This is a genomic window from Flavobacterium circumlabens, from assembly GCF_004345565.1.
GTDB classification, from domain to species: domain Bacteria; phylum Bacteroidota; class Bacteroidia; order Flavobacteriales; family Flavobacteriaceae; genus Flavobacterium; species Flavobacterium circumlabens.
The window spans coordinates 115,343-173,013 of the sequence record NZ_SLWA01000006.1 but is presented as its reverse complement, the minus strand read 5'-3'; the positions used below and the strand labels follow the sequence as shown (position 1 = coordinate 173,013).

29 protein-coding genes and 1 pseudogene (1 of these 30 cut by a window edge) are annotated in these 57,671 nt (G+C 36.6%); 13 read left to right on the top strand and 17 right to left on the bottom strand.

Features of this window, described 5'->3' with window-relative positions:
- Window positions 1-366 precede the first annotated feature (366 nt).
- Together EV142_RS15430 and EV142_RS15425 are read right to left on the bottom strand one after the other, a co-directional pair.
- Window positions 367-615, bottom strand: coding sequence for a redox-active disulfide protein 2 (locus EV142_RS15430; RefSeq protein WP_132036753.1), 249 nt, complete (start codon window positions 613-615; stop codon window positions 367-369).
- A 59-nt stretch (window positions 616-674) separates the two neighbouring features.
- A complete protein-coding gene (locus EV142_RS15425; protein ID WP_132036752.1) occupies window positions 675-1,094 on the bottom strand; it encodes a hypothetical protein in 420 nt (139 codons plus the stop codon).
- Between the two features lie 256 nt (window positions 1,095-1,350).
- On the opposite strand from EV142_RS15425, the gene EV142_RS15420 reads away from it, so the two are divergent.
- The 5 genes from EV142_RS15420 to EV142_RS15400 all read left to right on the top strand — a co-directional run bounded on the left by EV142_RS15420 (window position 1,351) and on the right by EV142_RS15400 (window position 7,802).
- Window positions 1,351-2,796, top strand: a complete 1,446-nt coding sequence (locus EV142_RS15420) for an FAD-dependent oxidoreductase (RefSeq protein ID WP_132036751.1) — start codon at window positions 1,351-1,353, stop codon at window positions 2,794-2,796.
- A gap of 529 nt (window positions 2,797-3,325) precedes the next feature.
- The gene (locus tag EV142_RS15415) at window positions 3,326-4,228 is read left to right on the top strand and encodes an AraC family transcriptional regulator (protein WP_132036750.1); all 903 of its coding nucleotides are present in this window, start codon (window positions 3,326-3,328) and stop codon (window positions 4,226-4,228) included.
- 117 nt (window positions 4,229-4,345) lie between these two features.
- Window positions 4,346-5,395, top strand: coding sequence for a serine hydrolase domain-containing protein (locus tag EV142_RS15410; RefSeq protein WP_132036749.1), 1,050 nt, complete (start codon window positions 4,346-4,348; stop codon window positions 5,393-5,395).
- A 58-nt stretch (window positions 5,396-5,453) separates the two neighbouring features.
- Entirely contained in the window at window positions 5,454-6,590 is a 1,137-nt protein-coding gene (locus EV142_RS15405) for a helix-turn-helix domain-containing protein (RefSeq protein WP_132036748.1), read from the top strand.
- Between the two features lie 153 nt (window positions 6,591-6,743).
- Window positions 6,744-7,802, top strand: coding sequence for a serine hydrolase domain-containing protein (locus tag EV142_RS15400; RefSeq protein ID WP_132036747.1), 1,059 nt, complete (start codon window positions 6,744-6,746; stop codon window positions 7,800-7,802).
- A gap of 111 nt (window positions 7,803-7,913) precedes the next feature.
- On the opposite strand, the gene EV142_RS15395 is transcribed toward EV142_RS15400, so the two are convergent.
- From EV142_RS15395 to EV142_RS15340, 12 genes are all read right to left on the bottom strand, one after another.
- On the bottom strand, window positions 7,914-9,854 hold the full coding sequence (locus EV142_RS15395) for an alpha/beta fold hydrolase (protein ID WP_132036746.1): 1,941 nt from the start codon (window positions 9,852-9,854) through the stop codon (window positions 7,914-7,916).
- 23 nt (window positions 9,855-9,877) lie between these two features.
- A complete protein-coding gene (locus tag EV142_RS15390; RefSeq protein ID WP_132036745.1) occupies window positions 9,878-10,513 on the bottom strand; it encodes a 4'-phosphopantetheinyl transferase family protein in 636 nt (211 codons plus the stop codon).
- A gap of 14 nt (window positions 10,514-10,527) precedes the next feature.
- On the bottom strand, window positions 10,528-14,976 hold the full coding sequence (locus EV142_RS15385) for a non-ribosomal peptide synthetase (RefSeq protein ID WP_132036744.1): 4,449 nt from the start codon (window positions 14,974-14,976) through the stop codon (window positions 10,528-10,530).
- Between the two features lie 81 nt (window positions 14,977-15,057).
- Window positions 15,058-16,707, bottom strand: a complete 1,650-nt coding sequence (locus tag EV142_RS15380; protein ID WP_132036743.1) for a cyclic peptide export ABC transporter — start codon at window positions 16,705-16,707, stop codon at window positions 15,058-15,060.
- Window positions 16,700-17,419 carry a thioesterase II family protein gene (locus EV142_RS15375; protein ID WP_132036742.1) on the bottom strand — a complete coding sequence of 240 codons (720 nt, stop codon included), beginning with the start codon at window positions 17,417-17,419 and terminating at the stop codon, window positions 16,700-16,702. Before EV142_RS15375 ends, EV142_RS15380 begins: the two co-directional genes overlap by 8 nt.
- Window positions 17,420-17,430: 11 nt before the next feature.
- Window positions 17,431-19,233, bottom strand: coding sequence for an outer membrane beta-barrel family protein (locus EV142_RS15370; protein WP_132036741.1), 1,803 nt, complete (start codon window positions 19,231-19,233; stop codon window positions 17,431-17,433).
- Window positions 19,234-19,282: 49 nt separating this feature from the next.
- Window positions 19,283-29,455, bottom strand: coding sequence for a non-ribosomal peptide synthetase (locus EV142_RS15365; RefSeq protein WP_132036740.1), 10,173 nt, complete (start codon window positions 29,453-29,455; stop codon window positions 19,283-19,285).
- Between the two features lie 110 nt (window positions 29,456-29,565).
- Window positions 29,566-31,191, bottom strand: a complete 1,626-nt coding sequence (locus EV142_RS15360; RefSeq protein WP_132036739.1) for an MBL fold metallo-hydrolase — start codon at window positions 31,189-31,191, stop codon at window positions 29,566-29,568.
- A gap of 59 nt (window positions 31,192-31,250) precedes the next feature.
- Window positions 31,251-33,632, bottom strand: coding sequence for an outer membrane beta-barrel family protein (locus tag EV142_RS15355; protein WP_132036738.1), 2,382 nt, complete (start codon window positions 33,630-33,632; stop codon window positions 31,251-31,253).
- 58 nt (window positions 33,633-33,690) lie between these two features.
- Window positions 33,691-39,249: a non-ribosomal peptide synthetase gene (locus EV142_RS15350; RefSeq protein ID WP_132036737.1), complete on the bottom strand. Its 5,559-nt coding sequence runs from the start codon at window positions 39,247-39,249 to the stop codon at window positions 33,691-33,693.
- Window positions 39,250-39,261: 12 nt separating this feature from the next.
- Window positions 39,262-48,111 carry a non-ribosomal peptide synthetase gene (locus EV142_RS15345; protein ID WP_132036736.1) on the bottom strand — a complete coding sequence of 2,950 codons (8,850 nt, stop codon included), beginning with the start codon at window positions 48,109-48,111 and terminating at the stop codon, window positions 39,262-39,264.
- Window positions 48,112-48,647: 536 nt separating this feature from the next.
- Window positions 48,648-49,844 (bottom strand): PQQ-binding-like beta-propeller repeat protein, encoded by a 1,197-nt coding sequence (locus EV142_RS15340; RefSeq protein WP_132036735.1) that lies wholly within the window; start codon window positions 49,842-49,844, stop codon window positions 48,648-48,650.
- A gap of 639 nt (window positions 49,845-50,483) precedes the next feature.
- Here EV142_RS15340 and EV142_RS24260 point away from each other — a divergent pair.
- Window positions 50,484-50,981 (top strand): hypothetical protein, encoded by a 498-nt coding sequence (locus tag EV142_RS24260; RefSeq protein WP_202978509.1) that lies wholly within the window; start codon window positions 50,484-50,486, stop codon window positions 50,979-50,981.
- 36 nt (window positions 50,982-51,017) lie between these two features.
- Window positions 51,018-51,416, top strand: coding sequence for a DUF2268 domain-containing protein (locus EV142_RS24255; protein WP_262710769.1), 399 nt, complete (start codon window positions 51,018-51,020; stop codon window positions 51,414-51,416).
- Between the two features lie 134 nt (window positions 51,417-51,550).
- Here the strand turns inward: EV142_RS24255 and EV142_RS15330 are convergent, their stop codons facing one another.
- Window positions 51,551-51,958: a helix-turn-helix domain-containing protein gene (locus EV142_RS15330; protein ID WP_132036734.1), complete on the bottom strand. Its 408-nt coding sequence runs from the start codon at window positions 51,956-51,958 to the stop codon at window positions 51,551-51,553.
- Between the two features lie 488 nt (window positions 51,959-52,446).
- Entirely contained in the window at window positions 52,447-52,989 is a 543-nt protein-coding gene (locus EV142_RS15325) for a DUF6252 family protein (protein ID WP_132036733.1), read from the bottom strand.
- A gap of 379 nt (window positions 52,990-53,368) precedes the next feature.
- Here EV142_RS15325 and EV142_RS15320 point away from each other — a divergent pair, with 379 nt between their 5' ends.
- From EV142_RS15320 to EV142_RS15305, 6 genes and pseudogenes are all read left to right on the top strand, one after another.
- Complete coding sequence (locus EV142_RS15320) at window positions 53,369-54,613, top strand: DUF4419 domain-containing protein (protein ID WP_132036732.1); 1,245 nt, start codon at window positions 53,369-53,371, stop codon at window positions 54,611-54,613.
- Window positions 54,610-55,383, top strand: coding sequence for a hypothetical protein (locus EV142_RS15315; protein ID WP_132036731.1), 774 nt, complete (start codon window positions 54,610-54,612; stop codon window positions 55,381-55,383). The genes EV142_RS15320 and EV142_RS15315 overlap by 4 nt, the downstream gene beginning before the upstream one ends.
- A 186-nt stretch (window positions 55,384-55,569) precedes the next feature.
- On the top strand, window positions 55,570-55,833 hold the full coding sequence (locus tag EV142_RS24415; protein WP_238698737.1) for a hypothetical protein: 264 nt from the start codon (window positions 55,570-55,572) through the stop codon (window positions 55,831-55,833).
- A gap of 18 nt (window positions 55,834-55,851) precedes the next feature.
- Window positions 55,852-56,178 (top strand): annotated as a pseudogene (locus EV142_RS24410) (PRTRC system protein B); the annotation flags it as partial.
- Window positions 56,175-56,324, top strand: a complete 150-nt coding sequence (locus tag EV142_RS24615; protein WP_306462575.1) for a hypothetical protein — start codon at window positions 56,175-56,177, stop codon at window positions 56,322-56,324. The pseudogene EV142_RS24410 and the gene EV142_RS24615, both read left to right, overlap by 4 nt.
- Before the next feature lie 100 nt (window positions 56,325-56,424).
- Entirely contained in the window at window positions 56,425-56,976 is a 552-nt protein-coding gene (locus EV142_RS15305; protein ID WP_317616748.1) for a ubiquitin-activating E1 family protein, read from the top strand.
- A gap of 288 nt (window positions 56,977-57,264) precedes the next feature.
- Here EV142_RS15305 and EV142_RS15300 read toward each other — a convergent pair whose 3' ends face one another.
- Window positions 57,265-57,671 carry the 3' portion of a thioredoxin family protein gene (locus EV142_RS15300; RefSeq protein ID WP_238698738.1) on the bottom strand. The gene runs 49 nt beyond the window's last position, so the window shows 407 of its 456 coding nt (coding positions 50-456); its start codon lies off the right edge, out of view — the gene reads right to left on this strand; its stop codon occupies window positions 57,265-57,267.

The following is a 57,671-nucleotide window of genomic DNA, read 5'->3' as shown; positions in this document are numbered from 1 at the left end:
TTACATTCCTTAACAATCGTTTGGCCTGTTCAATTTTACTCCCTTTATATTCCATTTTTGTTTTATCAAATAGTTCGGAGCTGGTTTGAGCAAAAGTTTCGAATCCTGTTGCCAAACAAATAAGTAGAATAAGTGTTTTCATCATTTTACTGTTTAATGTTAATTGCGAGTTTTGCAAAAAATTACATTTATTATGAAATTAAAGCTAGTAAATGTAGAAAATTAAGAAAATAACAAATGCAGTATAAGTACCTGTTTTTCAGAAGTATATATTTTTTTTAGTCATAAAAAAAAACCTCCAAAATAAAATAATTTGAGAGGTTTCCTAATGTTGTATCTTTTGTCCTTTTATGAATTACAAGTATTTTATTTTAAGTTCCGTAAACTTATTTCTTTTTTTACTTCTTTCAGCGTTTTAAAATTCACTACAACTATTGGAATTAAGGCAAGCGGAATTACGCTGAAAGAATTGACTCCTTTATTTATCGCTTTGAAAATATTCAAAACCAACAAGACCAATATCGCAATCAGGAGCATATAAGTAACGATTCGTAATGTTTTCTGGTATTTGAGTAATTGTTCGTTACTCATTTTGTTCAATCCTTCGTTTTTCATTTCTTACAGATGATAGTTTCGGATAAAGGTAAAAGATTTTCCTTCTCCTGTAGAATTCTTTATTTTATATATAACTCTTCAACTTTTTGATAATCTCCTTTTATAAAGTATTGAAGAAATTTAAGTGCATCTTTAAAATCTAATGACCAATAATCATCAACAACCATTTTTTCAGACTCTCCAAACAAACCGAATAGAATTTTAACTTTTTTTGGTCTGTTATACCATATTGAGAATGAAATTTTTTTTTGATCATCGTACATTGCCGTCATGGAGAAACTGTGTCCGCTCTCAATACATTTAAAATCCAAAGATGGACTGTAATAGACTTCATTTTGATTAATAGAATCTGAAAGATCTAATTGAGATATCCAGGGATGGTTTTCTGCAATTGTTAATACATCGTTTTCTGAAATTACATTATTTCTGTATTCAACATCTTTTTGATCAGGATAGCAAATGGAATATTTAAAAGTCATATTTGTTTTATATTGCCGAAAAGTAAGGAAAAAACAGAAATCGTAAAATATTACGGTAGTTATCTGATTGCAGATTTCTTCCTAAATTCTAAAGTAGTTTTGTACTGGTTATCTTTTGTCCTAAATTTGCGCAATTACTACAAGCAACAAAAAACTAAAAAACATAGATTTCTCGCGTTAAATTTTACAAATGTAACCAGTTACCCAGTTGTATTTTTTACAAGGAGAAATCAGTATCAAGTTAAATAAAGAGGAAGTGGAAAAAGCAGAAAATGAAAAAACCGGCTGGACTATTTGTCCGGAATGTCAGGGACGCGGCAAAAAAAGCCGAAGACTCAGCAAGAAAGTGCGGCTCCTCTACCAGACAGAACTCGATCAATTTGAAAAATCAAATGGCGAAGGAACGCCTCCAATAAAACCTAAAGGCAATCTGTACTCCTGCCCGGACTGTTCCGGATCGGGCTTGCTTCCTGCTTTGAGTCCTCCTGTAGCCGATACAGAAAATTATCCGCACGTCGCTATCATTGGCGGCGGAATTGGTGGAGTCGCTTTGGCGGTAGCTTGTCTGCACCGCGGAATCCCTTTTACTCTTTTTGAACGCGATAACAACTTCGAAGCCCGATCTCAGGGGTATGGACTCACCCTGCAACAAGCCAGCAAAGCGATAGAAGGATTGGGTATTTTCTCCTTAGATCAGGGCGTAATTTCAACGAGACATCTGGTTCATACGACAGACGGAAAAGTAATTGGCGAATGGGGAGTAAGAAAGTGGATCCCGTCGGAGGTCAAAAACTTCACGAAACGTTCCAATATACATATCGCACGACAGGCTTTGCGACTGGCACTGCTGGAACAACTTGGCGGAAATAAAAAAATACAATGGGGACATCAGTTAGTCGATTTTAAAGAATCTGAAGGCGAAGGCGTCGATCTTAGCTTCCAGGTAAACCGAGAAATCAAGCACTTCAAAGCAGATCTTGTAGTGGGAGCCGATGGTATTCGCAGTTCGGTACGAAAGCTGCTGATTGGTGACGATGTTACCCCTTTACGTTATCTTGATTGTATTGTGATATTAGGTATTTGCCCTTTGGAAGCCCTAGAAGGTCTTGACAGTTCTTTACTGGACTCGGCTACGGTATTTCAAACGGCCAATGGCAACGAACGGATTTATATGATGCCTTATACGGCAGACTCGTTGATGTGGCAGTTAAGTTTTCCAATATCCGAAGAAGAGGCTAAAGCGTTAAGTGCTCAGGGGCCTCAGGCATTGAAGGAAGAAGCCTGTCGCAGAACGCAGTGGCACGATCCTATTCCACAGATTATGGCCGCAACACTCGCAGCTCAGGTTTCGGGTTATCCGGTATACGATCGCGAATTACTGCATTCCGAATTGTTGGAGAAAGGAAATCAGATAACACTAATCGGAGATGCAGCTCACCCAATGAGTCCATTTAAGGGACAAGGAGCGAATCAGGCGCTGTTGGATGCACTTTCGCTGGCCCGTGGCATCGCAAGAGGCTGCAGACCTTTATCACAATGGAGAAAAGCCGGTATAAGGGAAAGTGTTTTAACGGAATTTGAATCGGAAATGCTAGAACGCAGTGCCGTCAAAGTCAAAGATTCAGCCGATGCCGCGCAATTCCTGCATTCCGAAGTGGTACTTCATGAAGGAGATGAACCACGTGGAAGGTGCCTGAAGTAATAAAATCCAAATTAAAAAATCCAAATTCCAAACTTCCAGGATTTTGGGTAAAATTGATTTAACCGCAAGGCACGCAAAGTTTTTTTTATTTATAGGATTCTATACAAACGTAAGGTTCGCAAAGCTGTAACACATAAAGCTTTGCGAACCTTGCGTTTGTATGCACACTAACAGGATAAAAAAACTTTGTGTGCCTTGCGGTTAATAAATCTCGCTGTACAGTTTTATATTGTAACAAAACAAAAAAATAATTATTTTGTTACAATTCTTGAAACAAAAAAAAATATAAAAAAAATTGTTACAGTTTTTGTAACAAAATAAACATAAAATTAATTTGTTACCGTTTCTTCGTCTGCATTATAATTCATACAGAGTATAGAATATTGGGTTTACTATTTCTAATGAAAAATAATTTTATATTAGCAGGAGCAAAAAAATCATTTAGGTTGCCAAAATAAAGTGATTGGAGATGCAATAAATAATTAAAGCAGTTATCTGCTAATCATGCACTATTTCTAAAGATAGATAAATGAAAGAAGATTACATCAAACGAATTAACAACATATTCCTGTTTATTGATGCGCATTTAGACCAGGAACTGAATTTGGAAAACATCGCTGCTATTGGGTTTTATTCGCCATTTCATTTGCACAGAATTTTCAAAGCTATCACGAACGAAACCCTAAACGAATACATTACACGTAAAAGAATAGAAAAAGCGGCTGCAGTACTTTTACATCAAAGAGAAGTCTCCATTTCTGAACTTTCATTACAGCACGGATTTAATAGTAATTCATCGTTTACCCGAACTTTCAAAAAATTTTACGGGCTAAGTCCAACAGAATTCAGAATAGCTAATCCTTATAAATTTAGCAAGATTGGTCAAACAGAAAGCAAGAACGGACAAGAAGCCGGACCATTGGCAGCCTATATTTGCAACATTAATAATCATATCAACTGGATTAAAATGAAAGCAAAAATTGAAATTAAAGAAATGCCAAAGCTGGATGTTGCCTTTATTACGCAAATCGGGCATAAGGGAATGGAAAACACGTATGCCAAACTAATAAAATGGGCAACTCCGAAAGGGCTTTTAGAAAATAGGAATTTAAAAGTAGTGACCCTTTATCATGATAGTTTTAAAATCACCGAACCTGATAAAGTCAGAATGAGTGCCTGCATTTCATTGGAAGAAAAAGTTGAAGTGAGCGGCGAAATTGGCCTTACTACAATTGAAAAAGGAAAATTTATTGTGGGCCATTTTGAGATTGGAATACATGAATTTGAAAAATCCTGGAGCGGTCTTTTTATTTGGATGAGCGAAAACGGATATAAAAAAGCAGACCGGAATCCTTATGAAATTTATTATAACAACTTTAATGAACATCCCGAAAAAATCAGCATTGTAGATTTTTGTATTCCTATTGAATAAAGTAAGATTTCTTAAAAAATGGAATGTGAAAAATTAAAGTCACAATAACTTTAGTCTTAATAATGGAGTACCTGAATATATTTTTTGATACAACTTATATTTGTTTAAATTTATAAAATGAATGACATTAAAAAAAACAGCGTTTTACTTCTTACGATCTTACTGACAATCTGCAGCAATGGCTACGGTCAATCCCTTCAAAAAGTAACTAATCTTGACAGTTTGTTTCTAAAAGCACAGCAGTCAAAAGCATTCAATGGAAACGTTTTAATTTCGCAAAACGGAAAAGTTATATACGAAAAAGCCTTTGGACAGGCAGATGCAAGTGGTATCATTCCGTTAAATAAAAAATATCGCTTTCATATCGGTTCAATTGCGAAAGAATTTAACGCTGTCGGCATTATGATGCTGAAAGAGCAGGGCAAATTGAAACTTGACGATAGCATTTCTAAATTTCTGCCGGAACTCCCTTCTTGGGCGAACAAGATTAAAATCATTCACTTGCTTCAATATACAAGCGGCCTTCCTCAAATAAAATGGAATGAAGTCAATCAGGATTCCGACAACATGGCGGAATTAAAAAAAACGGTTTCTCTTGATTTTGAGCCGGGAACCAAGTATGATTATAATAACAATAATGTATTTCTACAGAGAAGAATTATAGAAAAGATAACCGGAATGTCTTTCGATTCTTTTGTTATAAAAAAAATACTTCAGCCTGCGGGAATAAAAAATGGGCTTGTTGATCCGGACGAAAAAGTGAAACTTTTTGCTAAATCATTTAATAACAAAGGGAAACAGGATATTATAAAATATAACATTTCAGGCTGGACGGCCTTAAATTTAGAAGATTTTTATAAATGGTCTGAGGCAATTAATTCCTTTAAACTGATTAACGCTGCATCCACTCAGGAGCTTTGCAATCCGTTTTCCACCGGAAATCAGACGGGTCTTGGCGCAGGAAGCGTTCAGCAGGGAAAAGTGCTCAGCCACATACATGATGGCGCGGCTTTTAATTATCAGGCCTTATTGCTGAGTAATCCTGATTTTACAATTATTTTAATGAGCAACAACAAACAAAATAATTTAGAAGCCATTAGTGATGCTGTAAAGGCGATTCTTGAAGGCAGGTCCTACCAGCAAATTGAAGCTCCGGTAAAGAGTTAAACAGAAAAAAACAGTTGTAATACCTATAAACCAAAATAACCCCAAAACAAGATAAGGAATGGATAAGACTAATTTATTGATTATTGTAACGGTAATTTCCTTATTCATTTCTTTATTTCTTGCCTTTTTTCTGGTAACAGTTAAAACAAAGAACAAGTTAAGTAATTCAATTTTTGCTCTTTTTCTGCTAATAACTGTAGTAGATACTATTGAACCTTTATTTAACTTAATGTTTGATGGCCCTTCAAACTTGGGAATGCTCAGAAATACCTTTGCTTTTTTACAAATTCCTGTTTTTTATCTCTATATCGTATCGGTTTGTTATTCTGATTTTAAATTTAAACCCAAACATTTAGGGCACCTTCTCCCCTTTTTGATTGTGAATACCGTTTTGGTAGCTCGTTTTTATGCCGTAGATCTCGCTTCTAAAATAAATTTCATCAATAATCGTCAGGATATGATCGAAATACAGTTCACTCATATTCTTTTTCATCTTCAGACTGCTGTCTATATTATTGCCGTTTTTATGTTATTAAGAAAAGCGAAAAAACTCTATCTTGAAAATTATGCCGGTACAAGTGTTACTTCCTATAACTGGTTGTTTCAGTTTACGATTGTACTGACGGTTTTATATTTGATTACCCTTTTTAAAAATATTTTTAAATTTTCTGATTATCCCTATATTTCCGAATGGATAAAAATCGGACTCCTGGTATTTCAGCTGCTGATTATTTGCTGGTACTTATTTAAAGCATTAAACCATCCCGATTTATTTAGAAATATTGATTCGAAATTAAAACTGGTTTCGGATATTATTTCAGAAGAAGAAAATTCAGAATTGGCTGTAAATGAAGAAGTGTATCAGGAAGAGCTATTGAAATTAAAAATGTATATGACGGAAGAAAAACCCTTTCTGAATCCTTCCTTAACCATTCAGGATGTTTCTGCTGCGATTCAGATTCCTGTCCGGGACTTATCGATTTTAATTAATCATAAATTAGAACAGCATTTTTACGATTTTATTAATACCTATCGCATCGAAAATGCTATGACTATTTTAAGAGATAATGCAAAAAGTAAGGTTACTGTTTTAGAAATTCTGTACGAAGTTGGTTTTAATTCCAAATCTTCTTTTAATATGGCTTTTAAAAAACATACGGGTCAAACGCCTACTGATTACCGCAAAAATCTGTAAAACAGTATTTTGTAATTATTCGTACGTCTCTTTTAAATTACTCCTACCTATTTCCGGAAACAAATGCGTGCGACTGCATTTATTCGGTCGCGTAAGTTTAACTTCTCCCACATCTTTGTATCGAAATAAATTTTTAACCTAAAACACGATACAATGAAAACTTCAGTACAATTTTTAGCCGTACTCTTATCAGTAAGTACTTTTTCTTTTGGACAGGACATTACCAAAAAAATTGATTCCATCATAAAGGATAATTATCAAAAAAATCCTAACGTAGGGATCAGTGTTGGTTTTATCGATAATAATAAAGAATATTTTACTGCATATGGTAATCTGGACGCCGGAAGCCCAATTGAAATCGATAAAAATTCGATATTTGAAATTGCATCCATCACCAAAATTTTAACTTCCAATTTAATTGCGCAGGCAGCACTTGAAAATAAACTAAAACTCGAAGATTATATTGACAACTATCTTCCGAAAGCGTATGTATTACATGAAAATCTTAAAAACAAAATAAAAATTTCAGACCTCGCCTCTCATCAGTCGGGTTTGCCTGATATTGATTTTGGAAAGTTGATAGAATTAAATCCGCAACAGCCTGTAAGCAGTGTAACAGAAGAAACACTGACTACTATAATTAATACCTGTACTGAACTAAAAGATTACGGTAAATACCGTTATTCTACTATTGGCTATACGTTACTCGGGCAAATACTGGAAAAAGTGTATCACAAAAGTTACGATCAGATTATCACAGAAAAAATTATAAAACCCTTAAAGCTGACCCGTACGCTAACGAAAGATTTTAATGTAAAAAACAGAACAGTGGGCCACAATCCTGATGGCGGTATTCAGGAATTCTTCACATGGAATGTTACGGCTCCTGCGGGACTAGTAAAATCGGACGCTTCTGATATGATTACCTATTTAAAAGCAGTCTTAGATAAAAATAATACAATAGGCAAAGCTGCCCTCCTAACGGAAAAAATATTCTATAAAGATGAAAAAAGAGAGATGGGATTAGGTACCAACATTATGACAGATGAAAAAAATACCATTTATTTAAAATCAGGAGATTCTATGGGGCAATCTTCGATTATAGGTTATAACAGAGCTAAAAATTGGGGTATCATTATATTGCTCAACCAAAGAAATTCAAAGATGAGACAAAACCTGCTGAATGAAATTTATGATACCATCCTGAAATAGATAAAATACAATAGCGCAGATTTGCAATTATTTCCGCAAGAATAATGTAAAACCAAAAACCTCCATTCTAAAATGGAGGTTTTTTTTGGTTCTTATGAAACTGTTGATGCATTAAAACAAAAAGCCCCAATATTGAAAATAAACGCCTACCAGAATGAAAGAGAATAGTATGGTAGAAATAACACCTGCATTTGAAATGGACTTGATTTTAAAAGCAAAATAAAGTATAGAAAACAGCGTAAATACGATAAAAAACCATTGTACTATGAACAAATAATCAAACTGGTTGCGGATTCCAAAAGCAAGTATGTAAAAGTTATCCTGTGCGGTATTGTTGATCGCTAAAATAAATCCGATAACGGTAAAGAGTCCTAACAAAGCGGTAATTAGAATTAAAATCCTGATTCCTATATTGGGTTTGGTTCCTATTTCTTTTTTAATAAAACTGTAGATAAATCCAAAAATGGAAACCAGTAAAATGACAAAGGCAATCAGGAATGGGGCAAAAAACAAAAGAGTAAAGCCATTGAGACTATTGGCAAAATTGGAAACCCCTCCGCTTAACTTTACATCGGTAATAAAATTCACTTTATCAACAGACTGAAAGCCACTTACGTCCGGTTTTTTATTCGGATTGCTTACAAAATCTTCTATAATCTTCGCTCCTATTTTAGAAAAACCAGGAGCATGCCCGAAAACAGGAGCATTCACTAAAAATCCATTTTTAAATCGATTAACCGTGACTTTTCCGTTTGAAGCCGGAGTAATCGGATCAAATGCACCCGCAAGCACCAATACCGGGGCTGTTACGGCAGAAAGATTCGACAGATCGTTGCTGCTTTTAAGAGGTATTGTGCTCCCTTGATTCCATTTGTCACAAACTGAAAAGTCTGATTTATAAAACGACAAACCGCCTTGTAATTTCTTGTATTTAGCTGCATTCGCATTAAATGCCGAAATCGAATTATTAGGAACCGTCTCCTTACAGCTCACACAATAATACTGTCCGTAGTCTAGCCCTAATGCTCCCGAAAAAGCTGCTACCAGTGCGCTTAAGGTGTTTTTATTGCCTCTGTTGAATTCGGTGATCAATAAAGGCAACAGTTCGATGAGTTTCTTTTGATACAGGGCTTGCTGGATAGAAATTTTAAAATCCTCCGCATTATAAGTGAATGCGCCGGCAGGAATAATCTTCTGATCTACTTTTACGGTGATTGGATTTTTTTCCAATTTTTCCAGTGTTTCGTAATACACATTTTCTAAATACGGGTATTGTTTATTGCAATTCGGATCGTTTTTACAGGCGTTAAAAACTTTTTCCAGACTATTGACGTAATTTGTGGTATTCTGATTGTAGTAATTCGAAATATCCGAAACAGAAGAATCCAGAATTAACGACTGAATATCCTCCGGAAAATCATTGGCATAAATCTGAGCGGTATACGTTCCGTAAGAAACACCGTAAGCATTCCATTTAGTGTAGCCTAACGCCTTTTTTAAAGCATTCAGATCTTTGGCTATAGACTTGCTGTTGTAGGCGTTTATATCAATATCCCTGTTTAGCAAATCTTGTTTACAAGCTGCTGCTGCAATGGTTTTTTGCTGCTCATCCTGTGTTGCATTTTGATTTTTAGCCAGTATTTCTAAGAATTTCTTTCCTAAGTCAGGACAAAATTTAGGAAACGAAAAACCAGTGCCTCGCACATCTGCCAAAATAATTGTGCTGTTACTTCTTAACGGATGCTTCAGCCAGCCCCATATTCCCTTAATTCCTCCTGCCCCTGGCCCTCCTTCAATATAAATCACGGGATTCGCGTCTGCTTTTTTGGAGGTGCTTTTTAAAACAGCCACTGCCATTTTAATTTTTTTGCCTTCGGGCTTATCCCAATTTTCCGGAACTGTTAAGTACCCCCATTCGATGTTATCCTGGTTGATAGCTTTTTGTTCGGGGAAAAAAGTGGTTGTTTTTTCGAATTTAAAAACAGCTGTCTGAGCAAATAAACAAGTTGGCAACAGACAGAGTAATAAAAATAGGCGTACTAAATTTTTCATTTTCTTTTAATTAAATTATTGGCTTAGCATATGTTTTTCAACATAATAGCATTCATAGTTGTTTTGGATGAAATCGTACACTTGTACTTTTCGTCAATTTTTATTTCTTTCAAATAGAATTTTTCTCCCTGAATTTGGGTCTGATTATCTATAATTTCAAAGGATTGTAACGGAATCGTTAACCCGTGGCCGTGTGCTTTTATAACCGCTTCCTTTTGTGTCCAATACTCAAAAAAGGCGTTTTTTTGGTCATTGGAGTTACTAATTTTATTCCATTCGTTTTCGGTCATCTGAATTTTAAAATCATCGATTGCAACGTCAGTTATAATTTCAATATCAATTCCTATTTCGGTTGCATCAGTTATGGCACAAACCACAATTTCTCCCGAATGCGAAATATTAAACTGTATTACATGATCTTCAAAATAGGGCTTGTTGTACCTTGTGTAGTGTATCTTTTGATCACGAGGGTACGACAAACCGAGCTCCTTCATCCCATTGAATAATAATACCCGTCCCAAAAGCGATAATTGGGCATCCTGCCATCTTCTGAATCGCTTAATTTTATGTTGATATTCTTCTGAAAAATGCAGCAAATTATTTTTCAATATGCTTTCGTGGTTTTCTGCCGACAAATACGAATAATAGATGTAAATCAAAACTATAGCGGTAATTAGAAATTAAAATCAAAATCAGAGACGGTACTTTTCTCCAGTTCAGATTTATTATCAATTGAATCTAATCTCGCCGCCGGATTTTTCAAAATTTCATTCAAAAGAGTACTGTACTGAGCAGCAATGATCTGTATCGTATCCGGATCAAATAAATTACGATTATAGTCTATGATTCCTTTGAGGCTGTTCCCGCTCTCAAACAGATTAAATACCATTGGCATTCTGCTGTAAGTAGCGTTAATTGGGTACGAAGTCAGTTTTAAATCGGCTAATTCAATGCTGTTTTCAAAAGAAAACTCCGGATTCTGATACACCAGCATCAGATCAAAAACAGATTTCGGAATTTTATCAAAGGGAACATTCTGATACTCATTGATCTCTAATAAATTGCGTTGCATGTTTTTCAACAGCGCAGTAAAAGTTTGTTCCTTTTCTATTTTCGTCCTTAAAACCAGTGTTTTAACAAACATTCCAATCTGATTGTTTAGTTCCGGAATAGTTCTTCCGGAGTTGGCCGTTGCAATACAGATATCGGTGTGATTTGAAAATTTGGAGATCAGCACATTTAAAGCGGCGGCCAGAACGGTATAAAAAGTAACCTGTCCGTCAAAGGCTAATTTCTTTAAGGCCAAAGTAGTATCAGGGTTGATTTCAAATAAATATTTGCCTGCGCCCTGCTCGTTTTGCCTGTTATCAAAATCCCGGTCAAAGGAATCCTTCGGCTGGTAATTATGGAGGTACCTGGTCCAGAATGACTCATTTTTTACAGTATTATCTTCCAACGTTTTATTAAACCATTCTGAATAATCTTTAAACTGAAATTTTAAAGTTGTTTCTTTTTGTAGTGCTAAAGAATTGCTCTCCTTAAAATTTTCAATAAATTCGGTAATGAAAATTTCTAACGATAAACCATCCATTATGATGTGATGCGTACAAAAAAGCAGTATCCATTTGTTTTCTTCAACCTTGAGAAGCTGCACTCTTAACAGTACATCTTTTTCTAAATCAAATACGGTGTTATTTACTTTATTGATCATTTCCGTTACATTTTCATCGCCTGATTCGGAGACAGAAACAGCAAAGTGTACCTTTTCTGAAGGATTAATTTTCTGGTACGGAATGCCGTTTATTTCAATAAAACTGGTTCGTAAGATTTCATGTTTGTTGATGATTTTACGTATGGCAGCTGAAATTTTATCCGGATTTACGGTTCCTTCTACATGGTAAGCGGCAAACATATTGTAAGCTATTGAAGTATTTTCCTGTTGCGATGCCAGCCAGATATTGTATTGTGGCGGGGTTACATCATAATAACCTTTTGTTTCGGATAATGTGATATCCACGGATTGATTGGGAACGAGTTTTTGCAGATAAGTAGCCAGCAATTCAATGGTAGGATAGTCAAAAATAGTTTTCAGGGAAATATCTAATGAAAGCTGCTTCGTTACTAAGCCGATCAATTTTACTGCATTTAAAGAATGACCTCCCAATGCAAAGAAATTATCATGTACACTTATCGGTTCTTTACTATTTAATACTTCTTTCCAGTATGCAGCAAGTGTTTTTTCTAAATCCGAAACGGGAGCTTTAAAATCATCATAGTTGATCTCCTGCACAATGGCTCTTTGCGACAAGGATTTTCGGTCTATTTTTTGGTTGGGTGTCAGCGGAAATTCATCCAGTGAAATAATTACATTGGGAATCATGTAGTACGGAAGAATCATTTTTAAGGCAGTCTTAATTTTTTCCGTATCGATTTCCTGGTTTTTTAAAATGTAAGCGACTAGAAAAGCTTCCTGCTGGTCTCCTTTTTTAGCAATAACCACCGAATTATGAACGCCTTCTATCTGATTTAACTGCGTCTCAATATCTCCAAGTTCGATTCTGTAGCCTCTGATTTTGACCTGATTGTCATTTCTGCCTAAAAACGCTATTTCTCCATTATCTTTCCATTTCCCGACATCGCCGGTTTCGTAGAGCAAACTGTTACTGTCAAACGGATTTGCAATAAATTTTTGCCGGGTTAATTCCTCGTTTTTATAATATCCTTTCGCCAATCCGTCTCCTGCGATGTAGATGGCTCCGGGGGTTCCTACAGGCTTAGGACTTAAAAAAGAATCCAAAATATAAAACTGCGTGTTGTTTATGGGTTTTCCGATATTGGAGGCTTCTTTAAAATGGTTGATTTTTTTTATACTCGACCAAATCGTAGTTTCTGTTGGGCCATACATGTTCCAGAGTTCAAAACTATTTTCGATTAGTTTTTCTGCCAGTGCTTCGCTTAATAAATCTCCGCCACACATTACTTTTAATCGTTTGTCGCCCTGCCAGCCGGCATGAAACAGCATTTGGTAAAAACTTGGCGTAGCCTGAATGATTGTAGGCTGTACCTCCTCTATTTTTTGAAGAATCAAATTCGGATCGGCCAAAACACTCTGATTCGCAACATATAAAGTAGCTCCCGAAATTAAGGGTACGAAAAATTCTAATATTGAAATATCAAAGGAATAGGTCGTTACCGAAAAAAAGGTGTCGTTTAAGGCAACACCCGGTTTTTGCTGCATACTGATTAAAAAATTAAGCAAGGACTGATGACCGATTTCTACTCCTTTTGGATTTCCTGTGGAACCCGACGTGTAGATGATATAGGCCGTATCATTAGGAGAAACTATTTTTCCGGACGTTCCGTTAAAGATATCTATCCCTTCTAAAATGCTCTCTAATGCTACTACCCGCACATCATGAGAAGTATTCAGGGCATAGTCTTTTTCATTGATCAATATTTTACTTTGGCTGTTGTCAATAATATAATTGAGCCTGTCTTCCGGAAATGTCGGGTCTAACGGGATGTAAGATCTTCCCGATTTCAATATTCCTAATAAAACTACCACCATATTGGCCGATCGCTCTAATAAAACGGCAATAGGAGATTTATCTTTTTTGCCATAGGTCGTCAGCAGATATTGGGCGATCTGGTTGGATAATTTATGAAGCTCGGAATACGAGTATGATCTGTCTTCATCTTTTACAGCTTCTTTTCCGGGAAAATTCTCTACCTGCTCACGGAATAAGTCGATTAAGGTAATCTCTTTTGGATAGTCCGTTTTTGTAGCATTGAAAGTCTCTATAACCTGGCTTCTTTCCTCTTTGGTTACATAAGTCAGTTCTTTTAACTTTTTGTCCGGATCGGCTAAAATACTTGTAAGCAGGTTTTCAAAATGATGAACGGTTTGTGTAATTCGATCTTCATTAAAATAGTTTAGATTGTAATCGAAATCAATTTTCACATCTTCCAATTCGTCAAATTCACGGATATAAATCGCCAATGCAACCCGCTCCGATTCATGAGTCAATGGAATTACGCGGGTTTGGGTGTTCTTAAAATTAGTTGCATAATTTTGCTTTTCATACGAAAGCGTAATATTAAATATTTTTTCTTTTTCAGTGAAAACCTGCAGCTCCTGGATTAGTTTTCCCAAAGGAAATCGCTGGTGACGGTAATCAGTCCGCAATTGATTTTTGATGAGGCTGATTAAATCTTCAAAAGTACTGTCGAAATCCAGTACAATTCTCAGAGGTGCAATTCCCATAAAAAGGCCCACTGTTTTTTTGTATTTCGATTTACTTCGGTTTAAAACAGGCAAGCCAATAGCAAAATCGGTATTTTGATGTTTTCTTCCAAAATAAGCATACAAAACGGCTAAAATCAAATGAAAAGAAGAACATTTACACGCTTCCGCCAGCTGATTGATCTGATTGTACACGTCTCTTTTAATAATCAATTCCTTGCGGTGGCTTTTATTGTTTGCTATTTCGTCTGATGAAAATTCTTTTTCTAAAAGGTCCTCCGGCAAAGCTTTAAATTTTTCTACCCAATACTTTTTATCTTCTGAAAAAGCCGGGGAGTTCTGATACTCCAGGTCATCCTCCATAAAATCCTTATAACTAAAAGGATACGTGGTGGTAACATTCCCGAATTCCTGAATTTCATTATAATTCTGCACCAGTCTCTGAAACATTAAAGACGTGCCCCAGCCATCGGTAATGATGTGATGGTACACCGAAAACAAGTAATGAAAATCTTCTTTCACTTTGACCAGCGTAAAAACATGCAAAAGATTTTCATCAAATAAATCAAAAGGTTTTTTGAACTCCTTTTGCATATAAAAAGCAGCTTCCTCCTCCGGATTCAAGCAATCGGAGAAATCTACAAATCCGAGTTGCGAATCATGCTCCTCTACTACTCTGATCGCTATTTCCTCCTGATTTTTTACCAGTATGCTTCTGTAGGTATCATGCTGATCAATAAGCGTGGTATAGGCTTTATTAAAAGTCTCCGTATCGATTACTCCTTTAATTTCTATTTTGGCTCCAATATTATAGATGGGATCCTTAGGAAATAGTAATTGCTCGAAATAAACATCTTGTTGTGGAAGTGTTAGTCTCATTGAAAAGTGTGGTATTAATAGTCTGTATTATAAAATGTGATCTGTGAAATGTGATCTGGCGGCTTTTGCTGCTTTCACGTTCTAATTTTGCACTTCCTTATGCCATAAGCTTTCTGTGTGCAGAGGTTCGTCTTTTACCTGGAAATCTTTTACAATTTCTCCGTAATCAAATTTCAGGATTCGGTCTGCGTACTTAAAATAGGCGTCATCATGTGTTACGGCGATTATGGTTTTTCCTTCCTGTTTTAACTTAGGCAGTAAATTTTCGTAGAAATATTTCCTGAAATGCGGATCCTGATCGGCTGCCCATTCGTCTAAAACCAAAATAGGTTTGTCTTCCAACAGTGCAAAAATCAACGACATTCTCTTGCCCTGTCCTTTAGAAAAAGGTCTTCTGGCAGAATGTTCTTTGTCGTCTGCAATCACTTTGTCCAGCTCCATGATTCGCAACAACTCCAGATACTCCTGGTTGTTTTCTAAAGCATACTCGTCATAATTATTAGAAAAGATATGATTGTCTGTAAAAACGGCCGATATCAGGTTTTGTGTACTTGTTTTTCCGGTGCTTTGCTGGGCTTCGTTGACTATTATTTCGCCTCCCGTAGGCTGATACAAACCGGTTAGGATGTTGATAAAAGTACTTTTACCGCTGCCGTTTCCGCCAATTATAAAGATCATTTCTCCTTTTTCGATCGAAAGATTGACAGGTCCCAAAGCAAATGTTTTTTCGGAAGCTTCATTTTCATATTCAAAATGAATCTGATTGAATCGCAGGGAACTAAAAGCTTCCGGAGCTGCATTTTTAAGGGTTACGACTATCTCTGTACTGTCAAAATCCTTTAAGAATTTTTTTATTCTGTTATTGGCAACGGTTAATCGGGTGTAGACATTCTGCATGTTGATCAGGTTGTTGATAGGCCCTGAAACAAATAATAAAATAACAACATAAGAAATCACGTCTTCCCTTTTTAATAATCCAATCACGGGCAATAGAAACAGGATCGCACCAATCACCAGATAGAGCCCGTACTGACTTATTAAATTGATTGATAAGAAAACGTAGTTAATATTAAAATCCAGTGTTTTTGCATTCTCCCTGTTCGGTGACAAATGGTCCTGCATTAATTTTTCACGTCTGTGGGTGCTGAGCTTAAAGCCTTTAAATCCTTTTATGACATCATCTACATACTTGTAATAATGCTCGTTGTACTTTCTGAGACTGGCTACTTTTTGCGACATCGTACTGATCACCAGAAAATAGGTTACGGCAATCAGGATGATTAAAGCCACCACCACTAAAGCTGCTGAAACCGATAACGTAAACAAGTAGATCATACAGAGCAATAACATTAACAGCGAATTGATCGTATGCGTCACCACTTCCGGAAAAGTCGCAAATATGCGTAAATCTTCTATTGCGGTATAAAATCGCTGTGAACCCAGTTTTTCCAGGGTAATTAAAGGGGCTTTTAATATTTTATCGAATATTTTTTTTTCGTTTTCGTACAATACTTCGAACGAGTATTTATTAATTTTTTTCTGAAAAATAATGTTCAGCAGATAGGTGTATATGACGGTGGAAACAAAGGTAATCCCCATATAATCGGTTAAGAATTCTGTTTTTCCGGATATCACATTATTAATGATATAAACGATTCCAAAGCTCAGAATCGTGTTGGGTATTGCATAAAGCAACAGATAAAGGACATAGGAAAATTTTAATTTAAACATAATAGTTTCTATTTGGATGGATTAAATATTTTTGAACCGCACTTGTAAAAATATGGGCCAATGCCGCAGCGTTTTTGTAAATAAAAAAGTGATTCCCATCCCATATTTCAGAGGTGAACGTATGGTTTGTGAAATTTTTCCAGTTTTCGATCTGATTACTGGTTTCTTCCCCGGCACCCATCAGGGCATGTATCGGAATGTTTAATTTCAGTCCTTTTTCAGAAAAAAAGCTTTTTTCCAGACATTCAAAATCGGCTCTCATTATGGGCAGGAAATAATCAAATAATTCTTCGTTTTCGCTGATTCCTTCCGGGATACTGCCTAAGCTCAGCAGTTCCTTTTTAAAATTCAGATCATCTAATTGATGATGTACGATATCTTTACTTTTTTTAATCCCCGGGCCTGCATTTCCGGAAACAATAAGGGATTGCGGACCATCGCCGGCACTTTCCATTTGGACCGCTACCGAAAGTCCTAAAGTTGCACCCATACTATGTCCGTAGATAATATAAGGCTCGCCGTTTCTTAATGATTTAATCTGGCTGCAATAATCGGCAATAGCCTCGTCTTTATTCTTAATTAAGTTTTCTCTGTGCCTTTTCCCTCTTCCGGGTAATTCGAGGGGAATGAAATCGACATTGGTACTCTCTTTTCTGAGAAATTCAAATGAAAAAACATTTCCTCCGGCAAAGTGTAGTAAAAAAAGCTGCATATTTTTGGGTTTTATCGGGAATGATCTGTTGCGTTTTCGGCAATTCTTTCTGCGTAATTTAATTTCCTGTTTCCAAATTTATAGGTCGCCGAGATTCTAAAAGCCCTTGGATCCTGGTAGTTCCGGAAGGTTTGCTTCACATTGTCTACGGTAGATACTTTGTATTCATTCATTGATTTTAAAATATCCGTAACATTCACTTCGATGATGAAAGCTTTTTGAAGCAATAAAAACTTCATTCCGAAATCCAATGCGCATTGCTTACTGATCAGTGCTTCCTGGCTAATGTTTTTAGAACGGTACCAAAAACTCAGGTTAGCGGAAATATTTTTCTCCGGATTGAAATACAACTGATTGCTGACCGTACCGTACCAGCCCCAGACATCCAGATCTTCTATACCGGGTACCAAAGATTTATTCAGCTTGTAGAATCCCTGTAACTGAAAATTGGTTTCCACAGCATTGCTATATTTTAGGACTCCGTTAGCTGAAAGTTGAAAGCTGTTCAAATCCATATAACTTACTACTTTATGCTCTACGACATGGTCTGCCGTATAATTGGGCAGGGACCAGAAATTGTCTTTTGTTTTCGAATACGAAAAACCAACGTCGTATTGTGATTTAAAAGCATACACCAGATTGAAATTGCTGGTCAGGGATGGCTTTAAAAACGGATTTCCCAAGTAATTCTCATATGCATGATAAATGCCTAAAGACGGATTTATAAATCGGTATAAAGGCCTGTTGTAAAACTGCGTATAGTTAAAACTTAGTTTGTGCCTTTCATCAAAGTTATAGGCTGCATTTACGGATGGAAATAATTTGATGTAATGATCGTCCAGATCCTGGTGCCCGAGATCCGAAACATAACCGTTTATGAAGGTATTTTCGAGTTTAAACCCAAGCTGAAGATCCAGTTTTCCAAAGTTCTTTTTGAAATCTGAAAATAGGATCTGTCTGTTTTCAATGTAGGTACAAATCGGGGATAATGATAAATTCTGCACATAATCGGCATCATATTTTCTAAAATGCCTGATGTTGTAATCGGATTCAATATAGATCCATTTCCCTCCTACCGTAAGATCGAAGAACTTTGTGGGCACATGATACAAACCGTTCAGGGTATAGACATTCAAATCTGTACGTCCGTCATGGTATACGGTATAATTGCGATTGGGAATTGCTGCACCATTTACATCATAATCCTGGCCATAGGTATTTTGATTGTAATCCCAGGGCCTCTGCAGCCAGTCTGCTTCTACAGTTAAAAATTCATTTTCATTAAAATCATGTCGTAACAGCGCATTCAGGGAATTTCGTTTCAGGTTCGAAATCAATTTCTTACTCCCTGTATAATAGCGGTCTAATACGTCCGGGCTGTTATAGATATCGATGTTTGTTTTAGTATCTAATATATTCTCATACGTATCATTCATGGAAGAGACATTTATTTTGGTCTTCTTTGAAATCTGGTATTGAACATCGATAAAGGTCACCAGGCTATTAAAGTCGTAATCTGTTGTTCCTGAACCAATAAATGAGGCATCAGAAAAAAAAGTACTCACATCATTTTCCCTGAAAAATTTCTCCCGCCCGTAACTCACACTCGAATTGACTTTCCATCTTCCGCGATTGTAGACCAGATTGATGCTGTTGTTAAAACTGGGAAACTTATGCTGCTTGTAAACGGACTTTACCGCACCACCAAAATATTCCCCTGAATCTTCGGTGGAATTGGGTTCTTTCAGGGAAGTGCCTGTCTGTGAAAATCCTAAAAACGGAAGGAGCAGCAGGCAAAATAATGTATATTTCATGTACAATTTGTATTTTATTGAGGGTTCTTCATCGCGGATTTTCAAGAGGTTAGTCTTGAAAAATGCTGGTAAGAATGTCTTCTTTGGTAATAATTTTATGTAATATTTTTTTGTTGTGCTTTAAATTGTTTCCTTCCAGCATGTTCTGGTGCGCTCCTTTTCCGGTGATATAATGAACGGTTTCAAAATTTTCTTCCCATTTTTTGTCTTCATTATTTTCGGTTTTTACTAACACTAATTCGGTCGACAATTTATTGGCGTATTTTACAGACATCAGATACTTGATATAGGCTATTCGCTTTTCTTTTGCCTGAGCCAGTATTTCCTGCATACTTTCATCAATTTCCGTCCCAGGGTCAAAAGCATCTGCAGATAGTTCTATGTTGAGTTTTTCTTCGTCGAGCCTTACAGAATCAAACATGATGATTCGGGAAACTTTCCGGTTTAACACATTTGTGAGATGATGGGCCACTTCAGAGGATAAAATTCCTCCTGCTGACCAGCCAAATAAAACGATCTCGCCATTTTCCTGAATTTCATTGATTTTATTAGCGTAATAAGCCACTGGATTCGCCTCTTTTTCTACAAAATTGAAGGATATAAATCCGGAATCCTGATTGTTATGGAATAAGTCCCTGTAAGCGCTTCCATAACCCGCGATTGGAGGAAAAGCGAAAACGGTATTTGAAGACTGACTGTTTCCATATTCATAAAAATCTTTATCCGAATCAAAAATGGTATTCAGATGGTATTTTATGATTTCGGAGATGGTATTAAAACGAAATAGCGAATCCACAGGATAATGGGTAGCAAATTCCTTATTCATTCTAATGATGGTGTTGATTGCCGAAATGCTGTTTCCGCCCAATTCAAAGAAATTATCGGTAATTCCCACTTCTTCAAGACCCAGAATTTCCTGCCATATTGCGGCCATTTTCTTTTCGGTTTCATTTGCGGGTGCCACATATACTTTTCGTATAAGGTCTTCTCCACTAATGCCCGGCAGTGCTTTTCGGTCTGTTTTTCCGTTAGGCGTCAACGGTAAACTATCCAGGACTACGTAAAAGGAAGGCACCATATATTCCGGCAGTTTTCCTAAAAGGTAGTTTCTTATTGCCGCTTTGTCTATTTCGGTCTGGGCAGCATAATACGCGACCAATACCTTTTCGGCATTTACTTCTTTGACTTCAACCACAACTTGTTTGATGTCTGCTGAATATTGTGAAAAGCGGGCTTCAATTTCCCCTAATTCAATTCTAAAGCCTCTTATTTTTACCTGATGGTCATTTCTTCCTAAAAATTCAATATTTCCATCTGGCAGCCAGCGTCCTAAATCTCCGGTGTCATACATGGTGCTGCCGGATTTAAACGGATTGTCCATAAATTTCTCTGCCGTAAGTTCCGGTTTGTTCAGATAACCTCTGGCTACTCCGGCTCCCGCTACATATATTTTGCCAAACACCCCGGTAGGTACTGCCTGCCATTTTTTATCCAGTATGTAGAGCTGTGTATTAGAAATCGGTTTTCCGATTGGTATGGACAGATAATCTTTTTGTCTGATTTTAAAATAAGTGCTGTACGTCGTATCTTCCGATGGGCCATATAAATTGTATACTTCTATCTGGTCCAAAGGCAGTCTTTGTATAATGCTGTGCGAAATAGGTTCTCCGGCCATATTTAAAATGCTCACGGACTCAAAGGAAACGCCATCCTCTAAAAGCTGGTTCACGACAGACGGAACGGTATTGATTAATACATTCTGGTCTTTATCGATATGATTCTTGATTTCCAGACCATTTTTCAAGAGCTTTATTTGCTTCCCGATCGAAAGGGTATAGAATATTTCAAAAACAGATAAATCAAAACAGTAAGACGTTACGGCGTATACCGTTTCAAATTTACTACTGTCAAATTCTGTATCCGACCAGTGAATGAGTGCTACTGCATTTTTATGTTCAATCATAACCCCTTTCGGATTGCCTGTAGTACCGGAAGTATAAATGATATACGCTAAATCATCCGGAGTATTGGTTCTTTGAACATTTACTTTAGCATATTTTTCCTGGCTGTTATAGAATAATTCAAGTACATTTTCGTCAATGACCAGTTTACAATTACTGTCTTTTTCGATGTATTCTATTCTTTCCTGCGGATAAGATTTATCAATTGGCACGTAGGCAGCACCCGATTTTAGGATTCCCAGCAGGGTGACAATCATTTTCTCACTTCGGTCTAATTTAATCCCTATTAAATCATCGGTTTTTATTTGGTAATTCTCTCTTAGATAGCTACCTAATTGATTGGCCTGCTCATTGATTTCTTTGTAAGTGAAACTTTTATCTTCAAAAACAACGGCACTATTTTCGGGTGTTTTCGCCACCTGATCTTCGAACAAATCGATCATGGTTTTATCCTTCGGATAAGCGGTCGAATTGTTATTATACTCCAGTAAGAGTTTCTTTTCTTCTGCAATGGTAAGATAATCCAGCTCTTCTATCGCTTGTTCAGGATTGTCAATTACTTCGTTGAATACATTTTCAAGATGACCAAATATTGATTTTATAAACACAGAGTCGTATATATCCGTATTGTAATCAATGTTCAGGATTAATTGTTCTGTCTCGACAAAAGTAAAGGTCACATCCAGCTTGGCTATTTTATTTTCAAATTCAAAACCGGCAACTTCTATTCCTGCTAATGTGGCGGGATTTGCCAGATTCTTTAATTGATTTTGATTTTGAAGCACCACCAGTACATCAAACAAAGCCGAACGGCTCAGGTCTCTTTTTAGGTTTAGATTTTCTACCAATTCATCAAAAGAATATTCCTGGTGCTGGTACGCATTTAAGAGCGTTTCTTTTTCTTTATTTAAAATAGCCAAAAAGTCATCCTCTTCTTCAAACTTGGTACGAATAGCCAGGGTGTTCAGGTACAATCCTAATTGATTTTCTAAATCCGGATGTTCCCTTCCTGCTATAGGTGTACCCACAATAATATCCTCCTGATTGGTGTATCGGTGCAATAAGGTTTTTATCCCGGCCATTAAGGTCATAAACAAAGTAACGTCCTGCTCTTTTGAAAAAGTTTTTAGTTTTTCTAACAACACACCGGAGAATTGATGCGATTGATTGTCCCCATTGTAGGTTTGTACCAAAGGCCTTTTCTTAAAACTCGGAAGTTCTAGCACCGGTAATGGTCCTTCGAACTGGTTTAACCAAAAAGCTTTTGAATTCTGGTATTTTTCCTGTTGAATCGCTTCATTAATCCATACGGCGTAATCTTTGTACTGCAGGTTTAACGGCGGCAAATCGACCGGAATTCCCTGAAGGATGGCATTGTATATTTTTACCACTTCGGAGATGATCAACTGCATCGACCATCCGTCTCCTATGATATGGTGCAGGCTGATGAAAAAAACATGTTCGTTTTCGTCTGTTTTAAGTAAGGAGGCCCTGATTAAAGGCGCCTGTTCCAGATTAAAAGCAATCGCATTTTGTTCCTGTAAATACTGCAAAACAAGCGCTTCCTTCCCTTCTTTATGGCTGAAATCTTTTTCGGTGACTTCAAAAACAATTTCGGCCGCAGGTTTTATAAACTGGCGCAGTTGTCCCTCTGCATTATTTTTGAAGCCTGTTCTTAAGATTTCATGTCTTTGTATCAATACATGAAAGGTTTTCTTAAATGTATCGGTATCCAGTTCCCCTGTTAATTTGATCGCTGCAGGCATATTATAAGCCAGCGAACCTCCCTCTAACTGGCTTAAGATCCAGAATCTGTATTGAGAAGCTGTCAGCGGATAACTCTCCCTAATATCTGCCTGAGGAATAGATATATAATCATTTTGGTTTAAAGTCTTACTTAACGCTTCAATGGTTGGATTGGAGAAAAAATCCTTAAACGATACTGTTTTATTTAATTGTTTGTTGAGTCTGTTAATGACCTGTGCCACAATCAGACTATGTCCGCCTAATTCAAAGAAATTATCGGTAATCCCCACTTTTTCAACGGCCAGAACTTCCTGCCATATTTCGGCTATTTTTTGTTCGGTCTCATTTCGGGGCTGTATGTATTCCTTTCGAATACCATCTTCCCCGCTAATACCCGGCAGTGCTTTACGGTCTATCTTGCCGTTGGGTGTTACCGGAAAATGATCCAGATCGATATAAAACGAAGGTACCATATGTTCCGGCAGCTTCCCTAAAAGATAGTTTCTGATAGCCGCTTTATCTATTGCTGCATTGGTTAAATAGTAAGCCACCAATACTTTTTCTCCGTTTACTTCTTTGGCCTGAACGATGGCCTCGTTTAAATGAGCGGAATACTGCAAAAGGCTGGTTTCTATTTCGCCCAATTCAATTCTAAATCCTCTTATTTTTACCTGATGGTCGTTTCTGCCTGAAAATTCAATATTTCCATCCGGCAGCCAACGCGCTACATCTCCGGTATCATACATTTTAGTACCCGAAATAAATGGATTTTCGATGAATTTTTCTGCGGTTAGTTCCGGTTTATTCCAATAACCACGGGTCACACCTGCTCCCGAAATATACACGTTCCCTAAAACACCCAAAGGCGTTGGCAGTAAGGCATTATTAAGGATGTACACCTGGGTATTTGAAATCGGACGGCCAATAGAAAAGGGTTTTTCTTTGGTATACAAAAATTCTATCGAGGTCACAGTTGTTTCCGTTGGGCCATATTTATTGTAAAAATCACAAATAGTACTCCAGGATGCCGCCAGTTTTTCGGAACAAATATCACCTCCTGACAAAACTCTTCTTAAGCTGAATTTATTGGAAGGTTTCAATTTGCTTACTACCGATGGAACGGAATGGAAGTGCGTAATTTTGTTTTCCAATACAAATTGCTCCAATTCAACTTCATCTAACAATACTTTTCGAGGCAGTATGTATAAAGCTGCTCCGTTTAATAGTGCCAAAAAGGTTTGTTCGACAGAGGCATCAAAAGAAAAATTGGACAACTGGAGAATTCTCTCGGTTGCATCAATTTTAAACTCCCTGGTCTGCGAATGAATTAAGTTGATTACGTTTTTATGCTCTACCATTACCCCCTTTGGATTACCTGTGGTTCCTGAGGTGTAGATGATATAGGCTAAATCTCCGGAGTTATTTATTTTTTCAATATTTAAGCCTGAATAACTTTCCCTGTTTTTATAAAAGGCCTCAAAAACAGGCTCATCAATTACAATTTTGCAATTGCTGTCTTTTTCTATGTAGGCTATTCTTTCCTGAGGATAAGAAGAATCAATAGGGACGTAAGCGGCACCGGATTTTAAAATTCCTAAAATGGTGACAATTATCCTCTCGCTTCGATCCAGTTTTATTCCAACTAAATCACCGGATTCAATCGCATGGTTTTGTCTTAAGTAATGCGCCAGCTGGTTTGCTTGTTCATTAAGCACTTGGTAAGTCAGCGCTGTTTCTTCAAAAACAACCGCGATATTATCCGGCGTTTTTTCGAGCTGTTCTTCAAATAAATCGATAATGGTTTTATTTTCCGGGTAAGCTGCCGCCGTAGCATTAAAATCCAGAAGTAATGTTGTTTTCTCTGCAGCGGTTAAGTAATCGAGTTGATCTACGGCCTGTTCAGGATTGTTAATTCCCTCGCTAAATACATTTTCGAGATGACTGAAGAGCGCATCGATTAAAAACGAATCGTATATGTCTGTATTATAATTAATGTTAAGCAACAACTGTTCAGTTTCGACAAAAATGAAAGTGATATCGAATTTGGATGTTTTATTCTCAAAATCAAAAGCATCCACTTCTAATCCTGTTAAAGCGGTGTCGTTGGCTAAATTTTTTAACTGTGCCTGATTTTGAAGCACCACCAGAATATCAAACAAAGCCGATCGGCTTAAGTCTCTCTTCAGGTTCAGGTTGCCGACCAGTTCATCAAAGGAATAATCCTGATGCTGATAAGCGTTTAAAAGTGTTTCCTTTTCTTTATTTAAAATATCCAAAAAGCGGTCACCCTGTTCAAATTTGGTTCGAATGGCCAGCGTATTCAGGAAAAGCCCCAACTGATTTTCTAAATCCGGGTGTTCCCTGCCTGCTATTGGCGTACCAATAATAAGATCATCCTGATTGCTGTAACGGTGCAGCAACGTTTTGATTCCGGTGATTAAGGTCATAAAAAGCGTTACATCATGCTCACCTGAAAACGTTTTTAGTTTTTCTAAAAGCGCAGCGGAAAACGCATACGATTTAACAGCGCCATTGTAAGTCTGAACCAAAGGTCTTTTCTTAAAACCCGGAAGTTCTATTACCGGTAATTCTCCACTGAATTGGTTCAACCAGAATTCTTTCGATTGTTGGTATTTTTCCTGTTGATTTTCTGCATTGATCCATACCGCATAATCTTTATACTGAATGTTTAAATCGGGTAAATTAGCTGAATTCCCCTGAACGATAGCATTGTATGTTTTTACAATTTCGGAAATGATTAATTGCATCGACCATCCGTCACCAATAATATGATGCATACACAAAGAAAAAATATGCTCGTTTTCCTGTAATTTGATTAAAGAAGCTCTTATTAAAGGTGCTTCTTCGAGATTAAAAGCAATCGAATTCTGCTCCTCTAAATACTGCAAAACGAGGTCTTCCTGCTCCTTATGGTTGCTGAAATCCTGCTCTGTTACTTCAAAGTTAATTTCATTTACAGGCGTAATATATTGCTGTATCTCTCCTTGTGAATTATTTTTAAAGCCTGTTCTTAATATTTCATAGCGCTCAATGAGCAAACTAAAAGTTTCTTTGAAGGTATCGGTATCCAAATCCCCGGTTAATTTAATCGCAGAGGGCATATTGTAAGCCAGAGAACCTCCTTCGAGCTGACTCAGAATCCAAAATCTGTTCTGAGAAGCCGTTAAAGGATAACTTTCCCTGATTCCTGCCGGAGGAATGGCTTCATACTCATTTTGGTTCAGCGTTTTACTCAGCGCCTCAATGGTCGGATTAGAGAAAAAATCCTTAAACGAAACGGTTTTGTTCAATTGTTTGTTTAATCTGTTGATTACCTGGGCTACAATAAGGCTGTGTCCGCCCATTTCAAAAAAGTTATCGGTAATCCCTACTTTTTCAAGACCGAGCACTTCCTGCCAGATTTCGACCATTTTTTGTTCGGTTTCATTTCGGGGCTGTACATACTCTCTTCGAATACTGTCTTCTCCGTTAATGCCCGGTAACGCATTACGGTCGGTTTTACCATTTGAGGTCAGTGGTATCGCCTCCAAAAGCACGAAAAAGGCGGGAATCATGTATTCAGGCAGCTTCGTCTGAAGGTAATTTCTAATTTCAATCTTGTCTATTTCGATATCCGAAACATAATAGGCCACTAGAACTTTTTCTTCCTTTACCTCTTTCACCTGAACAACGACTTGCTTTAAATCGGCTGAAAACTGCAAAAGGCTGGTTTCTATTTCTCCCAGTTCTATTCTGTAGCCTCTTATTTTTACCTGATGGTCGTTCCTACCCAGAAACTCAATTGTACCATCGGGAAGCCAGCGGCCTAAATCTCCGGTATCGTACATTCTGGCGTCTGAAATAAACGGATTGGCTATAAATTTTTCGGAGGTCAGTTCGGGCTGGTTTAAATAGCCTCTGGAAACGCCATCTCCGGATAAATACAATTTACCGCCTACTCCAATTGCAACGGGCTGTAAATTTTGATCGAGTACATACGCCTGGCTGTTTGGAATCGGTTTACCAATCGGAATGGTGGTATATTTTTCATTCTGAATATCAAAAGTCACCGAAAAAGTAGTGTTTTCGGTAGGTCCGTAACCATTTACAATTTTTATGGACGGATTGCTTTCAAAAACTTTTTGGGTATGTTTGGGTGAAACGACATCTCCTCCAACAATGAGTTGACGGATGCTTTCGAAAAAACTAATGTTGTTTTCAACCACGCTGTTAAACCAGGAAGCCGTCATCCAGAGACTATTGACTGCATTGGTTTTAACGATATTTCCTAAGGTCGATAAATCCAGCAAATCGTCCTGAGTGGTTAGGACTAATGTTCCTCCGTTTAATAAAGTTCCGAAAAACTCTATCGTTGTGGCATCAAAAGAAATGGAGCCTGTACTTAACAGGACAGTATCCGAATGCAATGGAAAATAAGTACAAGGCTTAACCAGTCTTACGACATTGCGATGCTCCACCATCACTCCTTTTGGATTTCCGGTTGAGCCGGAAGTGTAAATGATATATGCTAAATGAGACGGCGTATTTACAGTATCCGGATTTTCAGGTTTATATCGGAATCGCTGAAAATTAAACATTATGAGTTCATCCTCATCAATAATAGCTTTGCAATTGGTATCTTCTTCGATGTATGCTATTCTTTCCTGTGGATAATCGGAATCAATAGGCACATAAGCGGCTCCTGATTTCAGTACTCCTAAAATAGCGATAATTAACTGTTCGCTTCGGCTTAATTTTATGCCTACCAGATCATCCGGCTGGATATCATAACGCTCTCTCAGATAACTGGCAAATTGATTCACTTTTTCGTTCAGTTCCTTATAGGTCAATTGTAAGTCCTCAAAAACAATGGCAATAGCGTCCGGTGTTTCGGCGGCCTGTTCTTCAAAGAGTTGTACAATCGTTTTATCTTTAGGGTACGGTACCGAAGTATCATTAAAATCAACTACTAACTGCTTTATTTCGTTTGGTGACAAGTAGTTGATACGTGAAACCGGAAGATTCGGTGCTGCAATAACGCCTTGTAATAAAGTGCCGAAATGTTCTGTTATTTTTTCTACAAATGCTTCAGTGTAAATATCCGTATTGAATGTTAAGTTGAAATTTAATTCATTGCCAAACTCATCAAATGTAAATTCCAGGTCGTATTTAATAAGCAGGTTTTGTTTATTCTGATACTGTTGAATCGTGACACCGTCCAGTTGTTGTGTGCTGTCGAAGCTGTCCATGTTCTGCAAGATCAGCATCACATCAAATAACGGACTGCGGCTAACCTCTCTTTTTAGGTTTAAGTTTTCAATTAATTCATCAAACGGATACAGTTGATGCTCATAGGCTTCGAGTGTTTTATTTTTAACATTCGATAATAATTCAATAAAGCTGTCCTGCCCGTCAAACTGAGTTCGAAGTGCTAAGGTGTTTAAGTAAAGTCCTGTCTGATTTTGCAAATCAGAATGGGGTCTTCCGGCAATCGGGGTACCAATTATAATGTCATTTTGATTGGTATATCTGTAAAATAAAACGTTCAGCAAACTCGTTAGTCCCATGAATAAAGTGGCGTCCTGAGATTGACATAAATTGGAGAAGGCTTTTAAAATTTCACTGTTGAAACTTCTTTTTACGATACCTCCGCTGAAGGTTTTTGTTAATGGTCTTGTTTTATAGATCGGTAAATCCAGTATCGGAATAGTATCCTGAAATTGTTTCAACCAGTATTCCTTATGTGTTGTATTGCCGTCCCTTAACTGGTTTTGCTGCCAGGCTGCGTAATCTTTATATTGAATTTGTAAAGGGGCCAACGGATTAGAAATATTCTTTGTAAAAGCATGATATAAAACAAACAACTCGTTAATCATAAGTTGTATCGACCAGCCATCACTAATGATATGATGAAGTACCAGTACAAAAACAAACGTATCATTTGACGTTTTGATCAGTTTTGCGCGAACTAAACAATCTTTTGCTAAATCAAATGAAAATTTTAATTCCTGCTGAATAAGACTATCTATTTTCTCGTCCGTATTAGATACGTCTTCTGTTCGAAACTTAAAATCAAGATCTTTAACGGCTACAATCTTTTGTCTTACTTCGGCATTGGCTGTTTCAACAAAAACTGTTCTTAAAGATTCATGGCGTTCCAGCAGCGCCTCAAATGCTTTTTCGAGTGCCACTGTATCTAAGTTTCCTTTTAATTCAAAGATGCTCGGAATGTTATATACGTTATTTTGTTCTTCTAACTGACACAGCAGCCACAAGCTTTTTTGCGATGATGAGACGATATACGTTTCCTCCTGCTCCACATTGGGGATATCACTATGGGTATCACCTGCGTTTTGTGACAGTTTGATAAAATCAATTATTTTTTGCTTGTGTACTCTAATTTCATCTAATAACTCATTTGTGAGCACTCCTTTTGGAGCATTAATATCCAGTTTATCTCCAGATAAATTAAGTTTTATATTGGAGGCCCTTAATTTTTTGAGTAATGTTTGCATCGCTTTATCTTATTATATACTTGTCTGTACTGATTCCCTGATTTGTTTCCTTTCACCAATTACGCCGGATTTGAAATAAAAACCGGTGTTAATTCGTGTGCATTTGCTTTTTAAACCAAACTGTAGTTCTCTGTTTTTTTCTTATTGTAAAGGATCTCTTTTTCCCCAAATAACCTTTCTGTAATTATTTCCCTCGAACTGCATTCGGCAATAAGACGATTGGACTGTATAATAGGATTGGATTCATCGGTGTACTTGATACTGCTGATAAACTCACACCACGGCTCCTGCCCCATAGCGTACACATACACTTCCAGCGGATTAAAAACATCTACCAGATGCATTCCCCTTTCAAAATCAGATCCGGCCAGTCTTCTGGACTGATCGTGTTCTTTAGACAATTCGTTTACCACCAGTGGCCCGTACAACCACGTTAATGGAGCTCCGTCACATTCCATTCCCAGGAAAATAACATCTACATCGCCAATGACACTTTGCGTGTGCTCGTATAATTTCTTTTCTAAAATCCTCGAATCTGCTGCAAACAGCAATGAGAATTCAGCGATTTCAACATGATAGCAGATTTTGGCCTTGATGTCCAGATCACTGTGCTCTCCTGTAAAAGGGACACCTGTAATTTTGCAATCTGAAAAGTTCACCGTAGCGAATTCTTCGATTTCAATAATATTGTCAAAACCGATATTATTAAACATTAGTTTTAAAGAAGGATCCTGAAGGTGGCCTCCTCCGGAACGCGGTACTATAATATTTTTGATTTTATGTCTCAGCGGCAACAGCGTTTCCAGTAAAATATGGTCCTGATGATTGTGGGTAATCAAAACATAATCGATTTTTTCAGGCAGTTCGTAATCCGAAAAATGCTCTACACTCGATTGGTATCCGTAGTAACTGATTAAGGGATCTACCAATATGCTTACGTCTTTCGTCTCGATTAGAATGCAGGCATGCCCAAAATATCGCATTCTAATTTTATCGCCTTCGTACCTGACATACGGCACTGATGGCGTATCCGTAAAAAACGATTCGAATAACGCACTCTCTGTTTCATTTAAATCGCCCAATAATTCCTTTATTTCACTGTAAGGACGCGGCGTTCTTTTCATTTTACTCAACTCGTCTATAAATTTGTGTTCAAAAGGCATATCCAGATGCAATACGTCTTTCTCATCCAGTCTCGGGGTACTTAAACAAAAAGGACGTGAATCATTATTGGTCACCCACAAAGCCAGACTTTGGTTGTTTTTATTGTAAAATTTACTTTTGTATAAAAGCTGCTCGTAAAATCTAAAAGAAGGATTGCCGTTCAGATCGTATATTAATTCTACATAACCTTTTAAAATATCCGGTACATTTTTATACAGCCCCTCCAACGATTGTCCTTTGGCTTCTTTATTTAACATTAAAACCAATTTTCGAATCGCCATTGAAAGATTGATCAGCTCTTTTTGATTGGTAAAGGTCGATTCCAGCAATTTTCTTACATCTTCAGAACGATCTCCATTATAATCCATAAATGGGCCGCCCAGCATTTTCGGGTCTTTAACGGCATCATCATGTACCACAGGCGACTCCAGGTAAGAATTCATTATTTCGATATGTCTTTTGGTTACATTCATAGCTGCCGTTCCGGGCGATATCAGATGCGACCAGGCATACCATCTTTCTATTAAAGGCTCAATCACTACGTTCGGTTTTAAATAAACTAATCCTTCCATTTAAAAATATTTTTATAATTTGTGTTTTATACTAACTGATTTCTTATTTGCACTACTTCTTAATTACCGACTCTTTTTCTTTCTTCTTCATTACCGGTATTTCTGTTGGTAACTTTTGCTTTTTTGCTTCCAAGCCTGTAATTAAGATATACCTGTACATACCTGCTGTCGTTATAAAGGCTGTATTCCTGATAAACTCCGTTTACAGTCGGGTTAAATTTTATTTTTTCTGTTCTGAAAATATCATTGGCTTTCAGTGATATTCTTAGATTGTCGTTAAGTAAATATTGAAGCGTTACTGCGGTGGAACTGGATGCGTCTAACTTTACAAATCCTTCCGTTTTTGGAAAAACATACCAGTAATTAAGGTTTAGCAGCACCGTTTTTTTATCGTTTAGGACGAAATCGTTATTCGTCGCCAGTTTCAGATTAAAACCTTCCACGCCGCTTGTCGATTCAATTAAAGATCTTGATTTCGTATAATTAAAATCAGCCGTATTGTTACTCGTCCACCCTTTCAATTTATTGAAGACATAGATTTCCGAAATCCCGTATCGCTCCATATTAAAGATATTCTGGGTAATTATCCGAACAACATTGGTATCAGGATCAGGTGTAGAGATCTGCATAAACACATTTTTATCATGACTGTAATACAGTTTGCTTTCCAGCTTTTTATACGAATAAATAAATTCGAAATTATCGATAAAGGCAGGCTGCAGTAAAGGGTTCCCCTGAATACTCTGAAACGGATTGATATAGGCAATGTTCGGATTTAACTGGGCAAAAGTAGGCCGTTCTATCCTTCGGCTATAGCTTAATCGGTATACAGAACCCTGTTGAGGGGTGTAGGAAATATTAACGGAAGGAAACAGCTTGGTGTAATTCTTATTTACGGATTGATCTAAGGCTACATCGTACGATTTTGCCTGTGTATTTTCGACTCTCAGGCCAACCTGGGATTCCAGATTGTCACTGAACTTTTTGTTTCCGGAGACATATACGGCCTGTACATTTTCTTTATAGCTGAATTCAAAGTCTTCCAGCGGTAAATCGGTTACAGGCTGATCTGTAAAATCACTATTGAATGTTGAAATTAAATTTTTGGTATCTGAAAAGGAAACCTTTCCCCCAAAACCAAGATTCATCCATTCTAAAGGAGTTTCAAAATCAATTTTAGCAGAGAAATTGCTTATGTTTTGATTGTTATTGTTAATTCCTGTAAAAAACTGTTCTTTAGGCGGATTATATTCTTCCGAAGTCCCGTCATAAGGCCTGGAATCATCGCTTTTGTATTTGAAATAATCCAAATTCACGAACATTTTTCCACCTGTGGGATTGAGTTTATATTCATTAAACAGATTAAAGGAATGCAGCGTTGGCCTTAAAAAAGCATATCCGACAGAGGTAATATTTTTGTTGATTTCATTCGTGTCATTATCATAAATCAGCAGACTTCTCGTGGCATCCGTGTCTGTTTTATTGATATTAGTCAGATATTGGAAACCAACAACCCATTTGGGTGTCGCGATGTATTGCATGCTCAAAATTCCATTCAGCATTTTATAGTTTTTCTGGAGCGGGTAATTTAGAGCCCACAATTCGTCCGTAAAGTGAACGCGGCTTTCCTGTTCCAGATAAATACCACCACTTCTGTAATTCAGTGAAGCAGACATACTCAGCTTATTTTGATTGTATATAAAATTGCTGGTGTTTGATCCTTCGCCATCGTGGTGCCTTTGTAAGTAACCAGTTCCCAGAGAGAGGTTCCAGGAATCTTTTTTGGCCTTTTTTAACCTGATATTTACCAGTCCGCTGTTTCCCAAAGCCTCATATTTAGCCGGCGGTGTCGTAATTACCTCGATACTTTTGATGTTTTCGGCAGGAATTGATTTCAACAAATTGGTCAGTTCTTCCTGTCCAAGTTCAATCATTTTGTCGTCGAGCAAAACTCTTACGGTACTTTTACCTACTATGTTTATCGTCTCGTTCTGAATCTGTATTCCGGGTGTGATTTTTAAGGCGTCCATCGCATCGCCACCCGCTGTACTGATGGTGTTTTCGATGTTAAAAACCAGTCGGTCGACTTTGCGCTCTACGAGTTCTTTCTTTTGAGTAATGACCACTGCCGCTAATTCCTGCACGGGATTTGCTATGATTTCCCCCAAATCCAGATCTGAAGTCAATTCGATCTGTTTGGTATATAAAACAGAATTGAACTGACTGATTTGCAATTTGTACGAGCCCGGCTTATATTCTATTATAAACTCCCCTTTTTCATTGGTTACCTGATCTTTTATAGGAACAGGGCCTTTTCCAAAAAGGATAACTTCAGCAAACGCAACTGGACTATTTTCTGGGGTAACCACTTTTCCGGTTATTTTGACTTGTGCTGTTAATACGTTACTTAAAATAAATGCAATAAATAATAACCGATTCATTAGTGATTTTGTTTTATTAATATTTCAATTTGGCCCCTGCGGGTTTCGATTTTATAAATTAGATAGTGAAATTTTCAGATTCTTCAATTGAAATATTTTCTTCATTATTCGCACTGTACAATAGGGTGTTTTCTAAAAGCAATGCTAATTCCTCCAGTATGATATTGTCAAACAAATCGATGATCGATAACTTGACATTAAACTGTTTATGAATGATACTAATCAGTTTTGTAGCGTTCAGGCTATGTCCGCCCAGCTCAAAAAAACTGTCCGTAACGCCTACTTTCTCCACTCCGAGAATTTCCTGCCATATTTCGGCTATTTTTTGTTCAATTTCATTTCTTGGTTCTACGTATGCTTTCCTGATAATATCTTCTTCACTGATGCCTCGCAATGCAGTACGATCGACTTTTCCATTGGCCGTTAAGGGCAAATGTTCCAGCACTACCAAAAAGGAAGGAACCATATATTCCGGCAGTTTAGTGTGGAGATAGCGTCGAATTTCGGCTTTGTCTAATTCGGTGTCCGAAACATAATAAGCGACTAATGTTTTCTCTCCGTTTACCTGTTGCGGCTGTACCACAACCTGTCGTAAATCTTTCGAAAATTGCGAAAGGGCAGTTTCTATTTCTCCTAATTCAATTCTGAAACCTCTTATTTTTACCTGATCGTCGTTTCGGCCCAGAAATTCAATAGTACCATCCGGCAGCCATCGTCCTAAATCTCCTGTATCGTACATTTTTGTGTTGGATACGAATGGATTTTCAATGAATTTTTCGGCTGTCAGCTCCGGTTTGTTCAGATAACCGCGTGTAACCCCGGCACCGGAAATATATATTTTACCCAAAACGCCCAGCTGAGTTGGAAAAAGGTTATTATCCAGAATGTAGACTTGTGTATTTGCAATTGGACTACCGATACAAAAAGTGCTTTTCTTATCATAAAGAAGCTCAATAGAAGTAACTGTAGTTTCGGTTGGGCCGTATTCGTTATAGAAATCACAAACCGTACTCCAGGATTCGGCCAGTTTTTCGGAACAGCTGTCACCTCCGGCAATTACTCTTTTTAAACTAAAACGACTGCCTGGTGTTATTTTTTCTAACACCGATGGCACTGCATGAAGGTGTGTGATTTCATTTTTGGCAATAAATTCTTCGAAAATCTCTGCTTCCAGTAAGGCTGCCCTCGAAATAAGGTACAAACCTGCCCCATTGCAAAGTGCCAGGAAAATTTGCTCTACAGACGCATCAAAAGTGTAGTTTGAAAGCTGAAGAATTTTTTCGTTTTCGTCTATTTTAAATTGTTTGGTCTGCGAAAGTATCAGGTTGACTACATTGGTATGTTCTACCATCACTCCTTTCGGATTACCCGTGGTTCCGGAAGTATAAATGATATAGGCAAGATCTTTTGGACTGTTTATTTTTTCAATATTCCCGACACTGTATACGTCCTGATTTTTATAAAACAACGTCAGTACATTTTCATCAATTATGATTTTGCAATTGCTGTCATTCCCGATGTAGTCTATTCTTTCCTGCGGATAGGCAGGATCGATAGGCACATAAGCCGCGCCGGATTTTAGTATTCCCAAAACAGCCAGAATCATTTTTTCGCTTCTTTCAAGTTTGATTCCGATCAGATCATCCGGTTTAATTTGGAAAAGTGCTCTTAAATAACGGCCTAACTGATTGGCTTCTGCATTGAGTTCCCGGTACGATAATTCTTTATCTTCAAAAATAACCGCAATATTGTCCGGCGTTTTTTCAACCTGTTCTTCGAATAGCTCTATAAGGGTTTTATCCTCCGGGAAATCAGATTTGGTATTGTTAAATCCATAAACGATATTCTCCAACTGATTTTCGTTTAAAATGGAAAACTGAGAGATTTTTTTCTCCGGAACAGCTACAAATTGTTCCAGAAGATGGAAAAAAGTGTCCATCATAGCCTGAATAAACTCCTGGCTAAATACACCGGCTTTGTATTCCAATTCGAGTTCAATAGCATCTATAACATCAAAAAACGTAAAAGACAAATTGAATCTTGAAAAGGTCGATATTGGATTGATTTCTTCTTCAATTTCAAATGGCAGATCACTTTTGCTCACCATTCCTGCCCTGTTGTTCTGATTTTGCAATACCACCATGACATCAAAAAAGGACTTTTTGTTCGCAATTTTCAAATCATTTAATATCAAATCATATGGGTACGTCTGATACTCTAAGGCTTTCATGATCGTATTCATTTCATCGGCAACAGCATCAGCAAAGCTTTTATCCCCGTCAATTTCGGTATAAACGGGCAGTGTATTGATAAACATACCAATAGTGGATTCAAACTCTTTTTTAACCCTTCCGGACACGGCCGTACCAATGACAAAGTTTTCCTGAGCCAGTCGGTACAATGAGATTCTTACGGACGAGATTAAAAGGCTGAATAATGTTACCCTGTTTTTAGTCGTATAATCCACTAATTTGTCTTTCAGTTTTTTATCGATACTGAAATTGAATCGGGCGCCTTCCAGGCTTCCTGTATCCGGATTCCCTAATTTTAAATTTGAATTAATATTTCCCAGTTTTTCTCTCCAATAGTCAGAGTAAGCTGCTGTTTTTTCACTATGTAAATTCCCTTTCAGCCAGATCAGATAGTCAAAATAATCGTTTTTACTGGCTGCAGGAACATATGCTTTGCTAATGATTTGTTTGTAAACAGCCACAAAATCTTTTATGAAAATTCCGGTAGACCAGCCATCAAAAATAATGTGGTGAAAAACAAATATAAATTGGTACTTGTTTTCATCCGTCTGAAGGACAGCTGCCTGAAACAGTGGGCCCTGCTCTAAATCAAAATTAAAATTTTGAATTTCTTTCTTCTTCTGCTCCAGCATCAAAGGATCGGTGTTGGAATAAAAAGTAAAAAAGTGATCGATCGCTATATTTTCAATTGCCTTTATTCTCTGCTGGATTGTTCCGTCTTCATCCGTAAAGAAAGTAGACCGCAGACAGGCATGCATCCTGATTAGCTCCTGTAGTGTTTCCTTAAAAACTTCAATATTTAGATTCCCTTTTGCCTTATAGGTTAGCGTAATATTATAAATAGATTGCATCGACGTATCTAGTAGAGATTCAATCCACATTCTTTGCTGGGAATTTGAAGCTTCAAGGGTTTCAAAAATCAATTGGTCAGTCAGAGGAAGCGCTATAAAACTATTTTTGTTCCTGGCTTCAACTGCTTCTTTTATAAGAGTAACAATTTCACTGATCTCGTAGCATTCAAACAAAGCATCGAAATTTATCGTGATAGCAAACAGCTCATTAATCCTGTTTATAAACTGAACGCCTACAATTGAATTACCGCCTAATTCAAAAAAATCATCCGTAAGAGTTAAGGTGTCATTTTTTAGGATTTCTTTCAGAATACCCACAACGGTTTCCTCTTCGCTCAGATTTTCGATAACAAGTTTTGGTTTTTCAACCTCTGGTTTTTGGTTGGACTGATTAAAAAATAAAGGGTTTTTATGCTCATTCCAACAGGATGTTTTTTCAAATGGATACGTTGGTGCGGTAACTTTTTTGTAATTTTCCTTACTGTAAAAAGCTTTCCAGTCAAACTCCAGTCCCTTATTATATAAAGTGCTCCACAACAAATTCCAATTATTGTCGCCCATGATTTTTAATACATCTATGCCGGGAATTTGTTCTTCTTTTAAGGATTCGAAAATACCGGGCATGGACTGACTGTTGTTACCAACCACTACCAATAAGATGTTATTATCGTTACAGTTTTTGGCTAGTGCTTTTAATTTCGCTAAGTCTAAAACGAACTCTTTATCAAATGCTAAACCTTTAGAAATGCTATTTTTACCTTCAATTATTTCTTTTGAAGCTTTAGCTATATCACCATTACAGATCAGCTGATTTACGTTAAATCCTTTAGCCGACAAGTATTTGAATAAGGCCACCTGAACGACTACCGTTTCTGAAACAGCAGGCTCTGTTTCATCGCTCGCTATTTCTTTTTGCAGATTGAGGAAAACATCTTTAAACTGATCGCATTTTAAAAAACTTTCTACATGCTGCACTTCATCAGAAAGATATAGTAAAGCGATTTTGGTATACTTTGCCGTATTACTTTCGTCATTGTCTTTTTGGGCTAAAAGCGATTCTTTTATAGCAGCAACCGTATTCCCTGATACGGCTAATCTGTACTTATAGTCTTTTCTGCCGGTATTTAACGTATAGGCTAAATCTGCTATGGAAGTACTTTCCGAAATAAAATTATAAATCGAATCTGTATATTCTTTTAAAGCATTTTTGCTTTTTGCCGCTACTTTAAACCAGTTATTGGTACCGGTATTTATGACTTTTTCTTCCGTTGCTGTATATTCTTCCAGAATGATGTGGGCGTTGGTACCGCTCAGACCAAATGAACTCACTCCTGCTCTTCTAATTTCAGTGGTAACCCATTGAGCCCCTTCTTTTTGTAAAAGAATATTTGGATCTTCTTCTATAAATTTATTTACGGTATTGAAATTCGCCAGCGGAAAAAATTCTTTTTCCTTTAGTACAAGCGCTGCTTTTATGAATCCAAACAATCCCGACATATTATCCAGATGTCCAATATTGGGTTTTAAGGTACCTAAACGAACCGAAAAGGGCTCGTTTGTAGACGAAAAAGCATCTTTTATCCCCTTATACTCTATAGGATCTCCCAATTTAGTTCCTGTTCCGTGTGTTTCTATATAGCCTACGCTGGTTACAGGAATATTGGCATTTTTACAGGCACTTAAAATAACATTCTTTTGTGCCACGGGACTTGGAGCCGTTATACTATTCGAACTGCTTCCGTCATTATTAATAGCAGATCCTTTTATAACCGATAAGATAGTGTCATGATCTCTTATGGCATGATCCAGTCTTTTCAGAATAACAACCGCCACGCCTTCTCCTCCTGCTGTTCCGGAGGCGTCTTCATCAAAAGCCCTGCACATTCCATCGGTAGACATTATGGCATCTTTTTCGAAACTATCCGCTTCATTAAACAGATATAACAAACGGGAACCTGCCACAATCCCTAAATCAATTTCTCCTCTTCGTATGTTTTGCACGGCTTCGTGCACAGCGACCAAAGACGACGAACAGGCGGTGTCGATATTCATTACCGGTCCTCTGATATTTAGAATATTCGCTACACGCCCACCTCCTATTGACGCTAATCCGCCTATAAAATCCAATCCTTTATTTTCAGATTGGTACAATAAATTATAAAGTCCGGTTTGAGTCGTCGTAAACAATCCTGTATTTTGTGATGCGATATAGTCTAAATCATAACCGCTATTTTCGATAGCATTACAGACACCCTGCAGGATCATTCTGTGCCCCGGATCAATGGTATTGGCTTCTCCCTTTGACAAATTAAAAAATTCATGGTCAAAGAAATCAACCCTGTCGAGATAGCCATACGGATGATACTTCTCTTTTTTATCTATTTTTGAATGTAAAATTCTTTCTTCCGCAGGTTGTTTTACACAAATACTATTATTTCTTATAACGGCTGCAAACTGTTGCAGCGTTGTTATATCAGCATATTTTATACTAACTCCAATTAATGCAATATCCATAATCGTTTTGTTTTATATTTCAAAAAATTTCATCTCGTCTTTCTCTTCTAAGTCGGTTTGGGCTGAATCTTTATTGATGAAGACTGCGATGTCTTTAATCGAATTAAATTCAAACAAATCCGAAATCACCATTGTATTGGGCCACAACAATTCAATCCTTTTTTGCAATTTGATCAGCTGAAAAGAAGTACCTCCCAATTCGAAAAAATTATCGGTAATTCCCACCTGATCAATACCCAGAATGTCCTGCCAGATGGTGGCCAGTTTTTCTTCTGTCTGATTTCGGGGTGCTGCGTATTCGCCTCGAATAAGGTCATCGCCGGCTATACCCGGTAAAGCTTTCCGGTCGACTTTCCCGCTGGAAGTCATCGGTAACGTTTCCAGCACTATATAAAATCCCGGTACCATATACTCCGGAAGTTTTCCCTGCAAATAAATACGGATGGCCGCTTTGTCTATTTCGATTCCTCTTTCCGGAAGATAATAGGCAACCAAAACTTTTTCTCCGTTTAGTTCTTTGGGAGTCGCTACTACCTGCTGGATTCCGCCATAGGCCATGATCGCATTTTCGACTTCGCCCAGTTCAATTCTGTTTCCTCTTATTTTAACCTGATTGTCAATTCTTCCCCTATAATGAATAGAACCGTCAGGTTTCCATTGGGCAATGTCACCGGTGCGATATACCTGATAACCTGCTCTGAACGGATCAGCTATAAAACGGTCTTGTGTCAGTTCCGGAAGGTTCAGATACCCTCTGGCTACCTGTATTCCGGAGATTAATAACTCACCCGGTACACCAAATGGCTGGAGCCCGAGCGAATTGTTAACGATATAGATACTGGTGTTCGCTATGGGTTTACCAATGCTTACCCCTTCTTTTAGTACATCAATTTCGCTCAAATTAATGGCTGTTACATCAATCGCGGCTTCTGTTGGGCCATAGAGATTGTGCAATTGTGTATTTTGGAATTTTTCCTTGCATTCCTGCGCCATAAGGGCTGGAAGCTCTTCACCACTGCACACAATATGCGACAGGGAATTGCCTTTTTCGCTGTCTGCATCCAACAGGAAGACACCCAGCATCGAAGGCACAAAATGCACGATCGAAACTTGTTTTTTACTGATGATATCCTGCAGATAGGCCACATCTTTATGTCCTTCGGGTTTGGCAATAACAAGGGAACTTCCGGTAAGGAAAGGAAGAATCAGCTCCCAAACGGAAACATCAAATGTATAGGGCGTTTTTTGAAGAAAAACTTCTTTTTCTTCCACTGCCAGATAGTCTTTCATCCATAACAGGCGATTGTAAAGGCCTGCATGGTGATTCAATACACCTTTTGGATTTCCCGTAGATCCCGAGGTGTAAATACAGTACGCCAGATGATTGACTAAATCGCCACGCTCCGGTGCTGTTACGCTGTAAGAATCCTGAACGGACCTAAATTTTTCAAATTCAGCCTCATTTATGCTTAGCTTCAGTTTGGCATCGCTTGTGATAAAATCCACTCTTTCCTGCGGATAATGTACATCCATCGGAACATAAGCACCTCCGGCTTTTAATATTCCGAAAATAGAAAGGATCATTCGCTCACTTCTGTCCAGGATGATTCCCACTAAATCATCGGCTTCAATAGCATAATTTTGAGTCAGATAAGCGGCTAATTGACTGGATTGCTTGTCTAATTCTTTGTAGGTCAATTGCGTATCCTCAAATACAATTGCAATGTTATTCGGGGTTTTCGCAACTTGTGCTTCGAATACATCCAGTATTGTTTTACCGGCTGGATATTCGATGGTTGTCTTGTTCAGATCGTAAAGCAAATTTTGCTTCTCCGCACTTGTCAAAACAGTTTCATTTTTTAAAACAGCATCGCCGGAATTTACTAATGTGGATAGAAAATTAAGGTAGTATTGTTGCAGTTGCTCTATCGTCAATCCGTATTTTAAAGTTCTTTGCTGATTCCACGATGCTTTTATACCATTTGCAAGGGGACGAATATTTAAATCCAGGAACGTATTGGTCGCTTCAAAATTGAGTTCTGCAAATTTAAATTCGGTTACTTTTTCATCCTCCTGTACCTGAAGATCATTATAAATATGAAAATCGATATAATTAAAATGCGTATCAAAAAATGGATTCTCTCCTTTTTTGTTTAAGGAGAAACGGGTTTGCAATTCATTCAGGCTGATTCTTTCAAACTGTTTTTGAATAATCAGCAATTGATTGATTTTTTCTACAAATGATATTGCAGTTCCGCTAGTTTCCTTAATTCTAAAAGGGCTTGTATTCAGGAAACAACCCAATATTTTATCTGCATCTTCGAGCAAAGGCCTGCCGCTGGTTACCATTCCTACAATGATATCATCCTCATAGCTTAAGGTTTTTAAAGTATACAAATAGGCTGCAAAGGTTATTGTTTTTAGACTTAAACCCTGATTCAGGCTAAATTGCAGTAACGAATCATACAATTCTCCTTCAATCGTAAAATCATGTCGTTTGGAAAAATGCTCTTCTGTAAAAATATCCAGCTTTTTATATTCGCTTAGATTTTCTTTCCAAAAATCATTGTATTTGTCATTTCTTTTAATACAATTTTGCTCAAAAACATAATCCTTGTAGGTTAGTGCCAATTTGGCTGTGGTTACTTCTTTATGCTCTAAAATAGAAAGATAAATATTATTCAGTTCTGTCATTAACGAAGCCACGCTCCATCCGTCCAGTATGGCATGGTGGAATTGGAAAAGCAGATTGTATTCTTTTTCGGCCGTTTTATAAATTTTCATCCTCCATAAACCCGGTTCAGCGGTCACAAAAGAATGATGCGTTCGCTCCTGAATCATAAAGTCATTTATGGCAGCATAAATTTCCTTGTGATTTTTTGTCGAAAGGTCTTCATACGCTAACTCGACCGCTATTTTTTCATAAACAAGATGCACGGGCGAACTATACCTCTCGATATTGTAGGCTGTTCTGAGGATTTGATGCTTTTCAATTAAAATCGAAAGTGCTTTACTAAATGATTCTTTGTCAAATTGTGATGTAGGTAACGGAAAAACGAACTGATCGTGATAAACTCCTTTATTTCGGGTCGCGATAGAGCCAAATAACATCCCCAATTCGATATCACTCATCGGATAAATGGAAACAATTTTTCCTTCTGAATACTCCTTATTTGATTCGTGAAGAAATTTTCTTTCTTCATAAAACTCATACGGATTAAATTCTTTTTCTAAATTTTCGAAATGTGCTTCAACTTCAGCTTTTATTGCGACTGGAATCTCACTCGCTGTTCGTTCCGTTGCTATAGATAACAACTTTTCTATGGATGGCAATGCGTAGATATCTGCCAATTTATAATTGATGCTCAGGTCTTTATTGATTTTCGCTAAAATTCGTATGGCTCGTATGGAATCGCCTCCCAATTCGAAAAAATTATCGGTAATTCCCACCTGATCAATGCCCAGAATGTCCTGCCAGATGGAGGCCAGTTTTTCTTCTGTCTGATTTCGGGGTGCTGCGTATTTCCCACGAATAAGGTCATCGCCTGCTATACCCGGTAAAGCTTTACGGTCGACCTTCCCGCTGGAAGTCATCGGTAACGTTTCCAGCACTACATAAAAGCCCGGTACCATATACTCCGGAAGTTTTCCCTGTAAATAAATGCGAATAGCCGCTTTGTCTATTTCGATTCCTCTTTCTAAAAGGTAATAGGCAACCAAAACTTTTTCTCCGTTTAATTCTTTGGGAGTGGCTACTACCTGCTGGATTCCGCCATAGGCCATGATCGCATTTTCGACTTCGCCCAGTTCAATTCTGTTCCCTCTTATTTTAACCTGATTGTCAATTCTTCCCCTATAATGAATAGAACCGTCGGGTTTCCATTGGGCAATGTCACCGGTGCGATATACCTGATAGCCTGCTCTGAACGGATCGGCTATAAAACGGTCTTGTGTCAGTTCCGGAAGGTTCAGATACCCTCTGGCTACCTGTATTCCGGAGATTAATAATTCACCCGGCACACCAAATGGCTGGAGCCCGAGCGAATTGTTAACGATATAGATACTGGTGTTCGCTATGGGTTTGCCAATACTTACCCCTTCTTTTAGTACATCAATTTCGCTCAGATTAATGGCTGTTACATCAATCGCGGCTTCTGTTGGGCCATAGAGATTGTGTAATTGTGTATTTTGAAATTTTTCCTTGCATTCCTGCGCCATAAGGGTCGGCAGTTCTTCCCCACTGCACACAATATGCGAAAGGGAATTCCCTTTTTCGCTGTCTGCATCCAACAGGAATACACCCAGCATCGAAGGCACAAAATGCACGATCGAAACTTGTTTTTTACTGATGATATCCTGTAAATAGGCCACATCTTTATGTAATTCGGGTTTGGCAATAACAAGGGAACTTCCGGTAAGGAAAGGAAGAATCAGCTCCCAAACGGAAACATCAAATGTATAGGGCGTTTTTTGAAGAAAAACTTCTTTTTCTTCCACTGCCAGATAGTCTTTCATCCATAACAGGCGATTGTAAAGGCCTGCATGGTGATTTAATACACCTTTTGGATTTCCCGTAGATCCCGAGGTATAAATACAGTACGCCAGATGATTGACTAGATCGCCACGCTCCGGTGTTGTTACGCTGTAAGAATCCTGAACGGATCTGAATTTTTCAAATTCAGCCTCATTAATGCTTAGCTTCAGTTTGGCATCGCTTGTGATAAAATCCACTCTTTCCTGCGGATAATGTACATCCATCGGAACATAAGCACCTCCGGCTTTTAATATTCCGAAAATAGAAAGGATCATTCGCTCACTTCTGTCCAGGATGATTCCCACTAAATCATCGGCTTCAATGGCATAATTTTGAGTCAGATAAGCGGCTAATTGACTGGATTGCCCGTCTAATTCTTTGTAGGTCAATTGCGTATCCTCAAATACAATTGCAATGTTATTCGGGGTTTTCGCAACTTGTGCTTCGAATACATCCAGTATTGTTTTACCGGCTGGATATTCGATGGCTGTGTTGTTCAGATCAAATAAAAGTTCGTTCTTCTCTTCCTGAGTTAGATAATCGACTTCCTGAATGCGAATTTCAGGCTGTACTAATGCTTGTATCATTAAATTTTCAAAATGACCAAACATTCTTTCGATCAGATCACCATCGTAGATATCGGTATTATATTCAATTCTAAGGTCTAACCCTGCTGTCTCAACGAAAAGAAAGCTAATGTCAAATTGAGCTGTTTTATTCTTAAACTCATACTTGCTTACTTCGAGATTAAGGAGTTCTTCCGTATTAATATTATTTAACTGCTCCTGGTTTTGCAGTACCACCAGAACATCAAATAAAACAGAACGGCTGGTATCTCTTTTTAAATTCAATTTTCCTGCCAGCTCATCAAAAGGATAATTTTGATGGTCGTAAGCACTTAATAAAGTTTCTTTTTGCAGTGCTACTACATCCAAAAAGCTGCTTTCTTCCTGTAATTGCGTTCTTATGGCAAGCGTGTTGAGATACAACCCCATTTGGTTTTCCAGATCCGGGTGCTCTCTTCCCGCTATCGGGGTTCCCAGTATCATGTCGTTCTGACCCGAATATCTGTGCAACAGCGTGTTGATGCCCGCCATTAAAGTCATGAATAAAGTCACATCATGCTCTTTTGAAAATAGCTTTACCTGCTCCAGAAAAGCCGTTGAAAACTGGTGGCTTACCGTATTCCCATTATAGGTTTGGACTAACGGACGGGTGTTAAAACTTGGCAAATCCAGTACAGGCAGTTCTCCCGTAAACTGTGCTAACCAATATTCTTTTGATTTTTGCTGTTTTTCATTATCCAATTCTTTATTCAGCCACGCTGCATAATCTTTATACTGAATACTTAATTCCGGGAAGCTGATTTCTTTTCCTTGCAGTAATGCGTTGTAGGTTTTTACCACCTCGGCTATTAATAATTCTATCGACCAGCCATCGCCAATGATATGGTGCAGGGATAAGAAAAAAACATATTCGTCTTCTTTTAATTTGATTAAGGAAGCCCTTACGAGTGGCGCTTCTTCTAAATTAAAAGGCTTACTGTTTGTATCCTGCAGATAGCTGGTAATAGCTTCCTCCTGCTTTTCTGCCGAACTATAATCTTTCTCTGCTATTTTAAAGTTTACCTGTTCTGCCGGAAGTATATATTGCTGCACTTCTCCATCGTCATTGGCTTTAAAATACGTTCTTAAAATCTCATGGCGGTGCATTAATAATCTGAACGATTCTTCAAATTGCTGTGCATTAATAGTTCCGGTTAATTTTACCGTTGCGGGCATATTGTAGGCTAAGGTACCGCCGTCTAACTGACTTAATATCCATAATCTTTTTTGTGATGCCGTTATGGGATATGAAGGAGCTTCGGGAGTCTTCGGGATTGCCAGATACTCATTTTGCTGCAATTTTTTGCTCAATTCTGCAATGCTCGGGCTTGTGAAAAACGTTTTAAAAGAAACGGTTTTGCCTAATTGTTTATGGGTTCGGTTAATGACCTGAGCGATCATTAGACTATGTCCTCCCAGCTCAAAGAAATTATCGGTTACGCCTATTTTTTCTATTCCCAGTACTTCCTGCCAAATGGCCACTAAACTTTTTTCGGTTTCATTTTGTGGTGCGACATAGGCTTTTCTGATCACATCAGCACTGGTAATGCCTGGCAGGGCTTTTCGGTCTATTTTCCCATTTGGAGTTAAAGGCAATTTATCTAACACGATATAAAAACCCGGAACCAAATAGTCCGGCAGTGCATTTTGCAGAAAACTTCTCAGTTCAGCTTTATCTATAGGTGTTGTAGCGACCAGATAGGCGGCCAGTACTTTCTCCTGATTGTTTTCTTTAACTTCAACAGCTACTTGTTTTAAATCATCGGAATACTGTAAAATTGTATTTTCTATTTCTCCCAATTCTATCCGGTATCCTCTTAATTTTACCTGAAAGTCTTTTCGACCCAAAAATTCAATATTTCCGTCGGATAACCAGCAGCCTAAATCTCCGGTATCATACAGGCGTTCTCCTGACTGAAAAGGATTTGCAATGAATTTCTCCGAAGTAAGATCCGGTTTGTTTAAATAGCCTCTTCCTACTCCGGCTCCCGATACATATATCTTTCCGGCAACGCCTATTGGTACAGGCTGCAGGGCTTTGTCTAAGATGTAAATTTTAGTATTGGATATAGGTTTACCAATTGGAATGACGGTCTTGTCAAAATCATTTTCGGACAGCTTATAAATCGACACACAAACCGCACATTCAGTTGGCCCATATGCATTATAATAATCAATTCCGGATTTTACAACTGCAATTGCTTTAGTAGGATTAGCCGATTCTCCGGCAGTAATCACACATCGCAATCCCGAAATATCCTCTTCGGATAATAATCCTAAATAACTGGGAGGAAAAGTCACTACTGTTGCTTTTGTTTCTTTTAAAAAGCCTGTAAACTGATCTTTGTCTTTTATAACTTCTTCCGTCGGAATACATAAGGTTGCACCGCTGTACAAACTCATCATAATCTCCGATATGGAGGCGTCAAAAGCTACGGAAGCAAACCATACAATCTTGTCTTCTTTGCTAATTCCAAAAAAGTTAATCTGATCCAGGGACATATTGATAGTACTCGTATGCTCAATCAGTACCCCTTTTGGATGTCCTGTAGAACCTGATGTATAAATCACATAAGCTAAATCTTTCGGCGAAATTGCCGTATTGATATTCTCATCACTAATACTGTCAAAATTTAGGTCTGGCAAAGCTATTGTCTCACACTTACTGATCTCTAAGGCGACATTATCCGTAATTAAAAGTTTTAAACCACTGTCTTTGATCAGATAATCAATTCTTTCGGGAGGATAATGGGTATCTATGGGTAAGTAGACCGCACCTAATTTTAATATGGCCAGTACCGAAATGATTCCACTATCCGATTTAGGTAAAAACACACCAATAATATCTCCTTTGTTTACGGTATGTTCTGCGGAAATATAACAGGCTAACTGATTGGCCTTTTTATTTAACAGAGCATAAGTTAAAGTCGATTCTTTAAATAATACAGCAATAGCATCCGGTGTTTGGGCAACCTGCTCTTCAAATAAATCAACTACTGTTTTATCTTTCGGATAAGCTACATCGGTAGCATTAAAATCTACTAGTAACTGATGCTTTTCTGTATCAGATAGTAATTCATAATCTGATAAATGAGCTGCGATATTATTTTCTAAATGAATGATAAACTGCCTGAAGTGTTTAACCAGATAGCCAGCAATCGTTTCCTTTACAAAATCTTCCAAATACGAGACGTTAATTTCAAGATTTCCCTTCTCCTCTATTTTTACATCAAACAAAATACCGTTACAATTCAAATGAGTTGTTGCGTTAATCCCGATACTGTAAGTAGAAAAAATACTTAAATCGCTAAAACCAATCTTTTCAGATAGATCCCCTTTATTAAAATCGGAATAGGGTAAGGTTTCTAAAATTTCTGATTTTACTTTTTGAAGGTATTCTTTAAAAGATAAATTTAAATCTACAGGAAATGATAACAGTAAAGGATTTGATTGTTCTTTATAATCTGAAACAACGTAACCATCAAATTCAGGAACGAGCTTCTTTAACAAAAAAGAATAAATAGCACTTATAACCGTAGCCTGAGCTAACGGGTTGCCATTGGTGAGCTTACTGAAATAGTTAAGATCTCCAGCCTCAATAGTAACACACGGAAGACTATTTTGTCTGCTTTGTACCGCAGGAACCTGTTCTCTGTTCGCTATCTTTTTCTTCCAGTATTTGGTAAGTAAATAAAAATTGTTTGGGGCTGTACTCTTATCCATAACTTCCGAATTCGTATTTGGTTTACAATCAGTATTCTTTTGCGATGCTTTATTTTTTTTGTTCCTTTCTTAAATACAAAGTCTAAATCATTCTTTAAAAAATGTTATTCTTTTATATTTAACTACAGGGATTTCGCACGAAAATAACAGTTCCGCTTTTCTAAAAATTACGGACTTTTCGTATAAAAGTTACGGTATTTTGCAAACAGGATATAAAACGACTTTATAAATAGGAATAAACTTATATATAAGTATATCAAACAGATGTATTTACTTTAAATTAACAAAAGAATCACATAGGAAAATTCTGAACGATAAAACCGTCATTTTTACTTAATCAAAAGAGTATTTGGGAAGAGTTTTTAAAGTAGAGAATTTGTTAAAGTACATCGATTAGAGCTATTGTACTAAACAAAAAACCTCCAAAGTCTTAATGAACTTGGAGGTTTATAATTTTGATGAAGTATTAGGAGTTACAAGCGAACACCTGATATCAGTTTTTACATTTTTCTGATTATTTAAAGTAGCTTCTTTTATTATCGAATTTTCTTTACAAATGCACTATAAACATTATCCTTAATAGAGGTTCGCAGATAAACTTCGTTTTCGTCACTTGTTTTAAATTCAAATTGAATTAAAGCGGCATCAGAATAATAAAATAAGGAATCATCATCCGCAAATTCAAGATTTGAAATAGGCTGGGTTGTTAATTTTGTTTCAGATGCTATTTCACCATTGGTTATGTCTAACTGAAAAAGTTTTGCTTTACGGGTATATCCCCACACATTATCACTTTCCTCAACGATGTATTCGATGGTATCATCCTTAAAGTCAGTTTTCCATAGCTGAGTTCCTGTTTTTGAATCAACAGCGTATACCGAAGAAACTTCCGGGCCTTGTGCTGCAAAATATACTTTTTTGTCTTTGCAAAATATACGTTCCTTGATATTATTTTGATTTTCATCTAATTTAAATTGCCATAAAACTTCCGGTTTATTGGGACTTAGCGCATAAACTACATTTTTTTCATTTGCTATAAATACATTTTCACCATCTGTAACCGGTTTTCCGTGCATAGGTTCCTGAAAGTCTTTTTGGTAGATAAGTTTTCCGGTGTTGGCTTCGAAACTATAGAGGTAGTTGCCACTTTGGGTAAAAATTTTGTTGTCAAAATAAAGAACAGGAATATCGTTATTGGCAGAATCCAGTTTATAGTTCCACAGTAAACTTCCATCTTTTAGATCCAGCGCATAAATATTTTGATTTTGAGCCGTAATAAATAATTTTCCATCATTTATAACCGGAATCTGATCTTTGAGTACAATTTGATCTGTACTATTTCCTATCCTTGATTTCCAGAAAACAGCACCGGTCTGGTTATCAATGGCGAAAATTTCACCGTTAATAAACGGAACGTATAGAACCCCATCCAGCAGCGTTACTTTATTGGCGCACATTTCAGTATAAGCATCTGTAGCTTTTACAGTCCAGGCAATTTGTTCAGATTCCAGATCAAATGAAAAAAGGGAACCGTCGTAGTCATAAATGAGGACTAATGCTTCATCTAACGGAACGTTTTTAAGCGGATTTATGGCTTTATGGGAGAAACCCTCATTAGAATTTGGAACTTTAGTATCAGAATCAGTTTTGACAGGTTTCTCTGTAGTTGGCGTCTGCCCAAACATATTGATAACCGTACATACAAATAAAAGAGTTATTAGGCTTTTTTTCATTTTTACAATTTGGGAATGTCTCCGCCAAATATAGTAAAAATATATTATAGGGTTTTAGAAGTTAAAGCGCTTTAAAAATAGAATCAGGAAGTACCTAAACTAAAAAGGAGGCTTCATTGAAGTCTCTTTTCGAATGCCGGATCTTTTTACCAATTACACTTTATGTGTATTGCATTTTGTTGTTGTTGAAAATTTACTTTTAATTTTAACTTTACAACAAAACTGTTGTAAAAGTTTTGTTGTATTTTTTTAGTACAACAGAATATTTACAACAAAAGTGTTGTAAATATTTTGTTGGACTTTCTTAGTACAACGGAAAATTTACAACAAAAAAGTTGTAGCCTTAATTTTAATTTTGGTTTTACAACAGCAATAGTAGAAGTCACTTCCCTGCTATCTTAAGATTTGAAACCATAATAAAAAAACTCCCTAATTTACCAGTGAATTTTCTCGAAGTATTTAACTTAAAAGGGTACTAAATTGCAGTAGAAATATTTCTTATATTCGCCTGAGGAAAAGTTAAACGCATTGCTCAAAACCAGCTGAAAAAAGTTTTATAAATGCTGTTTTAGTCCCGGTATAATTGTGTTATGCGGCTTTCTATAAAAAAAAACACCTTAAAAATTATCAAATTTACCTATGAAGTTAAACCTTGTTTTCACCACACTTTTTATTGTTTTTTCTAATTTTCTCTTTGGGCAAAGTAATTTCTCGGACAATCCTTTAGATGCTGTTTTTGAAACAAAAGATTCAAAAAAATTTTGGGAAGCGTTTGACAAAATGGAACAATCAACACAAAATCCATTTATTGAATATATGCAAAAAGGTTCTCCGGGTATTAAAGGATTTACTCCCAACAGAATAATCAATGCAGACTCCCTTTTTGCTGTTGTAAAGAGAAGAAAAGCAGATTATGAACTTTCAAGAAATGTTTTAGATGGTCTTTCTTCCAAAGAAAAGAGAGTAAGAGCAATTTATAGTGCGTTAAAATATTGGTATCCAAATGCAAAATTTCCTCCAATTTATTTTGTTTATGGTAGATTTAATTCAGGAGGAACTTCTTCTCCTGAAGGAATTATTATTGGAACCGAAATGCTTAAAAATCTGGATGGCGTTTCAGGTTTAATCGCACACTAACTTATTCACTATCAACAAAATATTACAGGAAAAGATATGCTGTTGAAATGGTGTTTGCTTGAAGGAGGTGCAGACTTTATGGGTGAACTTATTTCGGGAGAATCAATAAATAAGTTTGAATATAAATACGGAGAGCAAAACCTTGATAAATTAGGTCAGGAATTTGTAACGAGATTAAAAAATGCTGATTATCAAGATTGGTTATATGGAACCTCTAAAAAAGATGACAGACCAAATGATTTAGGATATTGGATTGGCTATAAAATAACAGAATCTTATTTCAATAAACAGAAAGACAAACAAAAAGCAATTGAAGAAATACTAAATATAAAAGACCCACTGCAATTTTTAAAACAAAGTGGTTTTCTAGATGCCTACATTGAAAAGTATCAAAAATCAAAAAAAGAAAGTTATGACGAATTTTTCAAATCATAAACTTGCGCTTACTTCTTGTGAAATGGTGTGCGCATTTCCCTGATTTTATGAAGTTCACCAAAATTATGTAGTACCCAACAGATTGACTAAAAGTTACCTGTAACGAATAAAAAAAATACTGTTTTTAATAATTCCTATTTACTGATTAGTTTTTCAAGCCTTGCCATCATTTCCTCTTTCTCTTTTAGCATACGCTCGTATAATGCAATTTTTTCTTCGTGTAGTTTTAATACCTCTTTTATAGGGTTAAATACTGGATGAAGATTAATTGCTGAGGCTCCATCTTTAAAATCTGAAAATGTATTTGAAATAATATTTACAGCCTGTTCTTCATCAAAATTCTGAAAAGCTTCCACCGGAATTTTCAATACTGCTGAGATTTGTTTAAGCAAACGATCTTCAATTACATCTTTTTGCTCCAGCATAGAAATTTTCTTCTGATTCCAGTCTTCTCCCAGATCATAAGCCAATGCCTCCTGCTTTATGTTAAGCATTTCTCTGAATCGTTTTACGTTTCTTCCCTGATGTATTTTCTGTTCCATAATGCGTATCAATTTCCTGAAGGCTCAAAGATAAAGCCATTTTGATTAAAAATTGTGAGTTTCAAAGATAAAAAAATATCCGGTAAAGCATCCCTTTTGTCAGATATTATATCTGTATTTTGAATAGATTATTCTTTTAAAGAGCGGGATTTTTATGTCATTTCGACGAAGGAGACTCGAGCAACATGAATCCGGATGCTCTTCGGCTAGCCCTGGGCATTAATAGTGTTTTTTAAATATCTGTAATCATTTTCGAGATGGTTAATGTGGAGTCGCGTAATACACCATCAAAAGTCAATAGGTTGGTAAAATCTATCCCCTAATCAAGTAAGATCCCGTTGGGAATCCGCGATTTATCGAAGTTTTGAAACACCTGATTCGCGGTGTTTTTGAATTCAGTATTCTACGTCTGCTGGGCTGAAACAATATTAAAACGCAGAATGAATGCATAAAAAGTAATTTTTCTTATCATTTATTTTTTTTTAATCTTAATAATTCCAATCAAAACGTCCTTCTGTAATCTGAACTTTAACGCCTTTATCATTTACAGCGTCAAACCAAAAAGTCCCTGCGATAATTGACTTTGAAATATCTAAACGCGTTATTTTCAATTCACCGGTCACTATTTCATTAGTATAAAATAATTGACTCTCTGCCGAACTGTAAACTCCTAATGCCCCAGTTAGTTCAGGTGCTATGGTAAATGTTTTATTTAATTTGTAAACTTCTCCTTCTTTTACATCTACTTTTCTAAGCATCAGTACGACCATTTCATTTTTTCCATTGCGAAGATCTGCGAAATTCATAACGAAATATTGTTCTCCCCCTTCAATCTGATAAAAACAATTTACAGCAGGATTAATACCGCTTTGATGCGGTAGGAATACTTTTCCATCAATTAAACATCCGACAGTGTTTGCGCCGGTATTTGTTATTGGCGGTAGTTGTTCTTTTTCGGTTATAATATTGCCGTCCTTATCACAAGAACAAAACATAAATAAAATTAGAAATAATGATACTATTTTTCTCATAGTTTAAAGTTTTTGTAAAGATGTAATATTTTTCTACACATAAGATAAAGTTTATATTAATTTTGCTGATTATTTGTTTTAATACAACTGTATTTTTGGCACAATCCAGTTTGCAGTGTACTGCTTTGAGACTAATTAGCTCAGCAATTAGTATAGTATTTTATAAAAAACCATGCCATTGGATTCCAATGGCGTGGTTTGTCTTTATGTGGTCCTTTACGAACCTGTTTACGAACCATTTTTTGCAAGATTTGAAGATAATTTCAATGAGAGGATAATGATTTTATTTATCTTGAAAAGGTTAATAAATTGTAGTAATAATATTTCTTACATTCGCTTGAATAAACTCACATTAATGAACAAATATTAACTCAATTAAATGAAGAAAAATTATATTGTATTTTTATTAATTGGACTTTTGAAGCTAAACGCACAAGTCAAAATAGTTTGTGATGACGTTAAAATAGCTACTAATCCACTACCAGAGGTGTCTTATGTAAAAGCAATTGAAGCCAGAATAGGAGGAAAATTTGAAGCATGTGAATTTAAACTTAGAAATGAGTTACTCGTAGAGACAGACATACATCCATTTGTTGCTTCGCTATATATCGCTTATGCCGATCATAGACGTATAAGTATAAGTCCAGATATGATTTGGTTGATGATATGCCAAGGATTCTCTACGCATGTTAATATGAATGCTGAGGAATTAAGGAATAAATTTGTTGCATTTGACGACAAAAAGAAATTAGTAATAAATACACAACCAATCAGTAATAAGTTTAAAAAAGGAAGCATAAGTTCACCATGGCCATTGGCTTTTCCTACTATGGCAGATTCAATTTCTAAATATATCAAATCAGATATACATAATTTATATGTTCAATCTTTTAGTACTACAACAGCAATAGAAAAGTCCGCCTACGAAGTAACGTTATTAAATGTTATGGGCGGTTATTTCGAATATGAATACGCTACAGCGTGTGGTATTCCAGAAATAAAAATTGAAGGAACAAAAGAAGATTGGCAAAAAATCAAACGAAATATAAAAAGGTTTAAAGGATATAATATAGATAATTGGATCAACTCACTTGAACCAATTATTCAGCAATTTATAAATGCAAGTGATAACAAAATAGATCATAAATTTTGGTCAAACATATTTAAAAGAAAAGATGAAAGCGGAGGGCCGTACATAACGGGTTGGGTTATTAAATTTTTTCCGTATGTTACTGATGGAAATCAAAAAATGATTCAAAACCCTTATATAGATAGAGAACCAGAAAAATTTATGGAAGGACTGCAAACTAATCAATTTAATAATGGGCTTTCTAAAGCCAATTTTATTTGGAATTATTTAGGACGCAAATATGAAATGGAATTTTTAGCTGGATTTGTCGGAATAAAACAAGATAAGAAATCACTAACGCTAAAACCAGAAATTGGTTGGGTAGTAAAAGACAAAAAAAAGCTAATTGAAAGGAAGGAAACTAAAACTACGGTAGTAAAAGAAAAACCTAGTGAAACAAGTAAAAATGCCTTACCCAATTGGAAAATATATTTATTAGCATTAGCAGGTATAATTGGACTTATTATATTTTTCAGATTAAGACGAAGAAAATGAGACAAATTAAAGGTATGATATTGATATTTTTTTCTATTTTGTTTTTACAATGTAACCAGAAAAAAAGTGTCGAAAAGAAAACAAAAGAAGAAATCTTAATTGCTGAACATATTTATGAATTGGGCGATGATTATACCAGGTTAGAACTTTATAAAGACAGTTCATATATTTTTACAATACGTCAAATAAGTTCACATTATGAAAAGATTGAAAAATATAATGGTAAATATTTAATTGATAAAGACACAATTCAGTTTTTAGAATATGGTTTTCAGTATCTAGATTGTAAAAACGCTGTACTAAAGAATAACTTTATTGAATTTCTTAATGGGAAAATGCCTTTGAAACTAAAACTAAAAATGGCAAAAGTAAATCTTAAAAATAGTTCAGCCATATTACATAATCCAAAATTTGCTTTTTTTACTTATAACCCGGATCATTACGATTACTTTTCAGAAAACGTAGAATCAATTGATTTAACTCAAGTTGATTTGAAAACAATCGATGAAATATTATCTAAATGTATTAAAGAAAACCCAACAAGATTAACACGGCTATTAATTAAATATAACAAACAATGTATTGCTGTTAAAAACTCAAAAAATGAAATTGAAGTTTTAGTATTTTGCAGTTGTAACAGTAATGTTGATAAAGAAGAATTTAAATATCAAATAAACCAAGTGAATGATGGTGGGGATTGTTATTTCAGTGTAAAACTAAATCTAAAAAAGAAAAGCTATGCAGAACTAAATATAAATGGAAGACCATAAAAAAACCTCCAAAATCAAATGACTTTGGAGGTAATTTTTTGGTGGGCTATCAGGGACTACAATCGAACACTTGATACCAATTTTGACTTTCATAAATAATTTAAAGTAGGTCCTGAATGCTTCGAATCCGACCTTGGTCACAAAAAAAACACCTCGAACAAAACCATTTATGTAGAAAGCTATGATATGGACAAAAATGGTTATCCCATCAATGCGCATCCACTGAGTTTAAATGAAAGTACCCAATTGGCTAATGCTTTGGACACTACCGAAGAACTCAAACGCGATTTTTTAAAACCCTTAGGGTTACTGCCAAAAAATGTGCTGTACATTAATCCCGACCACAATGGTTATGTTATTTGGCACACACCATCCCAAAGAGTTGATTTATTTTTTGTGGACAATTTAGGCATTCCAAACGGCAAAACTTCTATACCTCCTTTGTTATAGAAAGCTTCCAAAAACAACTTATGGATTTATGCAATTGATACAAACACAGAAATAAACGAACAGACTTCTTTATTTTATGCACCTTTTTTTAATCTGTACGAAGACGGCAGGGTTTGTATGGGTACCGTATCAATCAGCATTAAAGCAGATTGCCTATTGGAGGAATTTATAGTGCAATGGGAACAGTATTTTTTCAATAGTTATTTCAGCCACCTTATACTCGAACAAAGTCCCATAAAGGGAAACATCATTCAATTGTGGCAAAGGCATGTGAACAGCCGAAAACAGTTTTCCTTAAAATCGCTAATTAAAAATGGTTTAACCCTTGAAAAACTACTATCATGAACACACCAAAAGCCATACATTGTACAGACAATTATCTGATAAATCCAACCAATCCTATCAATCTAAACCTTATTGGTGCTGGAGGAACTGGAAGCAGAATGCTACCGGAACTCGCAAGAATGAACCATAGCCTTGTCGCTTTGTGACATACAGGCTTACAGGTCAGTTTATACGATGGTGATATAGTAACCACAGCCAAACAAGGGACAATTATTTGCAGATACCGAAGTGGGATTACCCAAAGCAGTGGCACTTATTAACCGAACTAATCACTTTTTTAGAACGAACTGGAAAGCCGTCACAGAGCAGTTCAGTACTGCTAATCTGAAATCTCTGCCTAAACTTGGCAGGGCAAACATCTACATTAGTTTTGTCGATACAGTTTCGGCACGTTTAGACATTACAACTGCCTTGCATGATTGTATTGGAAACAGCAATTTTGAACGTACCAAATCACTCTACTGGCTGCACATAGGAAACGCTAAAAATACAGGACAAGCAATACTTTCTACAATACGAGAAACCAAACAGCCGAATTCCAATCTATACAGGACTGTATGCAATCTCCCTCTGGTTACGGAAGAATTTAGAGAATTGTTTGAGGCACAGACTGACAACAATGAGCCAAGTTGCTCCCTTGCCGAAGCATTGAAAAAACAGGACTTGTTTATCAAGTCCACACTTGCAAATATGGGAGCATTTTTGTTATGGAAATTATTTCGTGAAGGCATGACCCAACATAGAGGCTTCTTTTTCAATCTTGCCAACTTCAGGTCACAGCCAATAATGGTGGACTAATACCCGCCGCCCCGCAATTGCACTTCCTTTCGTCAGGCAATTGCGAGGAGCTCCAAACGGTTGAACCCACTTGCACAGAACATATCCTTTTCGGCTATTCTTGCAAGTGGGTACGCTTTTTTGTTTTTATGGAATATGACTTTTAGTAATCTTGATTTCTCGAAGTAATAATATTAAGGTTCAAATCTTTTTTTTATTCTAATAGAATTCTTAAATCAAGTATTTCATAAATTAAATAATTAATATCTTATGTGAGTATGATTTTTATTTGAAATTAAAATATCATATTTAGTGTACATTTTTCAGTATTTCAATAAATTTTATGGAAGTCATATAATTGGTCTGTTGAAAAATAATCTCGCCTTTATCATTCAAAAAACAAAGTGTAGGATAGCTAATCTGCCCATCTACTGTAGCTAATTCTTTTGCCAAATCATTTATTCCAGTATGGTTTCCCGTCGGTTTGAATGAAAAGGAATATTTTTTATAAAGTATTATTTTCTTTTCTTCAGCATTCAGATCAATATAATAAAAATTAGAGTTTAATTCTTCTATTATATCTTTGTTTTTTAAGCTTGTATTTTCCATTGCTTGACAATATTTGCACCAATCAGTATGAATAAAAACAATAACTTTCCTTTTTTGTATGTTTTGCAAACTATCTAATTGCTCAAATTGATATTTTTTCAACTGTG

Bases quoted from the DNA above. Each gene is read 5' to 3' on its own strand.
- EV142_RS15430 (WP_132036753.1), bottom strand. From the start codon at position 615: ATGAAAAACGAAGGATTGAACAAAATGAGTAACGAACAATTACTCAAA.
- EV142_RS15425 (WP_132036752.1), bottom strand. From the start codon at position 1,094: ATGACTTTTAAATATTCCATTTGCTATCCTGATCAAAAAGATGTTGAA.
- EV142_RS15415 (WP_132036750.1), top strand. From the start codon at position 3,326: ATGAAAGAAGATTACATCAAACGAATTAACAACATATTCCTGTTTATT.
- EV142_RS15410 (WP_132036749.1), top strand. From the start codon at position 4,346: ATGAATGACATTAAAAAAAACAGCGTTTTACTTCTTACGATCTTACTG.
- EV142_RS15405 (WP_132036748.1), top strand. From the start codon at position 5,454: ATGGATAAGACTAATTTATTGATTATTGTAACGGTAATTTCCTTATTC.
- EV142_RS15400 (WP_132036747.1), top strand. From the start codon at position 6,744: ATGAAAACTTCAGTACAATTTTTAGCCGTACTCTTATCAGTAAGTACT.
- EV142_RS15395 (WP_132036746.1), bottom strand. From the start codon at position 9,854: ATGAAAAATTTAGTACGCCTATTTTTATTACTCTGTCTGTTGCCAACT.
- EV142_RS15385 (WP_132036744.1), bottom strand. From the start codon at position 14,976: ATGAGACTAACACTTCCACAACAAGATGTTTATTTCGAGCAATTACTA.
- EV142_RS15380 (WP_132036743.1), bottom strand. From the start codon at position 16,707: ATGTTTAAATTAAAATTTTCCTATGTCCTTTATCTGTTGCTTTATGCA.
- EV142_RS15375 (WP_132036742.1), bottom strand. From the start codon at position 17,419: ATGCAGCTTTTTTTACTACACTTTGCCGGAGGAAATGTTTTTTCATTT.
- EV142_RS15370 (WP_132036741.1), bottom strand. From the start codon at position 19,233: ATGAAATATACATTATTTTGCCTGCTGCTCCTTCCGTTTTTAGGATTT.
- EV142_RS15365 (WP_132036740.1), bottom strand. From the start codon at position 29,455: ATGCAAACATTACTCAAAAAATTAAGGGCCTCCAATATAAAACTTAAT.
- EV142_RS15360 (WP_132036739.1), bottom strand. From the start codon at position 31,191: ATGGAAGGATTAGTTTATTTAAAACCGAACGTAGTGATTGAGCCTTTA.
- EV142_RS15355 (WP_132036738.1), bottom strand. From the start codon at position 33,632: ATGAATCGGTTATTATTTATTGCATTTATTTTAAGTAACGTATTAACA.
- EV142_RS15350 (WP_132036737.1), bottom strand. From the start codon at position 39,249: ATGGATATTGCATTAATTGGAGTTAGTATAAAATATGCTGATATAACA.
- EV142_RS15345 (WP_132036736.1), bottom strand. From the start codon at position 48,111: ATGGATAAGAGTACAGCCCCAAACAATTTTTATTTACTTACCAAATAC.
- EV142_RS15340 (WP_132036735.1), bottom strand. From the start codon at position 49,844: ATGAAAAAAAGCCTAATAACTCTTTTATTTGTATGTACGGTTATCAAT.
- EV142_RS24260 (WP_202978509.1), top strand. From the start codon at position 50,484: ATGAAGTTAAACCTTGTTTTCACCACACTTTTTATTGTTTTTTCTAAT.
- EV142_RS24255 (WP_262710769.1), top strand. From the start codon at position 51,018: ATGCTGTTGAAATGGTGTTTGCTTGAAGGAGGTGCAGACTTTATGGGT.
- EV142_RS15330 (WP_132036734.1), bottom strand. From the start codon at position 51,958: ATGGAACAGAAAATACATCAGGGAAGAAACGTAAAACGATTCAGAGAA.
- EV142_RS15325 (WP_132036733.1), bottom strand. From the start codon at position 52,989: ATGAGAAAAATAGTATCATTATTTCTAATTTTATTTATGTTTTGTTCT.
- EV142_RS15320 (WP_132036732.1), top strand. From the start codon at position 53,369: ATGAAGAAAAATTATATTGTATTTTTATTAATTGGACTTTTGAAGCTA.
- EV142_RS15315 (WP_132036731.1), top strand. From the start codon at position 54,610: ATGAGACAAATTAAAGGTATGATATTGATATTTTTTTCTATTTTGTTT.
- EV142_RS24415 (WP_238698737.1), top strand. From the start codon at position 55,570: ATGGACAAAAATGGTTATCCCATCAATGCGCATCCACTGAGTTTAAAT.
- EV142_RS24615 (WP_306462575.1), top strand. From the start codon at position 56,175: ATGAACACACCAAAAGCCATACATTGTACAGACAATTATCTGATAAAT.